Source organism: Mangrovicoccus sp. HB161399, from assembly GCF_013184745.1.
GTDB lineage: Bacteria > Pseudomonadota > Alphaproteobacteria > Rhodobacterales > Rhodobacteraceae > Mangrovicoccus.
Genome location: NZ_JAATVU010000001.1, coordinates 111,903 through 166,890, shown reverse-complemented (window position 1 = coordinate 166,890; position 54,988 = coordinate 111,903). Strand labels below are relative to the sequence as shown.

58 protein-coding genes and 1 other RNA gene (2 of these 59 only partly in view) are annotated in these 54,988 nt (G+C 68.8%); 37 read left to right on the top strand and 22 right to left on the bottom strand.

Translation table 11 applies throughout. The features are described from left to right. From HCC78_RS00800 to HCC78_RS00775, 6 genes are all read right to left on the bottom strand, one after another. Positions 1–70 carry the 5' portion of an ABC transporter permease gene (locus HCC78_RS00800; RefSeq protein ID WP_172326826.1) on the bottom strand. It extends 812 nt beyond the left edge of the window, so 70 of the gene's 882 nt are visible here — the first part of the coding sequence; it begins with the start codon at positions 68–70; its stop codon lies beyond the left edge, outside the window. Positions 71–110: 40 nt separating this feature from the next. Further along, a complete protein-coding gene (locus tag HCC78_RS00795; protein WP_172326825.1) occupies positions 111–830 on the bottom strand; it encodes a transporter substrate-binding domain-containing protein in 720 nt (239 codons plus the stop codon). Between the two features lie 30 nt (positions 831–860). Beyond that, a complete protein-coding gene (locus tag HCC78_RS00790) occupies positions 861–1,658 on the bottom strand; it encodes an ABC transporter ATP-binding protein (RefSeq protein ID WP_172326824.1) in 798 nt (265 codons plus the stop codon). A 191-nt stretch (positions 1,659–1,849) separates the two neighbouring features. Beyond that, entirely contained in the window at positions 1,850–2,218 is a 369-nt protein-coding gene (locus HCC78_RS00785) for a hypothetical protein (protein ID WP_172326823.1), read from the bottom strand. Between the two features lie 234 nt (positions 2,219–2,452). After that, positions 2,453–2,893 carry a TerB family tellurite resistance protein gene (locus tag HCC78_RS00780; protein ID WP_172326822.1) on the bottom strand — a complete coding sequence of 147 codons (441 nt, stop codon included), beginning with the start codon at positions 2,891–2,893 and terminating at the stop codon, positions 2,453–2,455. Between the two features lie 60 nt (positions 2,894–2,953). After that, positions 2,954–3,685: a DsbA family protein gene (locus tag HCC78_RS00775; protein WP_172326821.1), complete on the bottom strand. Its 732-nt coding sequence runs from the start codon at positions 3,683–3,685 to the stop codon at positions 2,954–2,956. Positions 3,686–3,805: 120 nt separating this feature from the next. Between HCC78_RS00775 and HCC78_RS00770 the strand changes: the two genes are divergently transcribed. After that, entirely contained in the window at positions 3,806–5,545 is a 1,740-nt protein-coding gene (locus tag HCC78_RS00770; RefSeq protein ID WP_172326820.1) for a hypothetical protein, read from the top strand. A gap of 9 nt (positions 5,546–5,554) precedes the next feature. On the opposite strand, the gene HCC78_RS00765 is transcribed toward HCC78_RS00770, so the two are convergent. Both HCC78_RS00765 and secG read right to left on the bottom strand, forming a co-directional pair. Continuing rightward, positions 5,555–7,198 (bottom strand): CTP synthase, encoded by a 1,644-nt coding sequence (locus tag HCC78_RS00765; RefSeq protein ID WP_172326819.1) that lies wholly within the window; start codon positions 7,196–7,198, stop codon positions 5,555–5,557. A gap of 145 nt (positions 7,199–7,343) precedes the next feature. Continuing rightward, positions 7,344–7,715, bottom strand: coding sequence for a preprotein translocase subunit SecG (gene secG / locus HCC78_RS00760; RefSeq protein ID WP_172326818.1), 372 nt, complete (start codon positions 7,713–7,715; stop codon positions 7,344–7,346). Positions 7,716–7,902: 187 nt separating this feature from the next. On the opposite strand from secG, the gene HCC78_RS00755 reads away from it, so the two are divergent. Further along, positions 7,903–9,567: a hypothetical protein gene (locus HCC78_RS00755; protein ID WP_172326817.1), complete on the top strand. Its 1,665-nt coding sequence runs from the start codon at positions 7,903–7,905 to the stop codon at positions 9,565–9,567. A 15-nt stretch (positions 9,568–9,582) separates the two neighbouring features. Here the strand turns inward: HCC78_RS00755 and HCC78_RS00750 are convergent, their stop codons facing one another. Continuing rightward, a complete protein-coding gene (locus HCC78_RS00750) occupies positions 9,583–9,984 on the bottom strand; it encodes a DUF6524 family protein (RefSeq protein WP_172326816.1) in 402 nt (133 codons plus the stop codon). Between the two features lie 86 nt (positions 9,985–10,070). Then, positions 10,071–10,493: a hypothetical protein gene (locus HCC78_RS00745; RefSeq protein ID WP_172326815.1), complete on the bottom strand. Its 423-nt coding sequence runs from the start codon at positions 10,491–10,493 to the stop codon at positions 10,071–10,073. A 209-nt stretch (positions 10,494–10,702) separates the two neighbouring features. Between HCC78_RS00745 and HCC78_RS00740 the strand changes: the two genes are divergently transcribed. From HCC78_RS00740 to HCC78_RS00705, 8 genes are all read left to right on the top strand, one after another. Beyond that, entirely contained in the window at positions 10,703–11,998 is a 1,296-nt protein-coding gene (locus tag HCC78_RS00740) for an adenylosuccinate synthase (RefSeq protein ID WP_172326814.1), read from the top strand. Between the two features lie 73 nt (positions 11,999–12,071). Beyond that, positions 12,072–12,290, top strand: a complete 219-nt coding sequence (locus HCC78_RS00735) for a DUF2842 domain-containing protein (protein WP_172326813.1) — start codon at positions 12,072–12,074, stop codon at positions 12,288–12,290. Beyond that, positions 12,287–12,955 (top strand): thiamine diphosphokinase, encoded by a 669-nt coding sequence (locus HCC78_RS00730; RefSeq protein WP_172326812.1) that lies wholly within the window; start codon positions 12,287–12,289, stop codon positions 12,953–12,955. The genes HCC78_RS00735 and HCC78_RS00730 overlap by 4 nt, the downstream gene beginning before the upstream one ends. Before the next feature lie 68 nt (positions 12,956–13,023). Further along, positions 13,024–13,800: a ribose-5-phosphate isomerase RpiA gene (gene rpiA / locus HCC78_RS00725; protein ID WP_172326811.1), complete on the top strand. Its 777-nt coding sequence runs from the start codon at positions 13,024–13,026 to the stop codon at positions 13,798–13,800. A gap of 17 nt (positions 13,801–13,817) precedes the next feature. Then, complete coding sequence (gor, locus tag HCC78_RS00720) at positions 13,818–15,176, top strand: glutathione-disulfide reductase (protein ID WP_172326810.1); 1,359 nt, start codon at positions 13,818–13,820, stop codon at positions 15,174–15,176. A gap of 61 nt (positions 15,177–15,237) precedes the next feature. Next, a complete protein-coding gene (hflK, locus tag HCC78_RS00715; RefSeq protein WP_172326809.1) occupies positions 15,238–16,392 on the top strand; it encodes an FtsH protease activity modulator HflK in 1,155 nt (384 codons plus the stop codon). A gap of 14 nt (positions 16,393–16,406) precedes the next feature. Next, positions 16,407–17,282: a protease modulator HflC gene (hflC, locus tag HCC78_RS00710; protein WP_172326808.1), complete on the top strand. Its 876-nt coding sequence runs from the start codon at positions 16,407–16,409 to the stop codon at positions 17,280–17,282. Next, positions 17,282–17,473, top strand: a complete 192-nt coding sequence (locus HCC78_RS00705; protein WP_172326807.1) for a DUF2065 domain-containing protein — start codon at positions 17,282–17,284, stop codon at positions 17,471–17,473. Before hflC ends, HCC78_RS00705 begins: the two co-directional genes overlap by 1 nt. Before the next feature lie 849 nt (positions 17,474–18,322). Here HCC78_RS00705 and HCC78_RS00700 read toward each other — a convergent pair. After that, entirely contained in the window at positions 18,323–18,670 is a 348-nt protein-coding gene (locus HCC78_RS00700; RefSeq protein WP_172326806.1) for a YbaB/EbfC family nucleoid-associated protein, read from the bottom strand. A 78-nt stretch (positions 18,671–18,748) separates the two neighbouring features. Beyond that, entirely contained in the window at positions 18,749–20,497 is a 1,749-nt protein-coding gene (locus HCC78_RS00695; RefSeq protein ID WP_172326805.1) for a DNA polymerase III subunit gamma/tau, read from the bottom strand. Positions 20,498–20,683: 186 nt separating this feature from the next. Here HCC78_RS00695 and HCC78_RS00690 point away from each other — a divergent pair, with 186 nt between their 5' ends. Next, entirely contained in the window at positions 20,684–21,076 is a 393-nt protein-coding gene (locus HCC78_RS00690; RefSeq protein WP_172326804.1) for a hypothetical protein, read from the top strand. Positions 21,077–21,087: 11 nt separating this feature from the next. Here the strand turns inward: HCC78_RS00690 and ffs are convergent. Beyond that, positions 21,088–21,184: signal recognition particle sRNA small type (gene ffs / locus HCC78_RS00685), an RNA gene on the bottom strand. Between the two features lie 383 nt (positions 21,185–21,567). On the opposite strand from ffs, the gene HCC78_RS00680 reads away from it, so the two are divergent. The 4 genes from HCC78_RS00680 to HCC78_RS00665 all read left to right on the top strand — a co-directional run bounded on the left by HCC78_RS00680 (position 21,568) and on the right by HCC78_RS00665 (position 28,278). Continuing rightward, a complete protein-coding gene (locus tag HCC78_RS00680) occupies positions 21,568–22,965 on the top strand; it encodes a DUF1800 family protein (RefSeq protein ID WP_371743750.1) in 1,398 nt (465 codons plus the stop codon). Positions 22,966–22,981: 16 nt separating this feature from the next. Beyond that, positions 22,982–24,163: a DUF1501 domain-containing protein gene (locus HCC78_RS00675; protein ID WP_172326803.1), complete on the top strand. Its 1,182-nt coding sequence runs from the start codon at positions 22,982–22,984 to the stop codon at positions 24,161–24,163. A gap of 874 nt (positions 24,164–25,037) precedes the next feature. Continuing rightward, entirely contained in the window at positions 25,038–27,212 is a 2,175-nt protein-coding gene (locus tag HCC78_RS00670) for an esterase-like activity of phytase family protein (protein ID WP_172326802.1), read from the top strand. 154 nt (positions 27,213–27,366) lie between these two features. Beyond that, positions 27,367–28,278, top strand: coding sequence for a LysR family transcriptional regulator (locus tag HCC78_RS00665; RefSeq protein WP_172326801.1), 912 nt, complete (start codon positions 27,367–27,369; stop codon positions 28,276–28,278). Positions 28,279–28,281: 3 nt separating this feature from the next. On the opposite strand, the gene HCC78_RS00660 is transcribed toward HCC78_RS00665, so the two are convergent. Next, the gene (locus tag HCC78_RS00660) at positions 28,282–29,280 is read right to left on the bottom strand and encodes a P1 family peptidase (RefSeq protein ID WP_172326935.1); all 999 of its coding nucleotides are present in this window, start codon (positions 29,278–29,280) and stop codon (positions 28,282–28,284) included. Between the two features lie 268 nt (positions 29,281–29,548). Between HCC78_RS00660 and HCC78_RS00655 the strand changes: the two genes are divergently transcribed. The 20 genes from HCC78_RS00655 to cysE all read left to right on the top strand — a co-directional run bounded on the left by HCC78_RS00655 (position 29,549) and on the right by cysE (position 46,643). Then, complete coding sequence (locus HCC78_RS00655) at positions 29,549–30,181, top strand: DUF1523 family protein (protein WP_172326800.1); 633 nt, start codon at positions 29,549–29,551, stop codon at positions 30,179–30,181. 896 nt (positions 30,182–31,077) lie between these two features. Beyond that, the gene (locus tag HCC78_RS00650) at positions 31,078–31,407 is read left to right on the top strand and encodes a permease (RefSeq protein WP_172326799.1); all 330 of its coding nucleotides are present in this window, start codon (positions 31,078–31,080) and stop codon (positions 31,405–31,407) included. Next, a complete protein-coding gene (locus tag HCC78_RS00645; RefSeq protein WP_172326934.1) occupies positions 31,343–32,698 on the top strand; it encodes a DNA-packaging protein in 1,356 nt (451 codons plus the stop codon). Before HCC78_RS00650 ends, HCC78_RS00645 begins: the two co-directional genes overlap by 65 nt. A gap of 114 nt (positions 32,699–32,812) precedes the next feature. Beyond that, positions 32,813–34,000 carry a phage portal protein gene (locus HCC78_RS00640; RefSeq protein ID WP_172326798.1) on the top strand — a complete coding sequence of 396 codons (1,188 nt, stop codon included), beginning with the start codon at positions 32,813–32,815 and terminating at the stop codon, positions 33,998–34,000. After that, a complete protein-coding gene (locus tag HCC78_RS00635) occupies positions 33,993–34,253 on the top strand; it encodes a hypothetical protein (RefSeq protein WP_371743749.1) in 261 nt (86 codons plus the stop codon). The genes HCC78_RS00640 and HCC78_RS00635 overlap by 8 nt, the downstream gene beginning before the upstream one ends. Position 34,254: 1 nt before the next feature. Then, a complete protein-coding gene (locus tag HCC78_RS00630) occupies positions 34,255–34,827 on the top strand; it encodes an HK97 family phage prohead protease (RefSeq protein WP_172326797.1) in 573 nt (190 codons plus the stop codon). 30 nt (positions 34,828–34,857) lie between these two features. Next, entirely contained in the window at positions 34,858–36,063 is a 1,206-nt protein-coding gene (locus HCC78_RS00625) for a phage major capsid protein (protein ID WP_172326796.1), read from the top strand. Between the two features lie 144 nt (positions 36,064–36,207). Then, positions 36,208–36,807, top strand: a complete 600-nt coding sequence (locus tag HCC78_RS00620; RefSeq protein WP_172326795.1) for a hypothetical protein — start codon at positions 36,208–36,210, stop codon at positions 36,805–36,807. Further along, complete coding sequence (locus HCC78_RS00615) at positions 36,804–37,142, top strand: head-tail adaptor protein (protein ID WP_172326794.1); 339 nt, start codon at positions 36,804–36,806, stop codon at positions 37,140–37,142. The genes HCC78_RS00620 and HCC78_RS00615 overlap by 4 nt, the downstream gene beginning before the upstream one ends. Beyond that, on the top strand, positions 37,139–37,549 hold the full coding sequence (locus HCC78_RS00610; RefSeq protein ID WP_172326793.1) for a DUF3168 domain-containing protein: 411 nt from the start codon (positions 37,139–37,141) through the stop codon (positions 37,547–37,549). Before HCC78_RS00615 ends, HCC78_RS00610 begins: the two co-directional genes overlap by 4 nt. Positions 37,550–37,565: 16 nt before the next feature. After that, positions 37,566–37,979 (top strand): phage major tail protein, TP901-1 family, encoded by a 414-nt coding sequence (locus HCC78_RS00605; protein WP_172326792.1) that lies wholly within the window; start codon positions 37,566–37,568, stop codon positions 37,977–37,979. After that, entirely contained in the window at positions 37,979–38,305 is a 327-nt protein-coding gene (locus HCC78_RS00600; protein ID WP_172326791.1) for a gene transfer agent family protein, read from the top strand. Before HCC78_RS00605 ends, HCC78_RS00600 begins: the two co-directional genes overlap by 1 nt. Beyond that, positions 38,302–38,505, top strand: coding sequence for a rcc01693 family protein (locus HCC78_RS00595; RefSeq protein WP_172326790.1), 204 nt, complete (start codon positions 38,302–38,304; stop codon positions 38,503–38,505). Before HCC78_RS00600 ends, HCC78_RS00595 begins: the two co-directional genes overlap by 4 nt. Next, entirely contained in the window at positions 38,498–39,157 is a 660-nt protein-coding gene (locus tag HCC78_RS00590) for a phage tail tape measure protein (protein WP_172326789.1), read from the top strand. Before HCC78_RS00595 ends, HCC78_RS00590 begins: the two co-directional genes overlap by 8 nt. A 17-nt stretch (positions 39,158–39,174) precedes the next feature. Further along, positions 39,175–39,807: a DUF2460 domain-containing protein gene (locus HCC78_RS00585; protein WP_172326788.1), complete on the top strand. Its 633-nt coding sequence runs from the start codon at positions 39,175–39,177 to the stop codon at positions 39,805–39,807. After that, on the top strand, positions 39,807–40,691 hold the full coding sequence (locus HCC78_RS00580) for a DUF2163 domain-containing protein (RefSeq protein ID WP_172326787.1): 885 nt from the start codon (positions 39,807–39,809) through the stop codon (positions 40,689–40,691). The genes HCC78_RS00585 and HCC78_RS00580 overlap by 1 nt, the downstream gene beginning before the upstream one ends. Beyond that, complete coding sequence (locus HCC78_RS00575) at positions 40,688–41,134, top strand: NlpC/P60 family protein (RefSeq protein ID WP_172326786.1); 447 nt, start codon at positions 40,688–40,690, stop codon at positions 41,132–41,134. The genes HCC78_RS00580 and HCC78_RS00575 overlap by 4 nt, the downstream gene beginning before the upstream one ends. After that, positions 41,134–45,054 (top strand): glycoside hydrolase/phage tail family protein, encoded by a 3,921-nt coding sequence (locus HCC78_RS00570; RefSeq protein WP_172326785.1) that lies wholly within the window; start codon positions 41,134–41,136, stop codon positions 45,052–45,054. Before HCC78_RS00575 ends, HCC78_RS00570 begins: the two co-directional genes overlap by 1 nt. Beyond that, positions 45,044–45,760, top strand: a complete 717-nt coding sequence (locus HCC78_RS00565) for a DUF2793 domain-containing protein (protein ID WP_172326784.1) — start codon at positions 45,044–45,046, stop codon at positions 45,758–45,760. The genes HCC78_RS00570 and HCC78_RS00565 overlap by 11 nt, the downstream gene beginning before the upstream one ends. A gap of 82 nt (positions 45,761–45,842) precedes the next feature. Further along, positions 45,843–46,643 (top strand): serine O-acetyltransferase, encoded by an 801-nt coding sequence (cysE, locus tag HCC78_RS00560; RefSeq protein ID WP_172326783.1) that lies wholly within the window; start codon positions 45,843–45,845, stop codon positions 46,641–46,643. Here cysE and HCC78_RS00555 read toward each other — a convergent pair. The 3 genes from HCC78_RS00555 to pgk form a co-directional block, all read right to left on the bottom strand. Continuing rightward, positions 46,633–46,950, bottom strand: a complete 318-nt coding sequence (locus tag HCC78_RS00555; RefSeq protein ID WP_172326782.1) for a septum formation initiator family protein — start codon at positions 46,948–46,950, stop codon at positions 46,633–46,635. The genes cysE and HCC78_RS00555 overlap by 11 nt on opposite strands. A gap of 106 nt (positions 46,951–47,056) precedes the next feature. Continuing rightward, entirely contained in the window at positions 47,057–47,986 is a 930-nt protein-coding gene (locus HCC78_RS00550) for a class I fructose-bisphosphate aldolase (RefSeq protein WP_172326781.1), read from the bottom strand. A gap of 173 nt (positions 47,987–48,159) precedes the next feature. Next, the gene (gene pgk / locus HCC78_RS00545) at positions 48,160–49,347 is read right to left on the bottom strand and encodes a phosphoglycerate kinase (RefSeq protein WP_172326780.1); all 1,188 of its coding nucleotides are present in this window, start codon (positions 49,345–49,347) and stop codon (positions 48,160–48,162) included. Positions 49,348–49,575: 228 nt separating this feature from the next. On the opposite strand from pgk, the gene HCC78_RS00540 reads away from it, so the two are divergent. Both HCC78_RS00540 and HCC78_RS00535 read left to right on the top strand, forming a co-directional pair. Continuing rightward, positions 49,576–50,082, top strand: a complete 507-nt coding sequence (locus tag HCC78_RS00540; RefSeq protein WP_172326779.1) for a peptidylprolyl isomerase — start codon at positions 49,576–49,578, stop codon at positions 50,080–50,082. Further along, complete coding sequence (locus tag HCC78_RS00535; protein ID WP_172326778.1) at positions 50,075–50,632, top strand: peptidylprolyl isomerase; 558 nt, start codon at positions 50,075–50,077, stop codon at positions 50,630–50,632. Before HCC78_RS00540 ends, HCC78_RS00535 begins: the two co-directional genes overlap by 8 nt. Before the next feature lie 59 nt (positions 50,633–50,691). Here the strand turns inward: HCC78_RS00535 and HCC78_RS00530 are convergent, their stop codons facing one another. The 5 genes in view from HCC78_RS00530 to HCC78_RS00510 are tightly spaced (at most 2 nt apart) and all read right to left on the bottom strand, a layout consistent with a single transcriptional unit that may run on beyond the window. Beyond that, positions 50,692–51,519: an inositol monophosphatase gene (locus tag HCC78_RS00530; RefSeq protein ID WP_216670978.1), complete on the bottom strand. Its 828-nt coding sequence runs from the start codon at positions 51,517–51,519 to the stop codon at positions 50,692–50,694. Beyond that, the gene (locus HCC78_RS00525; protein ID WP_172326777.1) at positions 51,516–52,244 is read right to left on the bottom strand and encodes a DUF1868 domain-containing protein; all 729 of its coding nucleotides are present in this window, start codon (positions 52,242–52,244) and stop codon (positions 51,516–51,518) included. Before HCC78_RS00525 ends, HCC78_RS00530 begins: the two co-directional genes overlap by 4 nt. Next, complete coding sequence (locus HCC78_RS00520; protein WP_172326776.1) at positions 52,225–53,337, bottom strand: ABC transporter ATP-binding protein; 1,113 nt, start codon at positions 53,335–53,337, stop codon at positions 52,225–52,227. Before HCC78_RS00520 ends, HCC78_RS00525 begins: the two co-directional genes overlap by 20 nt. Positions 53,338–53,339: 2 nt before the next feature. After that, positions 53,340–54,245 (bottom strand): carbohydrate ABC transporter permease, encoded by a 906-nt coding sequence (locus HCC78_RS00515; RefSeq protein ID WP_172326775.1) that lies wholly within the window; start codon positions 54,243–54,245, stop codon positions 53,340–53,342. Further along, positions 54,242–54,988, bottom strand: the 3' portion of a protein-coding gene (locus HCC78_RS00510; RefSeq protein WP_172326774.1) for a carbohydrate ABC transporter permease. Its footprint extends 138 nt past the window's final position; 747 of the gene's 885 nt are visible here — the last part of the coding sequence; its start codon lies beyond the right edge, outside the window — the gene reads right to left on this strand; it ends in the stop codon at positions 54,242–54,244. Before HCC78_RS00510 ends, HCC78_RS00515 begins: the two co-directional genes overlap by 4 nt.

Sequence of the window (54,988 nt, the reverse complement as noted above, 5' to 3'; positions counted from 1 at the left end):
CCGTGGTCAGGTAGCAGGCCATCCATTTCAGGTCGCCGAGGGCGGAGGGGTCTGAGCAGAACTCGAACATGCGCTTGGGGCGCCCGGGTCAGGCCCGGGCGCCGCGTGCTTCAGAAATTCGGATCGACGTCCGGGAACCATTTTGCCATCAGTTCGGCGAGCTTGCCGTCCTCCTTCATCGAGGTCAGCGCGGCGTCCATCTTCTCCTTCAGCTCGGTGTCGCTCTCGCGCAGGCCGATGCCGATGCCCTTGCCGAGGATCACGTCCTCGCCGATGAATTCCAGGTCGGGATCCTCGCTCACGATCGGCGCGAGGAAGCCCTTGTCGGCCAGCACCGCGTCGACCTCGCCGTTGCGGACCGCGGCGACGGTCTCGTCGGGGGTGGCGAATTCGACCAGCGTCGCGCCGGTCTCCGCGACATGGGCGGCCTGGATCGTGCCGGTCTGCGCGGCGATCACCGCCGATCCGACATCGACATCGCCCATTCCGGCATAGGCGGAGGGATCCGGCGGGAAATAGGCCTGGGTGAAATCGATCACCTCGTCGCGCTGGTCGGTGATCGACATGCCTGCGAGGATCGCGTCGTAGTTGCCGGAGACGAGGTTCGGGATGATGCTGTCCCAGTCGTTGGTGACCCAGGTGCAGTCCAGTTCGGCGCGGGCGCAGATCTCGTTGCCGACATCGATGTCGAGCCCGTCCACCTCGTTGGCATCGTTGATGAAGTTGTAGGGAGGATAGGCGCCCTCCGTGGCCATGCGCACGGTGTCCTGTGCCAGTGCGGCGCATGTGCTCGCGGCCAGCATGGCGGTGCCCAGAAGCAGGTTTCTCATGGAAGTGTCCCTCGTTCGTTCTTGTCGGTGTCAGGCGGCCGTCGCTGCAAGGAATTGCTGCAGCCGCTCGGATTTCGGGGCGGAGAAGAGCTCGGACGGCGGGCCCTCCTCCTCGATGAGGCCCTGGTGCAGGAACACGACATGGTCGGAGATGTCGCGCGCCATGCGCATGTCATGGGTCACCAGCATCATGGTGCGGCCCTCTTCGGCGAGGCTGCGGATCACCTTGACCACCTCCTGCTCCAGTTCGGGATCGAGCGCCGAGGTCGGTTCGTCGAACAGCAGCGCCTTGGGCTGCATGGCAAGCGCGCGGGCGATCGCGGCGCGCTGCTGCTGGCCGCCGGACATCTGCGCCGGGTAGACGTCGCACTTGTCGCCGATGCCGACCCGGTCCAGAAGCTGGCGGGCGCGGGCCTCCACTTCGGCGCGGTCCTCGCCCAGCACGGTCAGCGGGCACTCCATCACGTTCTGCAGGACGGTCATGTGCGCCCAGAGATTGAACTGCTGGAACACCATCGACAGGCTGGTGCGGACGCGGCGGACCTGTTTCGGATCGCCGGGGCGGCGGTCGGGGCCGCGGCCCTTCCAGGAAATCGGTTCGCCGTCGAAGAGGATCTCGCCCTGCTGGCTGTCCTCCAGAAGGTTGCAGCAGCGCAGGAGCGTCGACTTGCCCGAGCCGGACGAGCCGATCAGCGACACGACATGGCCGCGCTCGGCCTTGATCGACACGCCCTTCAGAACTTCCAGCGGCCCGTAGGCCTTGTGCAGATCCCTGATCTCGATGACGGGCGTTTGTCCCACGCTCTGTCCCCCATGACGTCGGACCATTTACGTCAGCCTTGCGCGCAGAGCGCAAGGGCTTGCGTCGCGGGAGGGGCGGAAAATGCGGGCATGTGCCCGCCGCTTGGGCAGCCGCGGCACGCGGCCTCCGGAGCGGGGCAGGCCGGGCACGGCCGCGGGCCCTTCGAGCGCGCAGGATCCCGGGCATGGCCAGGCCGCCCGCCGCCAGCGGCAGGGCTTCATCGACGCTGCAGCAGGTGTGCCGTTCCGCACCCGCGGTCGATTGCCGGCTGGGCCGGAGGCATGGCCGATGCGCCGCAGCTTCGGGAGAAATTCCGATTGGCCGCCACGGTCAGGCAGAGCGCGCCGGTCATCTCCGCCGCGAAAGCATCACCGGGACCCTCGAGGGCGGTTAGGCGCCTGCTTGGCAAGGCAGGGGATGTCCACAGCGGAGGCGACGGTCCGGGCGGCAGGATTGTCTTTCGGCCCGGCTGGGCTGCCGACTTGCAGTGCCATGCAGCCGTCGCGGAACTGGGATCCATGTTCGGGCCGACGCTTGCGATGGCCAGGTCCGGCCCGCCGGTGAACATGCCGAACATGCCGAGCATGACGCCATCCCGGCTGTCGCCGCCGGCGTGGCCGGTCGACGGCGATGCGGGCGGCAGCTCCCGCGGAAGCAGATCACGGGCCCGGGGAACCGAGGAAAGCCGTTCCGTCGGCGCAGCAGCTTCCAAGCCGGAAAATCACGCCGCAAGGCCGAGCTGCGCAAGCTCCCGCAATCGACAGCTCGGGCTCGGGATGCAACGTCCTGCGGCGCGAAGCCCGTGCGGAGGTCTCCGGCGTCAGAGGCGGCGTTCGACCCGCTGGCGGGCGAGCGCGCTGTCGCGGTCGTTCACGCCGAGGAAATTGGCGACCATGCGCAGGAGAGAATCCTCTTCGTCGTCGCGGTCGCCATCAGCCAGCACGACTTCCCAGAGCGCCTCGATCACCGTCTCGCGCTCCTCGTAGGGGACGCTGTCCTTGATCGCGCGGGTGAAACGCACCGTGTCCGGGGCCTGCCGTTCCAGCTCTTCGGCCTCGCGGCGCAGCTTGGCGGCCTCGAAGGGCGAGAGCCCGTGCTTGCGCGACAGGACCTTGTCGATCCGCGCAATCTCGACATCGGCATAGTCGCCGTCGGAACGGGCGACGCGCACCAGCAGCGCCGCGAGCGCCAGGCGGGCATCCGGTTCCGGCAGCCGTGCGGGGCCGGGCTCTAGCAGGGTTCTGAGAAGGTCACCGAACATGGCATGGACTTAGGCTGCCCGGCGCGCTCCGCCAAGACACAAATCGGCGAACGGGCCCGTTCATGCGGTCGCAGCGCGGGAAAGCAGCCGGTTCATCTGCGCATCGCCGAGCGCGCCGATTGCCAGCGTGCGGCCGATGGCCAGCGCGGGCGTGCCGGGAATGGCGAAGACATGGGCGAGCGCCCGGGCATGGCGCAGCGCGGCCTCCACCTCCGGTCCCTGCATGTCGGCCGCCATCCGGTCCGCATCTAGCCCGGCAGCTTGGGCAAGGTCGCGCAGATAGGCGGGCGAGGGCCGGAACCGGCTCTGCATCAGCCGCGCATGGACCGGCAGGTAGCCGCCCTGCAGCCCGGCGGCCAGCGCGGCGCGCGCCGCGCTTTCGCTGGTGGGCCCGAGCAGCGGCAGCTCGTGCCAGGCCATCGATGCCCGGTCCTGCCGGTTTTCGGCCCAGTCGAGCAGCAGAGGCTCGATCTGGCGGCAATTGGGGCAGTTCACGTCGGTGAAGACGGCGACCGGCACGGTGCCGGGCCGCGGAGCCCCGAAGAGCGCGGCAGCGGGATCGCGCCGCACCGCGGCGATCTCGGCGCCGATCCCGGCGGAGGTGCTGCCCTCCATCCCGGCCAGCGCGGGCGGCAGGGTGATCCCGCCGCTTTCGATACGGCGGAAGCCGGGCAGGCCGGGGATGGGCTCCGCCGGGGGAAGCGGCGCGAAGTGCCTCAGCGCGCGCGGCACGCCGAGCACGGCGGCAGCGGCACCGGCGGCGAGGAGGAGGGAGCGTCGGGACAGGGCCATGCCGCCTGACTGGCACGGATGGGTCGGGAACGCCATGCTTGCCAGGCGTGCCGACGATGGGGTATTACCCTAGGTAAACTATTTTTTAACGTCGATTTCCGGTCATTCGGGAGGAATGGCATGCAGGTTTTGGAAGGAGCGATGGCCTTTGCCGTCGCGATGATCATCTTCTCCACAATGGCCACCGGGATCGTCGAGATCCTGCTGCGGACCCTCAACACGCGTCCGGCGCTGCTCAGGAAGGCAGTGATGCAGATGCTCGACCGCATGGTTGACCAGCGGATGCCGCATCTGAAGGATCCGGAGAACGTGCTGTGCTCGGACCTGCTGTCCGACGCCCAGGCCACGGATATCGCCAAGGCGCTGGGGGAGGCCGCTGCCGCGGCGGGAAAGGCCGTCGAGGATCTCGACCCCAAGGAACGTCTCGCCGTCGCGAAGCACCTGACCGAGAAATGGTCCCTCGACTGGGAGAAGCGGCGCATGCGGCTGGCCGACGAGATGACCTGCAGTCCGGTCCATTTCAAGGTCGATGCGCATCTGGACGGGGACGGTACGCAGGGCGAATCCATCTTTTCCAAGCTGAAGCGGGGCGTGCAGGTCGTTCTTCCGGACCGGATGGGCCGCAAAATCGGAACCGGGCATGGCTACCAGTTCCTCCAGCGCCGCCTGCTGGTCCAGTCGCTCAGCACCTATGCCTTCCTCCAGCGGCTGGCCGGCAGCGAGCTGGGTTCCGAGATCGTCGAGCACGGAATGCGGATCGCGAAGGAGTCGCCGCTGCTGGGGAAGCGCGAGGCGGTCCGGCAGCAATGGCAGGACTGGCAGCGCATGTACGAACGCTACCGCGCCACGGTCAGCGAGCAGTTCCGCCGCAAGGCGCAGCTGTGGACCGTGCTCATTTCCGTTCTGCTGGCCCCGATTTTCAACATCCACGCCGTGCGCCTGGTGAACGCCGTGATGAACGACGATGCGCTGCGCCAGAGCCTGATCGCCATGGGCGAGGAGGTCGGCAAGCAGTATTCGGAGCAGCTGGCCCAGCTGAACGCGACCCTCGACGATCTGGAGGCGCATGCCGGCGAAGCGGGGGTGGTGGATTTCGCCGCGGAAATCGACACGCTGAAGACCACGCTGGCCGGATTCCTTGAGACGCTGCAGCCTCTGCTGGAACAGGATTCGCCTGAGGACCTTGGCAATGTGCGCGACGCGCTGGCGGCGCTGTCGGACCAGGACGTGGCCAAGATTGCCGGGCAGCTGAGGGCGCTGACCGACGCGATGGCGCCGATCCTGGCTCCGTTGGATGCGGAGGCCGCGGGCGGCGCGGATGCGGCGCGGCTCGAGGCCCTGACCGGCATCCGGGATGCGCTCGACGCCTTTGCCAAGGCGCTCGGCCGCGAAGATTTCGAACAGCAGCTGAAGGATCTGCGCGCCGCGCTTGCTCCCGTCCTGGACCAGCCGGTCCTGCCCGTCGGCCTGCATTACTGGCCGCATTGCATGGAGATGGACGGCGTCGACCTTGACCCGCTCTGCACCGAGCGCGCCAACTGGACGGGGCAGGAAAGGACCTGGGCCTGGATATCCTGGACGTTCAACGCGCTGCTGGCGGGGATCCTGATCGGGCTCGGCGGGCCGTTCTGGTACAAGGTGTTCAGCAGCCTGTCGCAGCTGACCAACGCCTTGCGGGCCTTTGGCGGGGGCACAAGGAATCCCGAGAATATCGAGGCGCCCTCGGCCGCGGACGAAGGCACGTCCACGGCGGAGAAGAAGCGGGCGGAAGAGGATGAAATGGACGTCCTCACCCGCAACGCGGAAGAGGCCAGGCAAGGCAGGCGCCTGCGCCGGGAGCGCAGGGCCAGGTCTGCCTGACCGGCGGGATCAGACCAGCCGCGACAGGTCCTTCGCGGCGCGCACGAAGTCGCGGAACAGCGGATGCGGCGCGAAGGGCTTCGATTTCAGTTCCGGATGGAACTGGACGCCGATGAACCACGGATGGTCCTTGACCTCGACGATCTCCGGCAGGCGGCCGTCCGGCGACACGCCCGAGAAGATCAGGCCGCGCTCCTCCAGCTGCTTGCGGTAGGTCATGTCGACCTCGTAGCGGTGGCGGTGGCGCTCCTCGATGACGGTGCCGCCATAGACCTCGGCCACGCGGCTGCCTTCGGCGAGGTAGGCGGTGTAGGCGCCCAAGCGCATCGTGCCGCCCTTGGCGTCGGATTTCTTGCGCTCGACCTTGTGGTTGCCCTGCACCCATTCCTTGAGATGGTAGACGACCGGGGTGAAGCGCTTCTTGCCCTTCTCGTCGTCGAACTCCTCGGAGCCGGCATTCTCCATGTCGGCGAGGTGGCGCGCCGCCTCGATCACCGCCATCTGCATGCCGAGGCAGATGCCCAGATAGGGGATGTTCTTGGTGCGGGCGAATTCCGCCGCCTTGATCTTGCCCTCGGTGCCGCGCTCGCCGAAGCCGCCGGGCACCAGGATGCCGTGGAACCCTTCCAGGCGCGCGGCGGCATCGTCCTTCTCGAAGATCTCGGCGTCGAGCCATTCGGTGCGCACCTTCACCCGGTTGGCCATGCCGCCATGGGTCAGCGCCTCGGAGACGGATTTGTAGGCGTCTTCCAGCTGGGTGTACTTGCCGACGATGGCGATGCGGACCTCGCCGTCGGTGTTGTGCACGCGGTCGGACACGTCCTGCCACTTGGTCAGCACCGGGCGCGGCGCGGGCGAGATCTGGAAGGCGTCCAGGACCGCCTGGTCCAGTCCTTCGGCATGGTAGGCCAGCGGCGCGTCATAGATGGATTTCAGGTCCTGCGCCGCGATCACCGCTTCGGGGCGCACGTTGCAGAACAGCGCGAGCTTCTCGCGCTCCTTCTGCGGGATCGGGCCCTCGGAGCGGCAGACCAGCACGTCCGGCGCGATGCCGATGGAGCGCAGCTCCTTCACCGAGTGCTGGGTCGGCTTGGTCTTCAGCTCGCCGGAGGCCGCGATGTAGGGCAGCAGCGTCAGGTGGACGAAGATGCACTGGCCGCGCGGCCGGTCCTGGCCGAACTGGCGGATCGCCTCGAAGAAGGGCAGGCCCTCGATGTCGCCGACAGTGCCGCCGATCTCGCAGAGCATGAAATCGACCTCGCCCTCGCCGATCGACAGGAAATCCTTGATCTCGTTGGTGACGTGCGGGATCACCTGGATCGTCTTGCCGAGATAGTCGCCGCGGCGCTCCTTCTCCAGCACGTTGGAGTAGATGCGGCCCGAGGAGACGGAATCGGTCTTGCGCGCGGCGACGCCGGTGAAGCGCTCGTAATGGCCGAGATCGAGGTCGGTCTCGGCGCCGTCATCGGTGACGAAGACCTCGCCATGCTCGAAGGGGGACATCGTGCCCGGGTCGACATTGAGGTAGGGGTCGAGCTTGCGCAGGCGGACCGTGAAGCCGCGCGCCTGCAGGAGGGCGCCGAGCGCCGCCGAAGCCAGACCCTTGCCAAGCGAGGACACCACACCGCCGGTGATGAAGATATAGCGCGTCATGTCGGTCGGAACCCCCGTGATATCGGCCGAAAATAGGTTGGCTGCGAAACCTGACCACGGGATTAAACCCATATAGGATTCGCAGTGATCCCGCAACATGCTGTTGCGGGATATGGAGATTTTACAAGGTGTTGTGTTTGCCGGGTTATTCGGCGCGCGGCGGTGCCACGGGCTCGGATCCGGCGGAGGGCGGCAGCAGGTCGCCGCCGGGCAGGGCGGGTGCCGTGGTGTCCGTTGCGGGCGCGGAAACCGGTGCATCCTGGATGCGGTCCAGCACCGAGCTGCCCGAGGAGCTTTGCGCCGCGATGATCGTCAGCGCGATCGACGTGGCGATGAAGGCTGCCGCGAAACCCCAGGTGAGCTTGGCCAGCGCGGTTGCCGCGCCCCGGCTCGACATCACGCCGCCGCCGCCGCCGCTGCCCATCCCGAGGCCGCCGCCCTCGGATCGTTGCAGCAGCACGACCCCGATGAGGCAGAGGGCGAGGATCAGGTGGATGATGAGAAGGACGTTTTGCATGCGTGGGACCTGGTGTTCGGATCGGGGCCTACCTAGTGCCCGCGGCCCGCGGACGCAACCCCGTAGCGAAAGCGGGCTGCCTGCCGTGCCTTCCTTCCCTAGCGGCAGCCTGCGTGATATGGTTGCGGACATTGCAGGCGGCCGATTTTCACAGACCCCTTTTGCCGCGATCCGGAGGAGACCCGACATGTCCGGCGATTCCGATCCCGCCCCGCCGGGTGCCGCCACCCCGCCAGTCCTGCCGGTATCGGCCTCGCGATGGCAGAAGATCGTCGGCGCCTGTTTTGCCGCAGGGCTGTTCCTCTTCCTCGTCGGCATGGCGGTCTTCACCCAGACCAGCGGCATGACGATGAACTGCGCCGCCTTCACATTCACCGGGCTGGCCTTCGCGGTCGGCGCGGCCATGGCCGGGGCCTTTCTCGGCGGCGGCGCCGCGGTCGAGGGCGATTTCGGGACCAGCGCCATGGGCGCGCCGGGCAAGTTCTATCTCGGCGGCGGCGTCGCGCTGGTCGCCGTCTACCTCGCCGCCTTCTGGATGCTGTATCCGGAAGGCTGCCGCGGCACCGACATGGGCGAGATTTCCTTCGAGCGGATTGGCCGGGACATCGTCGTCGACGTGCACGAAGACCTCTGGTACCGCGAGAAGACCTCGGGACGGGCCCAGAAGACCCTGCAGATCCTCGCCCATGCCAGCCCCGGCATCTACGGCCTCACGCTGTCCGATCCGGCCGGCGGCTCGGTCTGCGAGATGAACCTGCAATTCGTGTCGGCGCCGCCGCAGGGCGAAGTCCTGCTTTCCTACCCGTTCGACGGGGCGTTCGGGGTCCGCTTCAAGCGCGGCCGCGCAGGACAGCCCTCGGTCGACGACTGTTTCGAATATCCCTATCAAAGCCAGCGGCTGAAAGGATTCCTCTGGGTCGATCTCAGCAATTCGCAGGTCTATTTCCGCAAGCTGGTCGTGCCCTCGGCACCCGATGCGGGGGAATTCACCGATTTCGGCGCGCTTGCCGTGCCGGAGGCCGGGCCGGGCCTGCGCGAATTCGCGGGACGGCTCGCCACTTTCGGGGCGGTCTCGGCGCAGGAGCCGGGTCTGTTGTATGCCGAATTGCGGCCCCGGCTCGGCGATCCCGACAGCGCCGTCCGGCTCAGGGCGCGCCGTTTCCTGGGCGAGAATTTCGGCGACTATGCCGGCGCGGCTCTAGCGGATCTCTTCGGGACCGCGCCGGCGGAGAATCCCGATCTGGCGGTCAGCCTGCTGCACGGCCTGATCGAAGGCGGCCGATACGCGCATCCGGAGCTCAAGCCTGCCGCGGGGCGCAGCCTCGATTTCACCGTCCCCTTCCTGGGCGAGGAGGACTATCCGCAGATCGTCGCGCTGCTCGCGGACCCGGATGCGGGCATCCGGCAGCAGGCGCGGCGGCTGATCCAGACCTTCCCGGTGGACGGGCTGGCGCCGTATGTCGATGCGGCCTGGCACGGTGGCGCGGAGCCGGAGCCCTGCGCTGATCCGGGCACCGGATGGCAGGCCTATGCCGCAGTCTTCTACTACTACAACCGCCTGATCCAGATGAGCCTGAATGCCGGTCTTGCCGGCAGTGCCCGGGCGGAATGGGATGCGCGCGCAGCGGGGCTGAAGGCGGCGGTTCGCAGCTGTCTCGACGATCCGGCGGCGGTGGATGCCGCGCTGATCGACTACGGGCGGGCGCTGGCCTATTCCTGGTCGTCCGGGATCGGCAGCGATGCGGCGGAAGCTGCGGCGCAGGATTTCCTCGACTACCTGGGCGAGGATGCGGGCAGCTACTACATGCAGTCCCATGTCGAGAAGATGCGCAACCTCGCGCTGTCGAACTAGCCCGGGCGCCGGTTCTCAGTCTTCCTCGACATCGTCGACATCCGCCTGGCCGGACATCCGGCGGCGGACATGGCTCCAGCCGAGTCCGGTGCCGAGCACCAGCGACAGGCCGAGAATGGCCAGCCATCCCGTCACCGCGTCATTGTCGAGCGCCAGAACGCCCATGTCGTGAAGCACCCAGACCGCGGCAGCGAAGATCGCCGCGACGAGCCCCATGCCGAAGGGACCGATCGACCGCAGCGTGGCACGCAGGAAGATCACCCAGACCGCGAACAGCAGCAGGCCGAGCAGCACCGCGACCGAGAGCGTCTCCCAGCCGTGATGCAGCGCCCAGCCGACATAGCTGTAGGGGGTCGGATTGAAGGTGGCGGCGACCAGCGCGAATGCGATCGCCCAGCGGGGCAGGATTTCGGACATGTCAGGCTCGCGGATTGCGGAACTCGGGTCGGATCTTGCGCGCGGATGCGGCGCCGGGCAAGGCCGGTGCCGCCCCGCCGGCCGGATCAGGCGCCGATCTGGCGGGCATAGGCCGGGTAGCGGTCGCGGCAGCCGTCGCGGTTGGCGCTGACATAGGCGTAGAAGCGGCTGTCATCGGCGGTGCTGACGGCTTCGGCGGTCTCGTTTGCCTTCGCCGGGTCAGGGGCCTGGGACATCATCCCGACCGCCGCCGCCTGCATCTCCTCGCGGCGCGCGTTGAAGCTGTCCGGGTCGTCGAGCGCGCGTCCGGTCAGCAGCACCACCGCGCAGGCGCCGTAGTCGCGCGAGCTCAGGGCCGGATAGGCGGAAAGCGGGTCCGAAGGGTCGACCGGTGCGGGCAGCGGCTGCGGCGCAGCCGTGACCGGCGTCTTCAGGTGCTCCGGCGTGCCGCAGGCGGCGAGGAGGGCAAGAAGGGCGAGGCAGGGCAGGCGCGAGGGCGCAGTGGTCATGGCGATTCCCGGGATGTCTGTCGTTCCGGCTCTCGCATGCCGTCCGTGCCGCGGCAAGACGGCATCGGCACGCCTGCCGGACCGGCGGCGCGCCGCCTGCCGCCTCCGGCGGACCTGCAGGGCGTGCCAAGCGTCGGATCTGCCCGATTTTGCGGTTTCGTCCCGCGTTGCGTTTGGATATGCACGCCGCGGACTGAATGGAGAGAACCATGGCCAATGTCGTCGTCGTCGGCGCCCAGTGGGGCGATGAGGGTAAGGGGAAGATCGTTGACTGGCTGTCCGAGCGTGCGGATGTCATCGCGCGCTTCCAGGGCGGCCACAACGCGGGCCATACCCTGGTCATCGGCGGCCAGGTCTACAAGCTGAACGCGCTGCCCTCGGGCGTGGTGCGCGGCGGCAAGCTGTCGGTCATCGGCAACGGCGTGGTTCTCGATCCCTGGCACCTGGTCGGCGAGATCGCCAAGATCCGCGAGCAGGGCGTCGACATCTCGCCCGAGACGCTGATGATCGCCGAGAACACCCCGCTGATCCTGCCGTTCCACGGCGAGCTGGACCGCGCGCGCGAGGAAGCGGCGTCGAAGGGCACCAAGATCGGCACCACCGGCCGTGGCATCGGCCCGGCCTACGAGGACAAGGTCGGCCGCCGCTGCGTCCGGGTCGCGGATCTGGCGGACGAGGCGACGCTGGTCGCCCGCGTCGACCGCGCGCTGCAGCACCACGACCCGCTGCGCAAGGGACTGGGCATCGAGCCGATCGACCGCGCCGCGCTGATCGAGAAGCTGAAGGAGATCGCGCCGCAGATCCTGCCCTATGCCGCGCCGGTCTGGAAGGTGCTGACCGAGAAGCGGAAAGCGGGCAAGCGCATCCTGTTCGAAGGCGCGCAGGGCGCGCTGCTGGACATCGACTTCGGCACCTATCCCTTCGTGACCTCGTCCAACGTCATCGCGGGCCAGGCGGCGACCGGCGTGGGCCTCGGCCCGGGCGCGATCGACTACGTGCTGGGCATCGTGAAGGCCTATACCACCCGCGTCGGCGAGGGCCCGTTCCCGACCGAGCTGGACGACGAGACGGGCAACCGCCTGGGCACGCGCGGCCATGAATTCGGCACGGTCACGGGGCGCAAGCGCCGCTGCGGCTGGTTCGACGCAGCGCTGGTGCGCCAGACCTGCGCCACTTCGGGCGTGACCGGCATCGCGCTGACCAAGCTCGACGTGCTCGACGGCTTCGAGACGCTGAAGATCTGCGTCGGCTACGAGCTCGACGGCGAAGTGCTGGACTACCTGCCGACCGCGGCCGAGGCGCAGGCGCGCTGCACGCCGGTCTACGAGGAACTGGAAGGCTGGAACGAAAGCACCGAGGGCGCGCGCAGCTGGGCCGACCTGCCGGGCGCGGCGATCAAGTATGTCCGCCGCATCGAGGAGTTGATCGACTGTCCGGTGGCGCTGCTGTCGACCTCGCCCGAGCGCGACGACACGATCCTGGTCACCGACCCCTTCGCCGACTGATCGGCACTGGACTCCGCCGCCCTCTGGGATAGCCTCGGGCGGCGGAACATGGGCGGACAAGGGAGGACCCCCGATGGCGCTTTCCTACAAGGCTCGGCGGCGCTGGTCGCTCGTCATACTGCTGGTCGGGCTGCCGCTCTACGTCGTGGCGGCGGTGACCATCGTCGCGCAGTTCGACCGTCCCTCGATCTGGCTGGAGCTCGGCGTCTATGTCGGGCTGGGCCTGGTCTGGGCGCTGCCCTTCCGCGCGGTGTTCCGCGGCGTCGGCCAGGCCGACCGGGACGGCGAGTGAGCGCGCTGATCCGCACGCAGAGCGCCGTCACCCTGGTCGGCGGCGGCCCGGTCGCCCCGGAAGAGATCGCGGCGGCGCTGTCCCATGCGCCCGTGCTGGTCGCCGCCGATGGCGGCGCGGGGGCGGCGCTGGAGGCCGGGCACATGCCGCTCGCCGTGATCGGCGATTTCGATTCGCTCGATGCCGGGGTGCATGCGGCGATCCCCGCCGACCGGCTGCACCATGTCGCCGAGCAGGACAGCACCGATTTCCACAAGTGCCTGGCGCGGATCGAGGCGCCGCTGGTCCTGGCCGTCGGCTTCGCGGCCGGGCGGATGGACCACCTGCTTGCGGTGTTCAACGTCATGGCGCGGCTGCCGAAGCGGCGCGCGCTGGTGATCGGTCCCGAGGATGTCTGCCTGCTGGCGCCGCCGCGGCTGGCGCTCGATCTCGACCCAGGAACGCCGGTCAGCCTGTTCCCGATGGGGCGCGTCACCGCCGAAAGCCGCGGGCTGCACTGGCCGCTCGACGGGCTGGCCTTCGCCCCTGACGGGCAGAGCGCCACCTCGAACCGCGCGCTTGGCCATGTCATGATCGCACCGCATGCGCCGAAGCTCCTCCTGATGCTGCCGCTGACGGCGCTGCCGCCGCTCCTCGACGCGCTCGAGGACGCACCCGGCTGGTAACTGGCCGATTGGGGGTCGCGGCAGGGCGCGGCATTCCCTATATCTCCTGTCAGGAAAGAGGATCGACGATGTCTGACACGCTGTCTCCGGCAGAGGCCGGGAAATTCGCGGCCGCCATGGCCTCCGTTGCCGAGATCGAGGACGGGATGACCGTCGGGCTCGGGACCGGCTCCACCGCCGCCTGGATGGTCCGTGCGCTGGCGAAGCGGGCGAAGGACGAGGGGATGACCCTCACCTGCGTGCCGACCTCCGAGCGGACCGCCGGACTGGCCCGCGCGCTGGGGCTGACCGTGGTGGGCCTCGACGATGTCGACCGGATTGACGTCACCATCGACGGCGCGGACGAATTTGACGGCCACATGCGGCTGATCAAGGGCGGCGGCGCGGCTCACTTGCGCGAAAAGCTGGTCGCCGCGGCCTCGGACCGGATGATCGTCATCACCGATCCCTCCAAGGACGTCGAGACGCTGGGCGCCTTCCCGCTGCCGATCGAGGTGATCCCCTTCGGCTGGAAGGGCACCGAGAAGCGGATCCGCGAGGTGCTGGCCGCCTCCGAAGTCGACGGGCGCGAAACGGTCCTGCGGATGAAGGACGGCGCGCCGGTGCTGACCGACCAGGGCAACTACGTCATCGACGCGCATCTGAAACGCATTGCCGATCCGGAATCGCTGTCCATGGCGCTGGCGGACATTCCCGGCGTGGTCGAGCACGGGCTGTTCATCGGGCTCTGCGACACGGTGATCATCGGCCATCCCGACGGCAAGCATGAAACCCGCATGCATGACCAGACGCCCGCCTGGGGCGATGTCATCATGGAACTGGCGGCGCTCCTCCCGACCGCCTGAGAAGTGAAGGATTACCGATGAGTTTCGATTACGATCTGTTCGTCATTGGCGGCGGCTCCGGCGGCGTGCGCGCGGCGCGCGTCGCGGCGGCCGAAGGCGCGAAGGTGGGCCTCGCAGAGGAAAGCCGCATGGGCGGCACCTGCGTGATCCGCGGCTGCGTGCCGAAGAAGCTGATGGTCTTCGCCTCCTCCTATCCGGGCCACATGGCCGATGCCGCGGCCTATGGCTGGGACGTCACCGCGGGCGGCTTCGACTGGAGCAAGTTCAAGGGCCAGCTGGAAACCGAGCTCGACCGGCTCGAAGGCGTATACGAGCGGCTGCTGAACAATTCCGGCGTGGACTGGGTGAAGCACCGCGCGGTCGTCACCGGCCCGCACGAGGTGATGCTCGACAGCGGCGAGTCGAAGACCGCCAAGACCATCCTGATCGCGACCGGCGGCTGGCCCTTCGTGCCGGAATTCCCCGGCCACGAGCTGGCGGTGACCTCGAACGAGATGTTCCATCTCGAGGAGCTGCCCAAGCGCCTGCTGATCGTCGGGGGCGGCTACATCGCCTGCGAATTCGCGGGCATCATGAACGGCCTGGGCGTGGAAGTGACCCAGTTCTTCCGGGGCGAGCAGATCCTGCGCGGCTTCGACCGCGAGACCGTCGACCTGGTGGCGGACCAGATGGGCAAGGCCGGGATCGAGCTCTGCGCACACACCAACACCGTGTCGATGGAAAAGACCGGGGACGGCATCCTGGTCCACGGCACCGACGGCTCGCAGCGGACCTTCGACCTGGTGATGTTCGCCACGGGCCGCAAGCCCAACACCGACAGCCTCGGCCTGTTCGAGCTGGGCATCGAGATGGACGCCAACGGCGCGGTCAAGGTCGACCAGTTCAGCCAGACCAAGGTGCCCTCGATCTACGCGATCGGCGACGCGACCGACCGGGTGAACCTGACGCCGGTGGCGATCCGCGAGGCGATGGCCTTCGTCGAGACCGTGTTCAAGGGCAACCCGACCGCGGTCGACCACGACCTGATCCCGTCCGCGATCTTCACCCAGCCCGAAATCGGCACCACCGGCATCTCGGAAGAGGACGCCAAGGCGCAGGGCATTGCCGCCGACATCTACACGACCTCCTTCAAGGCGATGCAGTCGGGCTTCGCCGGCCGCGAGGAGCGGGTCTTCATGAAGCTGATCGTCCGCAAGGAGGACGACGTGGTGATCGGCTGCCATATCGTCGCGCCCTCGGCCGGCGAGATGATCCAGCTCGCGGGCATCGCGGTCAAGATGGGCGCGACGAAAGCCGATTTCGACCGGACCTGCGCGGTGCATCCCACCATGGCCGAAGAACTGGTAACGATGCGGAACCCGACCCGCAGCGCTTGAATCCGCGGGTGATGATCCGCATCTTCTCAGAAACGTGATACCACACGGGGAAATAACGCATATGGCAAATTCCGGAGGACCCTGGGGCGGCGGCGGCAACCGCGGCTCGGGCGGGGGGAACGACAACCGCGGCGGAGGCGGCAGGAAGCCGGGCGGCGAGGGGTCCCAGATCCCGGAGATCGACGAGATCATGAAGAAGGGCCAGGAGCAGCTGCGCGTCATTCTCGGCGGCCGCGGCGGCAAGGGCAACGGCGGCAACGGCGGCGGCTTCGGCGGCGGCGGGTTCAAGATGAACCGCGGCACCTGGGGCCTGATCGGCGTCGCGGTGGTGGGCTTCTGGCTCTACAATTCGCTCTATACCGTGCGTCCGGAAGAGAACTCGGTGGAGCTCTTCCTCGGCAAGTACAGCCAGACCGGCACCGAGGGCCTGAACTTCGCGCCCTGGCCCTTCGTCACGCATGAGGTCATCCCGGTTTCCGTCGAACGCGTCGAGGAACTCGGCGTCGGCCGCAGCCGCGCCAACGGCGCCGAGGATGCCGGGCTGATGCTGACCACCGACGAGGCGGTCGTGGACATCGACTACCAGGTGGTCTGGAACGTCACCGATGCGGCGGCCTTCCTGTTCAACCTGCGCGACCCGCAGATGACCGTGCGCGCCGTGTCGGAATCGGCGATGCGCGAGATCATCGCCCAGTCCGAGCTGGCGCCGATCCTGAACCGCGACCGCGGGCTGATCCAGGACCAGGCGCACGAGCTGATCCAGGCGACGCTCGACAGCTACGGCGCGGGCATCAACATCGTCCGGGTCAACCTCGACAAGGCCGACCCGCCGCAGGAGGTGATCGACAGCTTCCGCGAGGTCCAGGCGGCCGAGCAGGAGCGCGACCGGCTGCAGCGCCAGGCCGATGCCTATTCCAACCGCGTCCTCGCGGGCGCGCGCGGCGAGGCCGCCCAGGCGCTGGAAGAGGCCGAGGGCTACCGGGCCCGCGTGGTCAACGAGGCCGAGGGCGAGGCCAGCCGCTTCACAGCGGTCCTGGGCGAGTACCGCCAGGCGCCCGAAGTGACGCGCAAGCGCCTCTATCTCGAGACGATGGAGAAGGTGCTGGGCGACGTCGACAAGGTGATCCTCGATCCCTCCGTGGCCGGCGAGGGCGGCAGCGGCGTCGTGCCCTACCTGCCGCTGAACGAGCTGCGCCGCACGGCGCCGGCCGAGTGAGGAAGACGCAAGCCATGACCAAGATCCACTACATCATCATCGGCGCCGTCATTGCCGTCGTCCTGCTGTCTTCCTCGATCTTCATCGTCGACGAAAGGCAGAAGGTGCTGGTCCTGCGCTTCGGCCAGATCCAGTCGGTCAAGGAAGAGCCGGGCCTGGCCTTCAAATGGCCCTTCATCAACGATCTCGTGCGCTATGACGACCGCATCCTGTCGCTCGACACCGCCACGATCGAGGTGACCCCCTCGGATGACCGCCGCCTGGTGGTCGACGCCTTCGCGCGCTACCGGATCTCCGATCCGCGCCAGTTCCGCGAAGCGATCGGCACCGGCAGCCTGGCCACCGCCGAGAGCCGCCTCGAAGGCATCATCAACCCGCAGATCCGCGCCGTCCTCGGCCAGGACGGGGTGACCTCGAACACCATCCTCTCCGAGGACCGGGCGGGGCTGATGCAGCAGATCACCGACGCCTCGCGCACCCGCGCGCAGTCGCTCGGGCTCGAGGTGCTGGACGTGCGGCTGAAGCAGACCAACCTGCCCGAGCAGAACCTCGAGGCGACGTTCGCGCGGATGCGCGCCGAGCGCGAACGCGAGGCGGCCGACGAGATCGCCCGCGGCGAGGAAGCCGCCCAGCGGGTCCGCGCGCAGGCCGACCGCACGGTGGTGGAGATCACCTCCGAGGCGCAGCGCGAGGCGGAGATCACCCGAGGCGAGGCCGATGCCGAGCGCAACAAGATCTTCGCCGAAGCCTATGGCCAGGACGAGGGCTTCTTCGAATTCTACCGCTCGCTGACCGCCTATGAGCGGGCGCTGAAATCGGGCAACTCCTCGATGGTGATCACGCCGGACAGCGAGTTCTTCAACTATCTCGGCAGCCCGCAGGGCCGCTGATGTCTGTGGTCCTGACCGCGATCGGCTTCGTGCTGGTCTTCGAGGGGCTGGTCTTCGCGCTCCTGCCGTCGCGGCTGGAGGATCTGATCGAGGCGCTGTCGCGCTTCTCGATGGATGCGCGGCGCGGGATCGGGCTCGGCGCGGTGGCGCTCGGCGTGCTGCTGCTGTGGCTCGCGCGCGGCGGGTCCTGACCGCCGCGGCGGCCGGACCGGACGGAACATTTGCGGGCGCTCCGGAAGGGGCGCCCGCTTTCCGTTCCTGGCCGCTCCCTCTCCCCCTCGGGGAGAGGGCCGGGGTGAGGGGGAGCCGCGGGCGCCCCTCCGTCAGGGCTTCGCGGCCGGCGGGCATGAACTCCTGGACATTGCGGTGCACGATGCAGGCATGGCGCATCTGGGCCCGGCACGGAGCCGTCAATGCTGGCCATCCGGAGGACAGTGTCGAAGGCATCCAGACGAAGCCGGAGGCGGCACCGCCCCGGAATGGTTCCAGTCCTTGATGCTCCGGGCCCTTTGATCGGGAGTTGAGCAGCGGGCCGTGGCTGGCCCGGTTGGCCCCGCCTGAATGGCGGCGCAGGCAGGCCCTCTCGAAGAACTCGGGCCGACAACAATCTTGACCAGCCCGAACGGCTCCGCCGCTGTGGCGGCGGCGATGGCGGGGAAGAGAAGGGCTGTGGAGCTTGGCCCGTCCGCTCGTCTCCAGATGGGGCCATCTTGCGCGGAGCGCGCCGCGCGGCCCTGGGTCAAGTCAGGCCGGGCGCGCGGCCCACTGACCTCGGCTGCAAACTGCGACCTTCGCCGGAGGCGGCACGCGGCCGCAGGGCCGGACCCGGCTGCCGCCGCGCCCGGAGGCCCGGCCGGTCAAGGTCCGGCCAGAGCCCCGGCAGGGGCGGTTTCGAGGGGCAGGGGATATTCAGGGATTCCGACCCGGCGGACAGAACAGGGCACCGACCGCGTGGTACGAGTGCCGGACCCGGCTGCCGCTGTACCTGGCGGCCGCCCGTTCCGCGGTCCGGCCGGCGCGCCGCGGAACGGGCGGCAGGCTCACATGCCCGGCAGCTTCATGTCGGCCGGCAGACCCATGCTCTCGGCCAGCTTGCCCATTTCCGTCTGGGCGCGCTTCGAGGCGCGGGCCTGGGTGTCCTTGATCGCGGCCAGGATCAGATCCTCGGCCATTTCCTTGTCCTCGGGGGAGAAGACCTTGGGATCGATCTCGAGGCTCTTCAGCTCGCCCTTGGCCGTGGCGGTGGCGCGCACCAGCCCGGCGCCGGATTCGCCCTCGACGATGATCGTGTCCAGCTCGTCCTGCAGCGCAGCCATCTTGGACTGCATCTCCTGCGCGGCCTTCATCATCTTGCCCATGTCGCCCAGGGCGCCCAGACCTTTCAGCATCGCGGTTCTCCCGTGTGGTTCGCGTGTTCCCGGCGGATCTAGGGACTCACGGGTCCGTGCACAAGCCGCAGGCGCGGCTCATTCCGACTCGAAGGGATCCCAGTCCTCGTCGATTTCCTCGATTTCCGGCAGGGCCTCGGCCGCAGCCTCCTCCTCGGGCGCGGGCACCGGGCGCACCTCGACCAGCCGCGCCTGCGGCAGCACCGCCAGGACGGCGGCGATGCCGGGATGGCTGCGCGCCCGGTCGAGCGCTTCGGACTTCTCGGCATCGCGGGTCTCGGCCACGGTCGGCTGCCCGCCGGCATTCGACACGGTTACCGCCCAGCGGGCGCCGGTCCATTGCTGCAGCCGGGTGCCGAGCTTGGCCGCCAGGTCGCGCGCCGCGCCCGGCGCCGGGGTGAACTCGATCCGGCCCGGGCTGTAGGAGACCAGGCGGATGCCGGTTTCGGCCTCGACCAGCAGATGCATGTCGCGCCTGTCGCGGATCAGCTCCAGCACCGCCTCGAAGCTGGGGAAGGCCGAGAGCGCGGGGGCGGCCTGCGCCACCGGCTGCGCGGCGGTGCCGCCTGCCATCCGCACCGGCGCCGCGGCGCGGGCGACGGGGGCGGAGGCCTGGCCGCCGCCATGGCCCGCGCCGTTCGGGGCCGGGCCCGCGGGGGCGGGCGTCGACTGCAGCTTGCGGATCAGCTCGTCGGGCGGCGGCAGGTCGGCGACATGGGTCAGCCGGATCACCGCCATCTCGGCGGCCATCATCGCGTTCGGCGCTGCGCCGACTTCCTCGAGCGCCTTGAGCAGCATCTGCCACATCCGGGTCAGCGCCCGCATCGGCAGCCGCCCGGCCATCTCGGCGCCGCGGCTGCGCTCGTCCGGCGGCAGCGTGGGGTCATCGGCCGCCTCGGGGGTGATCTTGACCACCGACAGCCAGTGGGTGATCTCGGCGAGGTCGCGCATCACCGCCATCGGGTCGGCGCCCTCGGCATATTGCTGCGCCAGTTCGGCCAGCGCCTCGGCCGCGCGCCCGCCCATGATCATGTCGAAGAGGTCCATCACCCGCCCGCGGTCGGCGAGGCCCAGCATCGCCCGGACCTGCTCGGCGGTGGTCTCGCCAGCGCCGTGGCTGATCGCCTGGTCGAGCAGCGAGGTCGCGTCGCGCGCCGAGCCTTCGGCGGCCCGCGTGATCAGCGCCAGCGCATCTCCGCCGATTTCCGCGCCTTCCGAGGCGGCGATCTTCGAGAGCATCGCCATCATCACCTCGGGCTCGATCCGGCGCAGGTCGAAACGCTGGCAGCGGCTGAGCACGGTCACCGGGACCTTGTTGATCTCGGTGGTGGCGAAGATGAACTTCACGTGGCGCGGCGGTTCCTCCAGCGTCTTCAGCAGCGCGTTGAACGCGCTCTTCGACAGCATGTGGACCTCGTCGATGATGAAGATCTTGTAGCGCGCCTGGCTCGGCGCATAGGCAACGGTGTCGAGCACCATCGAGCGGATGTCGTCGACGCCGGTATTGGAGGCGGCGTCCATCTCCAGCACGTCGACATGGCGGCCTTCCGAAATCGCGCGGCAATGCTCGCACTGGCCGCAGGGCTTCGTCGTGGGGCCGCCCTGGCCGTCGGGGCCGATGCAGTTCATGCCCTTGGCGATGATCCGCGCGGTGGTGGTCTTTCCGGTGCCGCGGATGCCGGTCATGATGAAGGCCTGCGCGATCCGGCCTGCCTCGAAGGCGTTCTTCAGCGTCCGGACCATGGCCTCCTGGCCCATCAGGTCGTCGAAGGTTTCGGGGCGGTACTTGCGCGCCAGCACGCGGTAGCCCTGATCGGTGTCGCTCATGCCCTGTCCTGTCCTTGCCGTCGCCGCACCCTATGCGCTGTGCTGGACCGGGTCCAGAGCGGGCTATGTGCGAGGTGGCTGCGCCGCATGGGGGTGACATTCCCGCGCCGATGCCCTAGCGTCAGGGCGCGCTTCTTTTCATGCGCGAACCATTGAAAACTGCATTTTGACAGATGGAATTTTGACATGTCCGAAAAACAGACATTTCTCAGCGACTCCCAGCAGAAGAAACTTGCGGAAGCCCTCGACCGGAAGTTCGACCTGCCGCTCGTCAGGGGCAAGAGCGAACGCAAGGCCTGGGTCAAATTCGTGATCGCCATCGACATCATCATCACCTCGAAGGTTCAGAACGAGTATCTCGACGCGCTGAACGATCCCGCCTTCCAGCTCGAGGACATGGCGGCGGACATCCTGAAGGAAAACCTCGCCCCTATCCTGGCGGACTTGCTGAGCGTTCCGATCCTGCCGTATTCGCTCAAGCTCAAGATGATCGGCCTCGTTCTCGAATTGCTCATCAAGGCAATGGCCGGGACAACCACGATCGACGAGGTCGCCGAGGAGTTCCTCAAGTCGGCATGACGGGGGAGTGGAGTGAGAGGCTGGACAACGACCCAAGCGGGGCTCGTTACGGCTGCTTCCTTCCGGACCTGACCGGGTTGGCGAGGTGCCTGCCCGCGCCAACCTCTCGACGGCTCATCTACGTGCTGCGGGCCGGGGGTTCAACCCCTCCCGGCCCGTTTGTCCGGCCGGATTTTCCGGAGATGCCGGGTTGATGTGATCTATGACGCACAGAATGAATAATTTCACGAATTTTGGTGCGCAAATGCGCATTCGGCGGGGCGCCGTGCAATCGGCCGACTCGCACATGCCGGGTGCCGCGGAACCGGGCAGGCCGCAGGCCATCGGGGGCGGCCGGCCTGCAATCCCGGGGCGAGTGCGCGGCCCGCGCTTCCTGCGGTAGGGACGGGGCAGGCGGCAACCCGCCGGGTTCACCGCGAAGTCATGACGGCCGGCGCGGTTTTCGTGTAATCTGCCGGAAATGCCCGGGTATCCAGGTCCAGCAGAGGGACGTGTCCTTGTTCCAGCCCCATCTCGCCGCCATCCGCTTCGGCACCGGGCGCAGTCCGGTCCATCCCGATCCCGCCTCGGCACAAGCCATGCTGGACGCGCTGTCAGGCCCCGACAGCGGCGCCGCGGCCTTCCCGGTCTCGCCGATGGACGACGTGCTGCCCTGGGTCGAACCCTATCGCGCGCTGGTCAAGGCCAGGAACCAGGGTGACGCCGATCCGCAGGAGGTCCTCGACATGCTCAAGGAAATCCGCAAGTCGGAGCGCCGCCACTGGCTGGAGGGGCTGGCATCGACCGTGTCGCGCGGGGTCGCCGCGGATGACGGGTTCCGCGACCGGCTGACCCTGTTCTGGGCGGACCATTTCACGGCCGCGGGGCGGGGGGCCTTCCTGCGGAACCGGGTGGACACCTATGTCGACGCCGCGATCCGGCCGAACGTGGCGGGCAAGTTCGCCGACATGCTGAAGGCGGCCGAACTGCATCCGGTCATGCTGCAGTATCTCAACCAGAACACCTCGGTCGGACCCGGCTCGAAGCTGGCGGAAAACCGGCCGAACCGGCGGCTGGGTCTGAACGAGAATCTCGGCCGGGAGCTGCTGGAGCTGCATACCGTCGGGGTCGATGCGGGCTACGGCCAGGAGGATGTCCGCCAGATGGCCGAGCTGCTGGCGGGGCTCAACGTGACGAACGAGATGGAAATGGTTTTCCAGCCGGGCCGCGCCGAGCCCGGGGCCGAACATGTGCTGGGATTCTCCTCCAGCCCGCGGCGCGACCAGCTGCAGGACATCCTGAACGCGCTCGACTACCTGGCGGTGCATCCCGACACGGCTGCGCATCTCAGCCGCAAGCTGGCGGTGCATTTCGTTTCCGACACGCCGGACGAGGACCTGGTGGCCTCGATGGCCGCGCGCTACCGCGAGAGCGGGGGCGACCTGATGCAGGTCTATGACGCGATGCTGTCGCATCCCGCCGCCTGGGCGCCCGAGCTGCAGAAGATCAAGCGGCCGGTGGATTACGTCACCAGCGCGCTGCGCGGCCTGGGCGCCGATCCGCATGCCCTCGTCGCCACCGCGCGGGAGACGCCGCGCCAGACCTACCGGGATCTGGTCAATCCGCTGATTTTCATGGGACAGCGCTGGGGCGAGCCCGACGGGCCGAACGGCTGGCCCGAGGAAGGGGCGGCCTGGATCACCGCCAATGCGCTGGCGCAGCGGCTGAAATGGGCGATGCGGGCCTCCTCCATGCCGGGCGTGCCCGCGATGGCGGAGCCGCTGCAGCTGGCCGAGGCGGCACTGGGGCCGCTGGCGGGGGAGCGGCTGCGCTTTGCCGCCGGGGCTGCCGAGACGCGCGGCGAGGGGATCGGCCTGGTGCTGATCTCGCCGGAATTCCAGAGACGCTAGGACAGGAGTCGCGACGATGCAGGACTTTTCCCGATCCGCCCGGCTGACGCGCCGCACGCTGCTCCGCGGCTTCACCGGCTGCTGCCTGGCGGCCAGCCCGCTGGTGACGCCGGTCACCCTGGCCTCCGCCCCCTCCGACCACCGGCTGGTGGTGATCGTCCTCAGGGGCGCGATGGACGGGCTCGACGTGCTGCGCCCGGTGGGCGATCCGGACTATGCGGCGCTGCGGCCGGGGCTGGCCGCGGGGCCGGAGGCGCTGCCGCTCGACGGCTTCTTCGCGCTCCATCCGGAACTGGCCGAGCTGATGCCGCTCTGGCAGGCCGGGCAGCTGGGCTTCGCCCATGCGGTGTCGACGCCCTACCGCGACAAGCGCAGCCATTTCGAGGGGCAGGACATCCTCGAGGCCGGGCTGCCGGCGATGGAGGGCGCGCATAGCCGCGACTCGGGCTGGCTGAACCGGCTGGCGGGCCTGATCCCCGGCGCGACGGCGCGCACGGCCTTTGCCGTGGGGCGCGAGTCGGACCTGATCCTGCGCGGCCCGGCCCCGGCCAGCAACTGGTACCCCCAGCGGGCGGACACGCTCAGCCCGCAGGGCAAGCGGCTGGCGGAGCTGGTCTTCCATGACGATCCGCTGTTCCGCGACCAGGCGGCGCGGATGTTCGAGCTGGCCGCGGAGGATGCCGAAAGCGCCGACCGCTCGCAGCCGCAGCATGTCCAGGTGGCGGAATACCTGTCGCAGCAGCTTCTGGGCGAGACCCGGCTGGCGGCCTTTTCGATCACCGGCTGGGACACCCATGGCGGGCAGGAGGCGGCGCTGAAGCGGCCGCTGAAGCAGCTGCGCGAGACGATCCTGCACCTCCAGGCGGGCCTTGGCCCGGTCTGGGACCGCACGGCGATCGTGGCCATGACCGAGTTCGGCCGCACTGCGCGGGAGAACGGCACCAAGGGAACCGATCACGGCACCGGCGGCGCGATGCTGATGGCCGGGGGGGCGGTGCGCGGCGGCAAGGTCTTCGGCGGCTGGCCGGGTCTCGACGAGGCCTCGCTCTACGACCGCCGCGACCTGATGCCGACCGGCGACGTCCGGGCGCTGGCGGCCGGGGCGATCCGCACGCTTTACGGCACCGGCGCGGGCGATCTGGAAAGGACGGTCTTCCCGGGGCTCGACATGGGCGGCGCGCCGCAGATCGTCCTCTGACAGGCGGCCGCGGGCGGCATCCTGGTCCCGCGCAGCGCGCTGCTGGCGGCCTTCCAGACGCTCGCAGGTCCGTCCGGGAAGCTGTCCGGGTCGGCCCGGGCGCTCGACGGGCCATGATCCGGAGCGGTGCGGGCGCTTTTCGGCGCCAGGCTGGGGCAGGTCGGGCGAACCGTTCGGCCGGTTCCGGCAAGGTCGGGATGCGCCGCTGACCTTCTGCATCGGCGCTGCGGGCCCCGCGGCCGCCCCGGGGCGGATTCCGGCCGGAAGAACTGTCCGCTGCCGGCGTTGCCCGGGTTCGGCCGGCAAGCGCTCGCCCCGCTTCGGGCAAGGCGGCGAGCCCGCTCGCCGAAGCCCGCTGGCATGCTGCAATGGCGCCGACGTGTCGAAGCGCCGGAACAGCGGCACGTCGCGCCTGACGGCCGGACAACCTCCTGTCCGTGACACCCGCACTTTTCCCGGCAAGGCGATTCCGCTCTGGAGCGGCCATCCAATGGGCGCCATCGGCGCGCCGATGTGGCTCCGCCGGGGCTTTCCCGCCGGTGTGCTGGGCGGGGCCAGCTTGGGCGCCGGGCAGCATGCCTGGACAGGGGCGCCCGCGGGATCCGCTTGGCAGGGCTGCGGCGGGCCGCACGAGCTGCGGGACCGGCGATTGGCCTGCGGCGGCCGGCCGGCATCTGCCGAAATGGGGGTCCGGCGCAAGCTCCGGCCGGAGGCACCGCCGCCATCGCGCTGCGCCCGCAACCAGTGCGGCAGCCCGTGCAGGATCCGTGCCGCGCGCCCGCGAGGTTTCACGAAACTGACACGGAACCGTCATGCGCGCGTTGCGGTGCGCAGGGACCTGTGGCGCGATTTGCACCGGAACCAGGGGATTCCCATGACCGCACGCCTTATGTGCCTGACCTCCGTGCTCGCGCTGGCCGCCGGGTCGGCGATGGCCGAGATGAATTTCAACCGCATCGCCAGTTTCGCCACCTGGCACAACATGGCCGAGGGCGAGGACACCGCCCGCGAGACCTCGCCGGAAATCATGGTCGCTACGCCCGACGGCATGACGCTGGTCTATTCCGACAGCCCGCTGGGCGTGATCGGCCTGATCGACATCACCGATCCGGCCGCGCCGAAGCCGCTGGGCAATGTCGACATGCAGGGCGAACCGACCTCGGTCGCCGTGATCGGCACCCGCGCCTATGCCGCCGTCAACACCTCCGGGTCCTATGCCGATCCGTCGGGCAAGCTGGTCACCATCGACCTCGCCTCGAAGGCCGTGACGGCCGAATGCGACCTGGGCGGCCAGCCCGACAGCATCGCCGCGGCGAAGGACGGCAGCTTCATCGCCATCGCCATCGAGAACGAGCGCGACGAAGACCTGGGCGACGGCCGCGTCGGCCAGATGCCCGCGGGCTGGCTGTCGATGCTGGACGTCACCGATGCGGGCGCCGACTGCGCCAGCCTGAAGACCGTGGACGTCACCGGCCTGGCCGAGGTCGCGCCGGAAGACCCCGAGCCGGAATATGTCGACATCAACGGCCTCGGAGAGACCGTGATGACGATGCAGGAGAACAACCATATCGTCGTCGTCTCGAAGGAGGGCGAGGTGATCGCCAGCTTCTCCGCCGGGGCCGTCGACCTGGCCGAGGTGGATCTGGACGACGACCGCGCCTCGATCCTGCCGGTCAGCGAGCAGCCGGGCCGCCTGCGCGAGCCCGACACCGTGAAATGGCTTGATGACGACCATTTCGCCACGGCAAACGAAGGCGACATGGATGGCGGCAGCCGCGGCTGGACCATCTGGAACAAGGACGGCTCCGTCGTCTACGAGTCGAATTCCTCCTTCGAGCATGCGCTGGTCTCCATCGGCCACTATCCGGACAAGCGGTCGGACGCGAAGGGCGTGGAGCCGGAATCCCTGGCGCATGGCACTTTCGGCGGCGTGCCGATGGCCTTCGTCGGTTCCGAGCGCGGCGGCGCCTTCGGCGTCTATGACGTCACCGACCCGGCCAACCCGGTGCTGAAGCAGCTGCTGCCCTCGGGCATCGGCCCGGAGAGCTTCGCCGTGATCGAGAGCCGCGGGCTGATCGCCTCGGCCAACGAGACCGACCTGATCGAGGATGGCGGCGTGCGCGCCCATGCGATGATCTACCAGTACCAGGAGGCGCCGGCCGCCTATCCGATGCTGACCGCGGACGGGCTGCGCGACGGGAACGGCGTGCTGGTCGGCTGGGGCGCGATCTCGGGACAGGTGGCGGCAGAGGACGGCACGCTCTACGCGGTGACCGACAGCTTCTACGGCAAGCAGCCGACGATCTTCCAGATCGACGTCTCCTCGAGCCCGGCGAAGATCGTCAAGGCGATCCGCGTCACCCGAGACGGCGCCCCGGCCGCGCACATGGACATGGAGGGCATCACGCTCGACGGCGATGCGTTCTGGGTGGCCAACGAGGGCAATGCCGACAAGGGCATCCCGCATGCGATCTACAAGGTCGGCATGGACGGCGCAATCATCGAGGAGGTGCTGATCCCAGAGGCGCTGGCGGCGAACCAGACCCGCTTCGGCTTCGAGGGCATCGCCAAGATCGGCGGCACGCTGTGGATGGCCACGCAGCGCGAGTGGAAGGACGATCCGGAGAACACCGTGAAGCTCGTCGCCTACACCCCCGCGACCGGCGAATGGGGCGCGGTGCGCTACGGCAAGGCGCAGCCGGAGACCGGCTGGGTCGGGCTGAGCGAGATCACCCTGCATGGCGATTACGTCTATGTCGTCGAGCGCGACAACCAGATCGGCGAGAACGCGGTGACCAAGAAGATCTACCGCATCCCGGCCTCGGCCATGGTGCCCGCCTCTCTGACCGGGGGCGACATGCCGATCGTGCCGAAGGAAGAGGTCCGCGACCTCATCCCCGACCTGACGGCCACGGGGGGCTTCGTGCTCGACAAGGTCGAGGGCCTGGCCATCGCCGCGGACGGCACGGCCTGGGTCTCCACCGACAATGACGGCGTCGACGACCATTCCGGAGAGACGATGTTCTTCTCCGTGGGCAAGCTCGACTGAGCGCCCGTCCGTCCGAAGATCTGGACAGCAGCCTGCTCCGCGGGCTGCTTTTCCTCATTTTTGCCGCACTTCCCGCAGCGTCTGTCTGTGTAAGGCGTTCAATACTTGCCTTCGAAGCAAGTTGGCTATCATGTGCGGCGAAAAAGGTTTTGCCGTGTCACAGCTGCCGGTCCATTCCATAGACGGACGTCTCCTGCGCCTCTTTCTGGAGGTCTACGAAAGCAATTCTGTCAGCCGGGCGGCCGAGCGGCTGGGCCTCACGCAGTCGACGGTCAGCCACGGGCTGGAACGGCTGCGGCGCGGCCTGGACGATCCGCTCTTCGTCAAGGACGGGCGCAACATAGTGCCGACCGCCCAGGCGGACTATCTGGCGCCGCGGATCCGCCAGGCGCTGTCGGCGCTGGAGGCGCTCAGCGAGCCGCAGGATTTCATGCCCTCGCGCGAGACCCGCGCCGTTACCATCGCCTGCAACGCGCACGAACTGCATGTCGAGGCCGCCGCCATTCTCGGCGCGCTGCGCCGCGAGGCGCCGGACCTGCCGGTGCGCTTCCTGCCGCTGGGCCGCGCGGGCATCGCCCGGTCGCTGCTCGACGATCCTTCGGTCGATCTGGCGATCGGCGTGCGGATGGGGCCCTATGCCCAGGAATTCGAGAGCGTGCCCCTGCTGTGCGACCAGCTGGCGGTGTTCCACGATCCGCAGCAGCGCGGGCCGGTCGCCAGCCTCGAAGACTTCGCCATGGCACAGCACGCGGTGCTGAATTTCGGCGGCGGGCGGCCCTCGCTGGTCGACCGGCGCCTGGCCGAAATGGGGCTGAAGCGGCAGATCCACCTGGAAGTGGCAGAGATCGGCCTGCTGGGGGCCCTGGTGCGCGGCACCTCGATGATCACCACGATGCAGGCGCGCTTCGGTGCGACCGCCCTTTCCGGGCTGGCGCATTGCCCGCCGCCGATGGAACTGCCGCGGGTGCAGTACGACATGGTCTGGCACAGCCGCCAGAGCCAGTCCCGGCGCCACCTGTGGTTGCGCGAGACGGTGATCCGCGCGGCGGGCCAGTCGCCGGTCTGAGCCTCAGCCCTCCGCCGCGAAGCGCGCCTTCCAGGTCGGCACCACGTCGCCGGGCGCTTCGCTGGCCTCGTAGACGCCGCGGGCGATGGCGCGGGCGAGGCAGGTCGCGGCGGCATGGCCGAGCTGCATTTCCTGCGCCAGCGGCTCGGTCAGCGGCTGCGTGCCGGTCGCGGCGGCGAAGACGAGGTCGCCGTCCAGCGGGGTATGCGAGGGCAGGATGGCCCGGGCCATGCCGTCATGGGCTGCCACTGCCATGCGATGGGCCTGGGCCTTGGTCAGCTGGGCATTGGTGGCGACGATGGCGATGGTGGTGGATTCGCCGAGCGCGCGCGGCAGCTGCGCCTCCAACAGCGGCGGCGCGGCCTGCGCCATGCCGCGCCCGCCGAATTCCGCCCCGGCCTCCCAGGGCGCGGCCCAGAATTCCGGCCCGTCTCCGACCGTCACCGCGCCGAGCGCGTTGACCGCCACAAGCGCGCCGACGGTCAGTCCGCAGGGCAGGCGCAGCGAGGCGGAGCCGAGCCCTCCCTTGAGCGGCCCTGCCGAGGCGCCGGTGCCGGCCCCGGCCGAGCCGAGATCGAAGACCGGCCCGGCGGTCATCAGCGCGCGGTGGCCGAGCGCGGGATAGGGGCTGTCGGCCCAGCCCTTGTCGCCGCCGTTGAGCAGGTCGAAGAGGATCGCGGCCGGCACGATCGGCACCCTCTGGCTGCCGACCTGGTAGCCGCGCCCCATGGCGCGCAGCCCCTGCATCACGCCGGAGGCGGCGTCGAGCCCGAAGGCCGAGCCGCCGGAGAGCACCAGCGCGTCGACCCCCTGCACCAGCTTGTCCGCCGCCAGCGCGTCAGTTTCGCGCGTGCCGGGCGCGCCGCCCATCACGTGGACCGCGGCGGTGAAGGGGCGGTCGGCGGTCAGCACGGTCACGCCGGTCTTCGCCGCCGCATCCGCGGCATTGCCCACGCGCAGCCCGCCGACATCGGTGATCAGGTTGCGCTCCCCCGGAGTCATCATGGTCTTCGCCCTTTCAGCTGCCCGGCGCTTTCCCTATATAAGACCCAGGACGCCCTCTGCCGAAAGGCCTTTGACATGCCGGACCCCGCCCCGCGCAAGACGCCGGACGGTCCCGAAGGGCCGGTGCCCGGCGGGAACCCCGGCCGTGGCAGGCGCGTTCGCCCCCGGACACTGAAGACATGCCCGCCCGGACCGCTCCGCCCGGTCCGGCCGGGAAACCGGGACATCCGGCCCGGCAGCGCGGCGGAGACGGAGAACTTTATCGATGATGCGTAAACTGAGCCTGATCCTGTTCGCAGCGGTCGTCGTGATCGTGGCAGGCTTCCTCAGCTACACGCTGCCCCGGCAATATGTCGTGCGGGTGGTCAATACCGAGACCCAGCGGATGGATACCTCGGGCAGCTGGTTCTTCGCCAATTCCGAAAAGCAGGGGTCCGACGGGACGCGGGACATCTACATCATCCAGACGATCCGCGAGGGCGGCAAGCCGAAGGTGTTCCGCAACGAGGATACCGGCTGGGGCTGGCCGCCCTATTTCAAGTTCGACAGCGCCAACGTCCAGGCCGAGGCCTCGGACCTGATCTCCTCGGCGGACAACCCGAACTGGGCGGTGGTCAAGAGCTATGGCTGGCGCAGCGAGATGTTCTCGATCTATCCCAACGCGCTGAAGGTCTATTCCATCGACGGCCCCGACGCGAAGCCCTGGCCGGTCTTCAACATCATCGTCATCCTGGCGCTGATCGTGGCCTGCGCGCTGGCCTACCGGGCGATCCACCGCTTCTGGGACAAGCGCGTCGACCCGATGATCGACCGGGTGGCGGATGTCTTCGACGGCGACGAGGACGAGAAGGCCGCCGAGCGGGCGCCGGTCAAAAACAAGGGCTGGTTCCGCCGCTGAGGCGGATCGCGGCATAGGACGGGAAGGGGGCCGCGGCCCCCTTTTTCGTGCCTGCAGCCGGCGCTGGGCGGGTCAAGCGCTGCCTGTCCTCCGGCGCCCGGCGGCGGCCGCGATGCCGCCGCACAGGACGATGGCGGCATGGGCAGGGCCGATGTCGCCGCGAGGCGCAGCCAGCCCGTCCAGCCGAAGTCGCCAAGGGCGGCTTTCCGGGGTTCGGCTGCTGCGACGGGCGCCAGCCAGGTGCCGGGGCCGTTTCCCGGCAGCCTTCCGGATGGTGTTGCAGATCCGGCTTGCAACAGGCGGCGATCCTTCCAGCCAGGCCTTCGGTGGTCGGCCAGCCGCCCGGCGTCAGCGGCTGGGTGTGAGACTTTCATGGGTGCGGAAGGCCGGATCGGACTGGTTGACGGGGCGGCTTGCGGGCCTGCCCCGGCATTCTCTCCCGGCTCGGGCGCGGACAGGCGGCCCGGGCAACCGGCGAGGGGCCCTTTGCAGCGGTTTTCCGGCAAGGTTCCGTTAACCAGGTGCGAGTCGCCCGGCCGGATGGCACCGATTGGACGGACGGCTGCGGCAGGAGAGGGCCGGGAATTCCGCACCTGCGGTCCGCGGCCCGCGCGGAGGCGCCGGTGAGGGCGGTTAAGGTCTCGCAGCTGCGGCAAGCCGCGGAAAGCGTTGCGGAAGCCCGTCCGCGTTAACGGTTGGTTCACAAATTTCCTAATGATCAGAACGGGTTGTGCTTCGTCTGGCGGCTCGCCGCGCTTGACAGGCCGCCCGTTCCGGAGTATCACTTCAGGCAAGCTAGAAGAGATGGGCAAGGCACCCCGGGGCGACCTGGACGGTGCCTTTTTTCGTCTCTGCTCGTGCGGTGTTCCACGCATGAGAGAGTAGGTTGGTACCCAATGACGTTGATCTGTGCTGAGCAGGAAAACGGCGGCGCCGCGGCGATCGTCGCGGATGCCTTTGACAAGTTCGAGCGCGCTTCGCGGGCTCTGAACGAGATGATCCGGAAACTCGAGGACGGGGATTGCAGCGATGCCGCGGAGGCGAAGAAAATCGTCGCCGCGCTCGATGCCGCCTCGGACACGGCCCTGAAAGCGAGGATGAAGCTCGATGAACGAAATAAGCAACGTGCCGGGATCGCGCATGACTTCGCCATCGACTTCGATGCCGCCCGATCTGAGATCGGGCGCCGCCTGGCTTGCCTGCGCAGAGCAGACGGTCAGGGATGAGTTCCTGAACGGATTGTCGGAGGGAGCGCTTCTTGCGCTCCCTTTCTGTTTCGAGTTCTGGGCGCTGCCGCACCAGCTGCCGCCGCAGGGCGACTGGAAGACCTGGGTGATCATGGGCGGGCGCGGCGCAGGAAAGACGCGCGCTGGGTCGGAATGGGTGCGCTCCGAGGTGGAGGGCTCGTTGCCCTTGGATGCCGGGCGCTCGCGGCGCGTGGCGCTGGTCGGCGAGACCTTCGACCAGGTGCGCGCGGTGATGATCGAGGGCGACAGCGGCATCCTGGCCTGTTCGCCGCCGGACCGGCGGCCGCAATGGGTGGCGTCCAAGAAGCGGCTGGAATGGCCGAACGGCGCGATCGCCGAGGCGTTCTCCGCCCATGAGCCGGAGGCGCTGCGCGGGCCTCAGTTCGATGCCGCCTGGGTGGACGAGCTGGCGAAGTGGAAGCGGGCGGAGGACGCCTGGGACATGCTGCAGTTCTCGCTCAGGCTGGGCCAGACGCCGCGGCAGGTGGTGACGACGACGCCGCGGAACGTGGGCGTGCTGAAGCGCATCCTCGACACGCCGAGCACGGTGGTGACCCATGCGCCGACGGAGGCGAACAAGGCCTATCTGGCGGCGAGTTTCCTCGAGGAGGTGCGGGCGCGCTACGACGGCTCGCGCCTGGGACGGCAGGAGCTGGACGGCATCCTGCTGGAGGATGCCGAAGGCGCGATGTGGACCATGGGCATGCTGGAGGCGCTGGGCCTCGACCGGCCGCCGCAGATGGACCGGGTGGTCGTGGCGGTCGATCCGCCGGTGACGGGCCATGACGGGTCGGACGAATGCGGCATCGTCGTGGTCGGCGCTCGGACGCAGGGACAGCCGCAGGACTGGCAGGCCTGCGTGCTGGAGGATGCCTCCGTCAGGGGGGCGAGTCCGCAGGTCTGGGCGCAGGCGGCCCTGGAGGCGATGGCGCGGCACGGCGCCGACCGGATGGTGGCGGAGGTCAACCAGGGCGGCGACCTCGTGGAAAGCGTGATCCGGCAGATCGATCCTCTGGTGGCGTTCCGTGCGGTGCGGGCGACCAAGGGCAAGGTGGCGCGGGCGGAGCCTGTCGCGGCGCTCTACGAGCAGGGGCGGGTGCGCCATGTGCGCGGGCTGGCGAGCCTCGAGGACCAGATGTGCCAGATGACGGCGCAGGGCTACCAGGGCAAGGGCAGCCCCGACCGCGTCGATGCGCTGGTCTGGGCGATGACCGACCTGATGATCGAGCCGGCGCAGCGCTGGACCCGTCCGCGTCTCCGCGGGCTTTAACGGTCCGGTAACCCCCTCCGCGCGGTGGATGGCGCGGATTTTAACTGAATTCGAACATTCTCCCCCATGTCGGCGGAGAGCTGCTGGCGAAGCGGAACGAAGGAGTTGTGGCCGATGATATTCGATTTCCTGAGGCGCGAGGGCGCGGCGGCCCCGGAGCAGAAGGCATCGGCCACCGGGCCGCTGATCGCCTGGTCCGGGGCCGGCAGGGTCGCCTGGTCTCCGCGCGATGTCGGTTCGCTGACCCGCAACGGCTTCACCGGCAACCCGGTCGGCTTCCGTTCGGTGAAGCTGATCGCCGAGGCGGCGGCCGCCCTGCCGCTGGTGGTGCAGGACAGCTGCCAGCGCTACGACATCCACCCTGTCGGCGGGCTGATCGGCCGCCCGAATGCCGGGCAGGGCCGGGCGGAGTTCCTGGAAGCGCTCTACGGCCAGCTGCTGCTCTCCGGCAATGGCTATGTCGAGGCGGTGGGCGGCGAGGACGGGCTGCCGGTCGAGCTGCATGTGCTGCGTTCGGACCGGATGTCGGTGATCCCCGGTGCCGATGGCTGGCCGGTCGCCTACCAGTACGACGTCAACGGCCGCAAGCTGCGTTTCGACATGACGGGTGGCGCGCAGCCGGTCTGCCATATCCGCAGCTTCCACCCGCAGGACGACCATTACGGCCTGGCGCCGATGCAGGCGGCCGCAGTGGCGATCGACGTCCACAACGCGGCCTCGAAATGGTCGAAATCGCTGCTCGACAACGCGGCGCGGCCTTCGGGTGCGCTGGTCTACCAGTCCTCGGACGGCATGGGGAGCATGTCGGACGACCAGTACCAGCGGCTGGTCGACGAGATGGAGGCGAATTACCAGGGCGCGCGCAATGCCGGGCGGCCGATGCTGCTGGAAGGCGGCCTGGACTGGAAGCCGATGGGGTTCTCGCCCTCGGACATGGAGTTCCAGAAGACCAAGGAGGCTGCGGCGCGCGAGATCGCGCTGGCCTTCGGGGTGCCGCCGATGCTGCTGGGCATTCCGGGCGACGCGACCTACGCGAACTACCAGGAGGCCAACCGCGCCTTCTACCGCCTGACCGTGCTGCCGCTGGCGAGCCGGGTGGTGGCGAGCCTGAGCCACTGGCTGACCGGCTTCACCGGCCATTCCGTCGAGATCAGGCCCGACCTGGACCAGGTTCCGGCGCTGGCCGCCGAGCGCGAGGCGCAGTGGCGCCGGATCGCCGGGGCGGATTTCCTGAGCGCGGCGGAGAAGCGCCAGATGCTGGGCCTGCCGCCGCTCGCTGCGGAGGAGGCGCCAGGTGACTGAACTGAAACGGGTTCCCACGGGGTCCCGGTTTCTGTTCGAACCGTTCCAGTACGGCCCCAAGGAGTTCCAGGAGGCCCATGACAAGATCCTCGACATGAAATTCGCGGCGGTCGACGTGCGGCTGGAACGGATCGAGGCGCTGATGGAGCGGATGGAGCGGCGGCTGTGGCTGACGGTCTATGGCGTGGTGGCCGTGATCCTCGCCCAGGCGGTGAAGACTTTGCTGATGATGACCCCGACAGGAGGGCCCTAGGATGTATCTGACAGGCAACGGACTCGAGCAGAAGTTCTGCCGCTTCGACGAAGGGGTCGTGGTGACCGACGGCCACGAGATCGAGGGCTATGCCAGCCTCTTCGGCGCCACAGACCAGGGCGGCGACGTGGTGGCGAAAGGTGCCTACGAGGCAAGCCTGAAGCGGCTGGCGGAGACCGGCCGGCGGGTGAAGCTGCTGTGGCAGCACGACCCGGCCCAGCCGATCGGCATCTGGACCGAGGTGCGCGAGGACGCCAAGGGGCTCCACGTCAAGGGGCGGCTGCTGACCGAGGTCGAGAAGGGCCGCGAGGCGGCGCGGCTGATCGAGGCGGGCGCGATCGACGGCCTGTCGATCGGCTACCGCACGATCCGCGCCTCGAAGGATGCCGAAGGGCGCCGGGTGCTCAACGAGGTCGAGCTTTGGGAAGTGTCTCTGGTGACCTTCCCGATGCTGCCCGACGCGCGGCTGTCGCAGCCCATGGCCGCGAAATCCGGGGATTCCGCAGAAGAGACGCTGCGGGAACTGGCGGGAGTGTTCCGGCACGCCCGCGAGGTGCTGGCCGGGCAAGGCTGAGCCAGCGTTTTCACCATCAGAGGAACGACGATGACCAATCCCGAGACGAAGGCTCGGGCCGGGGCAGACATGCCCGGGGCCCAGGCCGCACCCCTGTCTGCGGCTGCCGAGGTGAAGACCGCGCTGGCCGGACTGATGCAGGACCTGACGGTGTTTCAGGCCGAAATGAAACAGCAACTTCAAGCAACTGACGAGAGAGTGACCATGCTGGACCGCAAGACCGCCTTTGCCCGCCGCCCCGCCCTGAGCGCAGCCGTCGAGGCCGAGGCGCCCCATCAGAAGGCATTCGATGCCTATGTGCGCTCCGGCGACGAGTCCGCGCTGCGCGGCCTCGAGATGGAGTCGAAGTCGCTGGCGGTGAATTCCGACGGCGGCTACCTGGTCGATCCGAAGACCTCGGACATGATCCGGTCCACCATGGCCTCCGCCGCCTCGATCCGGGCGATCGCCACTGTCGTGAATGTCGAGGCGAGCTCCTATGACGTCCTGATCGACCAGAACAACGCCGATTATTCCTGGACGACCGAGGCAGCCAGCCTGACGGAGACCTCGGCGCCGCAGATCGAGCGCATCTCGATCCCGCTGCACGAGCTTTCCGCCCTGCCGAAGGCGTCGCAGCGCCTTCTCGACGACAGTGCCTTCGACATCGAGGCCTGGCTGGCCGGGCGCATCGCCGACCGTTTCGCCCGTGCCGAGGCGGCGGCCTTCATCTCGGGCGACGGCGTCGACAAGCCCAAGGGCATTCTGGCGCAGGCCAAGGCCGTCGAAAGCAACTGGAGCTGGGGCCGCCTGGGTCTGGTGGTTACCGGCGTGGACGGCGACTTCGACAGCGCTTCCCCGGCGGATGCGATCATCGAGCTGGTCTACAGCCTGGGCGCCGAATACCGTGCCAACGCGACCTTCGTGATGAATTCCAAGACCGCCGGTGCCGTGCGCAAGATGAAGGATGCTGATGGCCGCTTCCTGTGGTCCGACGGTCTCGCAGCAGGCGAGCCTGCGCGGCTGATGGGATATCCGGTGCTGATTGCCGAGGACATGCCGGACATCGCAAACAATGCCGATGCCATCGCCTTCGGCGACTTCGCGGCCGGCTACACCATTGCCGAGCGTCCCGACCTGCGGATCCTGCGCGATCCCTTCTCCGCCAAGCCGCATGTCCTGTTCTACGCGACCAAGCGTGTCGGCGGCGACGTGTCGGACTTTGCCGCGATCAAGCTCCTGCGCTTCAGCGCCTGATCCTGACGGAACGGGTCCGGCCTGGCAGGGCCGGGCCCCAGGAGCGCCCCGGCGGGCTTCCCTGTCCTCTAGCCATTCCAACCGCGCGGGCGGGGGGAAGCGCGGGACGCTCCGCAACCTGCATGTCGCCACTGGAGATCGAGCATGAGACTGAAAGAGCAATCCGGACTGTCTGCCGCGGAGCTGCCCCTCGCGGGCCTGAAGGAGCACCTGCGGATGGGCACCGGCTTCGGCGAGGAATCGCTGCAGGACGCGGTCCTCGAAGCCGCGCTGCGGGCTGCCATCGCCTCGATCGAGTCCCGGACCGGCAAGGTGCTGATCGAGAGGACCTTCATCTGGCAGGCCGATGCCTGGCGCCAGCCCGAGGCCCAGGCCTTCCCGGTGGCGCCGGTCGGCGCGATTTCCTGGATGAAGCTGGTGACGCGGACCGGCGACGCAGTCGATGTCGATCTGGAGACGGTGGTGCTGGAGCCTTCGACGCAGCGGCCGGTGCTGCGTTCGGTCTATGGCCGTCTGCCCTCGATCCCGACCTACGGCTTTGCCGAGATCGGCTTCACCGCGGGCTATGCGGCCGACTGGGCGTCGATGCCCGGCGATCTGGCGCAGGCGGTGATGATCCTGGCCGCGCATTACTACGAGATGCGCCATGGCGGCGACATGAAGGACGGCGCCTTTCCCGCCGGTGTGACCCAGCTGATCGAGCGCTACCGCACGGTGCGCATCCTCGGAGGGAGCGCGGCATGACCCCCTCGGACCTCACCCGCCACCTCGTCCTGGAGGCGCCGGAGCGCGTGCCCGACGGGCTGGGCGGGCATGGCCGGGCCTGGGCGGTCCTCGGATCGCACTGGGCCAGCATCCGCCCGTCCCGCGGCCGCCACCAGAGCCGCGGCGATGTCGCGGTGAGCGGCGTTCCGGCCGAGATCATCGTCCGCGGCGCCCCGGTCGGGGCGGTTTCGCGCCCGGAGCCCGGCCAGCGCTTCCGCGAAGGACCCCGCATCTGGCGCGTCGTGGCAGTCACCGAGGCCGATGCCGCGGGACGCTACCTGCGCTGCGACGCGGTCGAGGAGACGGCAGCATGAGCTACGGCGTTTCGAAGGCCCTCCAGGGGGCGGTCTATGAGGCGCTGAGCGGCGACGAGACGCTGGCCGGGCTGGTGGGGGCGCATGTTTTCGACGCGCCGCCCGAGGGCACCGTGCCGGATCTCTACGTGTCGCTCGGGGCGGAAGATGCCGCGGCGCGTACGGACAGCTCCGGCAGCGTGACCACCCACCGGCTGGCGGTCAGCGTGATCGGCACGGTCGCAGGATTCGGCCAGCTCAAGGCAGCGGCGGGCGCGGTGTCGGACCGGCTTGACGGCGCTGGCCTGGTGCTGGAGCGGGGGCGCCTCCTGGCGCTGGATTTCCGAAGGGCCCGGGCGCGGCGCATCGACGGCAACCGGGGACGGCGGATCGACATGTGGTTCCGCGCAATCGTCGAAGACAGCTAACAGATGGAGAGAAGCCATGGCGGCTCAGACTGGAAAAGACCTGCTGATCAAGGTGGACATGGACGGGGCGGGCAGCTTCGCGACCATGGCCGGGCTGCGCGCGACGCGGATCAGCTTCAATGCCGAGCAGGTCGACGTGACCTCGCTGGAAAGCGCGGGCGGCTGGCGCGAACTGCTGGCGGGGGCGGGCATGAAGTCGGCGAGCATCTCCGGTTCCGGCGTGTTCAAGGACCAGAGCACCGACGAGCGGGCGCGCGCGATCTTCTTCTCCGGGCTGATCCCGGCCTTCCAGGTGATCATCCCGGATTTCGGCACGGTCGAGGGACCGTTCCAGATCAGTTCGATCGAGTATGCCGGAACGCATGACGGCGAGGCGACCTACGAGCTGTCCATGGCCTCGGCCGGCGCGCTGGTCTTCACGGCGCTCTGATGGCCAACCCCTATGCCGGAGAGGTGCGGCTGGTGCTCGACGGCAGCCCGCATGTGCTGAAGCTGACGCTGGGCGCACTGGCGGAACTGGAGAGCTCGCTGGGCTCGGACAGCCTGGTGGGCATGGTCGAGCGGTTCGAGCGTTCCGCCTATTCCAGCCGCGACGTGCTGGCGCTCATCGTGGCGGGGCTGCGCGGCGGCGGCTGGCGCGGCGAGGCGGAGGATCTGCTGAGCGTCGAAATCGAGGGCGGACCGGTGGAGGCGGCCCGGGCGGCGGCCCTGCTGCTGGCGCGGGCCTTTGCCGTGCCGGGCGGCGCCGCGGCGTGAGCGGGCTGGACTGGCCGGGGCTGATGCGCGCGGGGCTGCACGAGCTGCGGCTGACGCCCCGCGAATTCTGGGCCCTGACGCCCGCGGAACTGGTGATCATGCTCGGCCGCGACGCGCGGGCGGGCCCCCTGGGCCGGGCCGGGCTGGAAGAGCTGGCCAGGCGCTTTCCCGATGTGACGGAGGATGGACGCGATGAGTGACGTGACGGGGCTCGACGATTTCGCCGACCAGGTGGATGCGCTGGAGGAGAGCCTGGCCGGAACGCAGGTGGTGGCCTCTGCCTTCGCAGGCGAGCTGGAGCAGATGCGCGCCACCATCCTGGACACCTCGAAGCAGGTCTCGACCCTGTCCTCGGGGATCAGCCGGGGCCTGCGTTCGGCCTTCGACGGCGTGATCTTCGACGGCATGCGGCTGCAGGATGCGTTTTCCAAGATCGGCGAGTCGATGGTCAATGCCGCCTATGCCTCGGCGGTGAACCCGGTGATGAAGCATGTCGGCGGCCTGCTGGGCAGCGGCGTCTCGGCGGCGATGTCGGGGATCATGCCCTTCGAGAAGGGCGGCAGCTTTGCCCAGGGGCGGGTGATGCCCTTCGCCAAGGGCGGCGTCGTCTCCAGCCCGACCGCCTTCCCGATGCGCGGGGCGACCGGGCTGATGGGCGAGGCAGGGCCGGAGGCGATCATGCCGCTCAGCCGCGGTCCCGACGGCTCGCTCGGCGTGCGCGCCCAGGGAGGGTCCGGGGTCAGCGTGGTGATGAACATCAGCACGCCCGATGCCGACAGCTTCCGCCGCAGCCAGGGCCAGATCGCCGCGCAGATGGGCCGGGCCCTGTCGCGCGGGCAGCGCAACCGCTGAACTGAAAGGACAGTCCGATGGCATTTCATGAGGTCAGGTTTCCCGCCTCGCTGAGCTTCGGCTCCATGGGCGGCCCGGAGCGGCGGACCGCGATCGTCACGCTGGCGAACGGCTACGAGGAGCGCAACACTCCCTGGTCGCATTCGCGCCGCCGCTATGACGCGGGAATGGGGATGCGCTCGCTTGACGACATCGAGACGCTGATCGCCTTCTTCGAGGCGCGGCAGGGGCAGCTTTATGGCTTCCGCTGGAAGGACTGGGCGGATTACCGCAGCGGCCTGCCGTCGGCGGAAGTGTCGGCCATGGACCAGGCGATCGGCACCGGGGACGGGACAGCGCGGGTCTTCCAGCTGAGCAAGACCTATGCTTCGGGCGCGCAGACCTATGATCGCCCGATCAGGAAGCCGGTGGAGGGCACGGTGAAGGTCGCCGTTGACGGTGCGGAGGCGGGGGAGGGACCGGATTTCGTTGTGGACCCGGCTTCCGGACAGGTCGTGTTCAACGTGGCGCCGGCGGACGGGACGGTCGTGACGGCCGGGTTCGAGTTCGACGTGCCGGTGCGTTTCGACACCGACCGGATCGTGACCTCTGTCGCCAGCTTCCAGGCAGGCGACGTTCCCAATGTGCCGATCGTGGAGCTGAGGGTCTGATGCCTGTCACCGGAGATTTCCTGGATCACCTCTCGGGTGGCCATACTACCGTCTGCCATTGCTGGCGGGTCGCGCGGAAGGATGGCGCCGTGTTCGGTTTCACCGATCACGACCGCGACCTGTCCTTCGGGGGCGTGACCTTCAAGGCGGGGACGGGGCTGACGGCCAATGCCCTGTCGCAGACCACCGGCCTGTCGGTTGACAACAGCGAGGCTTCGGGCGTCCTCAGCGACAGCTCGGTCTCGGAGGCGGAGCTGAAGGCCGGACTGTTCGACGGGGCCGAGGTGGCGAGCTGGATCGTGAACTGGACCGATGCCGAGCAGCGGGCGCTGCAGTTCCGCGGGGCGCTGGGCGAGGTGAAGATGGAAGCGGGGGAGTTCCGCGCGGAGCTGCGCGGGCTGTCCGAGGGGCTGAACCAGACGCAGGGGCGGGTATTCCAGCGGGGCTGTTCAGCGCAGCTGGGCGACGCGCGCTGCGGGCTGGACCTGTCGGGGCCTGACTACACGGTGGAGACCGTGGTGGCCTCGATGGTCGGGCGCAGCCGGTTCGTCCTGCCTTCGCTCGGGCAATATGCCGACCGCTGGTTCGAGCAGGGACGGTTCGAGGTGCTGGATGGCGCGGCGGCAGGCCTGGCGGGCCATGTGAAGTCCGACCGGGGCGGGCTGTCCCGGACCGTGGAGCTCTGGGAGGAGATCCGCGGCGGGATCGTGCCGGGGGATGCCGTGCGTCTGGTGGCCGGTTGCGACAAGCGGGCGGAGACCTGCAAGGTGAAATACGGCAATTTCCTGAACTTCCGCGGATGCCCGCACATTCCGGGAGAGGACTGGCTGATGAGCTATCCCAGCCGCAGCGGCGGCAATGACGGCGGGAGCAGGTACAGATGAGCGGCAAGACATGCGATGTCGTGGCCCTTGCCCGTGGCTGGATCGGCACGCCCTACCGGCATCAGTGCTCCACCAGGCAGGCAGGGACCGACTGTCTCGGGCTGATCCGCGGCCTGTGGCGGGAGCTGCACGGGCAGGAGCCCGCCGCGGTGCCCGGCTATTCTGCCGATTGGGGGGAGCCGCAGCGCGAGGAACTGCTGTGGCGCGCGGCCGAGAGCTATCTGCATCCGGCGCCGGACGGCGAACGGCAACCGGGCGACGTGCTGCTGTTCCGGATGCGGGACGGGGCGGTCGCCAAGCATCTGGGGATCGCCGCCGAGCTGCGCGGCATGCAGACGGTGATCCACGCCTATTCCGGGCATGGGGTGATCGAGACCCCGCTGACCCAACCCTGGGCCCGCCGCATCGTGGCGCGGTTCCGATTTCCTGACGAGGTGAAGTGATGGCGACAATCGTCCTGGGCGCAGTCGGCGCATCGGTAGGCGCCTCGATCGACGGATCCGTCCTCGGCTTGTCCGCGGCCGCGATCGGCCGGGCGGCCGGGGCGGTTGCCGGGCGCCTGATCGACCAGCGGCTGCTGGGCAGCGGTTCGCAGGCGGTGGAGACCGGCCGGGTCGACCGCCTGCGCGTGACGTCGGCCTCGGAGGGGGCCGCGATCCAGCAGGTCTACGGCCGCATGCGCGTGCCGGGCCAGGTGATCTGGTCGACCCGCTTCAAGGAGAGGAAGCGCAAGAAGAAGTCGGGCGGCGGCGGCAAGGGCAGCGCGCCGTCGACCACGGTCACCAGCTACAGCTACTCGATCAGCCTGGCCATCGCGCTGTGCGAAGGAGAGATCTCGGATATCGGGCGGATCTGGGCGGACGGGAAGGTCATCGGGCGCAACAAGCTGGACATTTCTGTCTACTGCGGCACCGAGGACCAGGAACCCGATCCGAAGATCGCCGCCACCGAGGGCCTGGAGAATGCTCCGTCCTATCGCGGGCTGGCCTATGTCGTGATCTCCGGCCTGGATCTCGAGCGCTTCGGGAACCGCGTGCCGCAATTCAGCTTCGAGGTGCTGCGCCCGGCCCAGGCGGAGAGCGAAGGCGACGTGCCGTCGATGACGCGCGCGATCAAGGCGGTGGCGCTGATGCCCGGAAGCGGGGAGTACACGCTGGCGACATCGGTGGTGCACTATGACAAGGGGATCGGGCGCTCGGTTCCGGGCAACCGCAACTCGCCTTCGGGCAAGTCGGATTTCCTGACCTCCATGGACCAGCTCGACTCCGAACTGCCGAATTGCGGGTCTGCGCTGCTGGTCGTGTCCTGGTTCGGCGACGACCTGCGCTGCAACCGCTGCACGCTGAGGCCGAAGGTGGAACAGCAGCTGGTCGGATCGGACAGGATGCCTTGGAAGGTGTCTGGGCTGGACCGGCTGGAGGCCGAGGTCGTGCCGCCGGTGGATGGCCGTCCGCTCTATGGAGGCACGCCTGCAGATGCCGCGGTGGTCGAAGCCATCAGGGAGCTGAACCGGCGCGGCAAGGACGTGGTGCTCTATCCGTTCATCCTGATGGAGCAGCTCGAGGGCAATGGGCTGGTCAATCCCTGGTGGGGCGGGCCGGAGCAGCCGCCGCTGCCGTGGCGCGGGCGGATCACCGGATCGCTGGCCCCAGGCGTCGAGGGTAGCCCGGACGGAACGGCAGCAGCCAGGGACGAGGTGGCCGCGTTCTTCGGGACGGCCGAAGTTTCGGATTTCTCGGTGGACGGCAGCACGGTGTCCTATTCTGGACCCGCCGAGTGGAGCTACCGCCGGTTCATCCTGCACTATGCGCATCTGTGCAAGGCGGCGGGGGGGATCGACGCCTTCGTCATCGGCTCCGAGATGCGCAGCCTGACGCAGCTGCGCGCCGAGAACCACAGCTTTCCGGCGGTGGAGGCGTTCTGCCGCCTGGCGGAGGACGTGCGCCAGGTGCTGGGGGCGGGAACGAAGCTGGGCTATGCGGCGGACTGGTCGGAGTATTTCGGCTATTCCTCGCAGGATGGCAGCCGCTATTTCCATCTCGACCCGCTCTGGGCACATGGGGATATCGATTTTGTCGGCATCGACAACTACATGCCGCTGTCGGATTGGCGGGATGACGCGGACCATGCCGACAGCCATTGGCGCAGCATCCACAACATCGACTACCTGAAGGCCAATATCGAGGGCGGCGAAGGCTATGACTGGTATTACGCCGGCGAGGCAGGGCGCGATGCACAGGAGCGGCTGCCGATTTCCGACGGCGCGCATAACGAGCCCTGGATCTGGCGCTACAAGGACATCCGGTCCTGGTGGTCGCTGCCGCATCACGAACGCATCGGCGGCGTCCGGCAGGCGGAGCCGACGCAATGGGTGCCGCAGTCGAAGCCGGTCTGGTTCACCGAGTTCGGCTGCGCGGCGATCGACAAGGGCACGAACCAGCCCAACAAGTTCCTCGACCCGAAATCCTCGGAATCGGACATTCCGCATTATTCGACCGGGGCGCGCGACGACCTGATCCAGATGCAGTATGTCCGCGCCGTGCAGGACTATTGGGAACGGGCGGAGAACAATCCGGTCTCGGCGGTCTATGGCGGCCCGATGATCGACATGTCGAAGGCGCATGTCTGGGCCTGGGACGCGCGGCCCTATCCGTATTTCCCGGCGCTGGGCAATGTCTGGGGCGACGGCGAGAACTACATCCGCGGGCATTGGGTCAACGGCCGGACTTCAGGGCGGGACCTTGCCGAGGTGGTGCGCGAGATCTGCCTGCGCTCGGGCGTGGCCGGTATAGATACCGCAGATCTCTGGGGCTACGTGCGCGGCTATGCCGTGACCTCCATGGACGATGCGCGTGCAGCTCTGCAGCCGCTGATGCTTGCGCACGGCTTCGATGCGGTGGAGCGGGACGGCGTGCTGGCCTTCCGCAGCCGCACGGGGCGGGCCGACATCCAGCTGGCGCTGGAGGACCTGGCGGAGCACCCCGAGCAGGACGGCGACCTGCTGCAGGTGCGCCAGCCCGAAGCGGAGATCGCCGGGACCGTGCAGATCGCGCATGTCGCGGCGGACGGGGCCTACGAGGCGCGCAGTTCCAGCGCCGCCTACCCCTCGGACGACCCGCAATCGGTGACCGCGTCCGATCTGAACATGTCACTGACCTTCGGCGAGGGGCAGCGCATGGCAGAGCGCTGGCTGAGCGAGGCGCGGGTCAGCCGGGACACGGTGAGCTTCGCGCTGCCGCCGTCGTATATCAACGTGACTGCGGGCGACATCGTGGAGATCCAGGAGGATGCCGGACCCGCTCTTTACCGGATCGACCGGATAGAGGATTTCGGCATCCGTCTCGTGGAGGCGGTGCGGGTGGAGCCGGGCGTCTACATCCCGGGGGGCGGCTACGAGGAAGGCGATCCGCTGGCGGTGCCGCCGCCTTCGGCACTGCCTTTCCCGATCTTCCTCGACCTGCCGCTGCTTCTCGGCACCGAGGACCCGTACGCGCCGCATCTGGCGGTGGCGGCCGAGCCCTGGCCGGGAGACGTGGCGGTCCATTCGTCTTCCACGGACGCCAATTACGGGCTGAACACGCTGGTGGAGGAAAGTGCCACGCTCGGCCTGACCGTCAGCCCGCTGAAGCGGGCGGAGCCGGGGCTGATCGACCGCGGCGATCCGCTCTACATCGACCTGGCCTCGGGGGAACTGAGCGGGACCGACTGGGACTCGCTGCTGAACGGGGCCAATGCGCTGGCGATCGGCGACGGACAGGGCGGGCCCTGGGAGATCTTCCAGTTCCTCGAGCACAGCCTCGACGGGAACGGCAATGCGGTGGTCAGCCTCCGCCTGCGCGGCCAGCAGGGGACGGACAGCTTCATTCCGGACGAATGGCCGGCAGGCAGCCTCGTGGTGCTGCTCGACGAGGCGGTGCCGCAGGTGACCGTGCCCGCCATCCGCAACCTGAACCGGCACTACCGGATCGGCGCGGCGGACCAGCCGCTGGACAGCACCGACTACCTGCATGTCGAGCACGCATCGGACGCGACCGGGCTGCGCCCCTATGCGCCGGTCTGGTTGGAGGCCGAAGTGCTGTCCAGCGGCACGCACCGCTTCACCTGGGTGCGCCGCACCCGGCTGGGCGATGACTGGTCGCTGGCGGAGGTGCCGCTGGGCGAGGCTCGGGAGCTTTACCGCGTTACCGTCCGGCAGGGCGGCTCGGATATCCGCGTCCGGGACGTGACCGTGCCGCAATTCGACTACACCGAGGCCCAGCGGACGGCTGACGGCCTGAGCGGCGCCTATGCCGTGGAAATTGCCCAAGTCTCGGACCTCTACGGTCCGGGCCCTGCAAGAAGGATAGAGCTCTATGTCGTCTAGCACCGCCAATCTCGCGCTGCCGCTGCTGCAGCAGTCCCAGGCGCAGAAGCACATCGTGGTCAACGAGGCGCTGGCCATTCTCGACGCGGCGACCCAACTGACGCTGGAGTCGCTGACCGTCTCCTCTCCGCCGGCCGATCCGGTCGACGGCCAGGCCTGGGGCCTGCCGACCGGGCTTGGCGGGGCCTGGTCCTTCCAGAAGAACCGCATCGCCGTCTTCGTCAACGGCGGCTGGATCTTCGTCGATCCGAAGGCGGGATGGCATGCCTATGTGAAGGACGAGGGGCGCCGCTACCTGCATGACGGAACGGCCTGGCAGAGCGATGCCGTTGCAACCTCGTCGAATGGCGCGGCGATCGGGTTCGAGGTGGCCGAGTTCGAGCAGGCGATCACGACCGGGACCTCGGTGACGACGTCCTGGAAGATCCCCGCCTACACGACGGTGATGGGCGTGACCGCGCGGGTGGTGAACAAGCTCAATGACGGGACGCTGGCTCTCTGGCGTCTGGGGGTGCCGGGCAGCAAGTCGCGCTACGGCTACAACCTGCGCCTGCTGGCAGACAACTGGACCTTCGGGCTGACCGGCGCGCCGATCACCTATTACGAGGACACGCCGCTGGTCATCACCGCGCAGAACGGCGCCTTCAACGGCGGCCGGATCCGGATCTCGGTGCATCTGCGCCACCTGTCCGTGCCGCGCTTGTGACCGGCTGAAACAACCGATACGAAATTCCGGTTTGTCCTGCTCCTCCAATGCTCCTATCTTGCTGCGCATTGGAGGGAAGCCCATGCCCGAAGCGAAGATCTCTGTTGCCGCCTTCGACCCGGTCTGGTCGAACATCGTCGAGGAAGCCGAAACCGCGCTTCGCGACGAGCCGAGCCTGGGCGGCTTCTTCCACACCAGCGTGCTGCATCACCGCACGCTGGAATCGGCACTGGCGGCCCGGATCGCGACCAAGATGGCCTCGGCGGACCTGTCCGAACCGATCCTGCGCGACCTGGCCGAGCGGGCCTATGACTGCGAACCGGCGCTGGGCCGGGCGGCGCGGGCCGACCTAATGGCGGTCTACGAGCGCGATCCGGCCTGCCACCGGCTGCTGCAGGCGTTCCTGTATTTCAAGGGATTCCAGATCCTGCAGGCCTACCGCGTGGCGAACTGGCTGTGGACCCATGACCGCCAGGATCTGGCCTATTACATCCAGATGCGCATGTCCGAGCTCTACAGCGCCGACATCCATCCGGCGGCGCGGATCGGGCAGGGGATCATGATCGACCATGCCCATTCCATCGTGATCGGCGAAACGGCGGTCGTGGGCGACAACGTCTCCATGCTGCACGGCGTCACGCTGGGCGGCACCGGCAAGGAAGATGGCGACCGCCATCCGAAGATCGGCGACGGCGTGCTGATCGGCGCGGGGGCCAAGGTGCTGGGCAACATCCATGTCGGCTGCTGCTCGCGCATCGCCGCCGGATCGGTCGTGCTTCAGGACGTGCCGCGCGGAAAGACCGTGGCCGGCGTCCCGGCGAAGATCGTCGGCGAGGCGGGCTGCGACCAGCCTTCGGTCAAGATGGACCAGTTCATCGGCTGACGGAGTTCTCGTCGATGACCAGTTCGTCGGCGCGCATCATTCCCAGGACAGAGCGGGCCTGCTCGTCGAGCAGGTCCAGATCCAGGTAGTCGTCCGACATGCGCCGCGTCTTGTTCGACAGCTGCGCGATCTGCGCCTCCAGCCCGGCCTTCTCCGTTTCCAGATCCTTCAGCTGCGCGCTGATGACCAGCCGCTCGATCACGCCCAGGTCGCCGCGCACGGCGGCATAAGCAAAATAGGCGGACAGCAGGGTCGCCAGGCAGAGATAGAGCAGGAAGGTCGCGGAAGGTCTGGAACTGCGCTGCATCGGGGCCTCTTGTTTTCCGGCACTATGGCACAGCCGGAGGCGTTCGGGAATCCTCAGAATGCCTTTGCGGAAGCGCGGCCCGCCAGGGCCGCGCCTTTTTTCCGTTTCAGGCCTTGCCCTTGTAGATGTCCACGAGCTTGCCCAGCATGTCGAGCGCGTCCTCGCGCGAGCGCTGGAAGCTGTTGCGCCCGATGATCGAGCCGTTGCCGCCGCCGTCGCGGATCGCGCGGGCATCGTCATAGACGGCATCCGCGCCCTTGGACGCGCCGCCCGAGAAGACGATCAGCCGCCGCCCGTTGAAGGAGGCGTCGACGCAGTGCTTCACCCGCGCGGCCATGGTGGAGATGTCGATCTTCTTCTCCTCGTAGACCTTCTTCGCCTCCGCCTGCATCAGGTGGTCGGTGGAGAGCTTGATCTTGATGACATGCGCGCCGAGGAGCGCCGCCATGTGTGCGGCATAGGCGGCGACGTCGATGGCGGTCTCGCCGTCCTTGGTGATGCCCTCGCCGCGCGGGTAGGACCAGATCACCGTCGCCACGCCCTTGGCGGCGGCCTCCTTCCGCATCGCGACGATCTCCTCCATCATGTCGACCGCCATGTCCGAGCCGGGATAGATTGTGAAGCCGATCGCCGCGCAGCCGAGGCGCAGCGCATCGTCGACCGACGCCGTGACCGCCTGGTTCTTGCCCGCGGTGGAGGACATCAGCGAATTCGCGGAATTCACCTTCAGGATCGTCGGAATCTGCCCGGCGAAGGTGTCGGCCCCGGCCTCGAGCGGCCCCAGCGGCGCGGCATAGGCCGACAGTCCGGCGTCGATGGCCAGCTGGTAGTGGTAATGGGGATCATAGCCCGCCGGGTTCGGCGCGAAGCTGCGCGCGGGGCCGTGCTCGAAGCCCTGGTCGACGGGCAGGATGATCATCTTGCCGGTGCCGCCGAGCTTGCCGTGCATCAGCATCTGGCAGAGCTTGCCCTTCACGCCGGGGGTCTCGCCCTCGTAGTTCTTCAGGATGGTCTGGACGGTTCGGGTTGCTTTCATTGGGTCGGTCCTTGTCGCAAGCCGTCTTGGGTCCCCATAGGGCTAGCGCAGCCGCGGCAACGATCAAGCATGGGGGCGCTAACAGCGCAGAATTGGCGCGCTTTGCCCGGTTTGAACGGAAAGAGCCGGGCGCCATCGGCGGCCCGGCTCTTCCTGCACCGCCGGAATGCGGATCAGCCGAGCGCCGCGACGCCTGGCAGGACCTTGCCCTCCATCCATTCAAGGAAAGCGCCGCCGGCGGTGGAGATGTAGGTGAATTTCTCCGCCGCGCCGGACTTGTTCAGCGCCGCCACCGTGTCGCCGCCGCCCGCGACCGAGGTCAGCTTGCCTTCGGCGGACAGCGCCGCCGCGTAGTCCGCGGTGGCATTGGTGGCGGTGTCGAAGGGCTCGATCTCGAAGGCGCCGAGCGGGCCGTTCCAGATCAGCGTCTTCGCGCCGTCGAGCGCTTCCTTGATCGCCTCGACCGCCTGCGGACCGGCATCGAGGATCATCGCATCGGCCGGGCACCCGTTGGCCGGAACCGTTTCGTTCGCTGCGCCCGCCTTGAATTCCCGGGCGACAACGACATCGGCGGGCAGCAGGATCTTGCACCCTGCCGCCGCCGCCTTGTCCATGATCTCGCGGGCGGTCGCGGCCATGTCGGCCTCTGCCAGCGACTTGCCGATCTCGATGCCCTGGGCGACGAGGAAGGTGTTGGCCATGCCGCCGCCGATCACCAGGTAGTCGACCTTGGCCACCAGATTGCCCAGCAGGTCAAGCTTGGTGGAAACCTTCGCGCCGCCGACCACGGCGACCACCGGGCGGACCGGCGTGCCGAGCGCGCCTTCCAGCGCCTCCAGTTCGGCCTGCATGCAGCGGCCGGCGCAGGAGGGCAGGAGCTTCGCCAGCCCTTCGGTCGAGGCATGCGCCCGGTGCGCCGCCGAGAAGGCATCGTTGCAGTAGACCTCGCCGAGCGCGGCCAGCGCGGCGGAGAAGGCCGGGTCGTTCTTCTCTTCGCCGGCATGGAAGCGGGTGTTCTCCAGCAGCAGCACCTCGCCCGCGCCGAGCGCGGCAACGGCTTCCTTGGCCGGGCCGCCGATGCAGTCGGAGGCGAATTTCACCGGCACCCCGAAGACTTCCGCAAGGGCGGGGACCAGGACTTCCAGCGACATCTCGGGCACGACCTGGCCCTTGGGACGGCCGAAATGGGCCATCAGAACCGGCTTGCCGCCCTTGGCGAGGATGTCGGCCACGGTGGGGGCGATGCGCTCGATCCGGGTGGCGTCGGTCACCTTGCCGTCGGCGACGGGGACGTTGATGTCGACACGGGTCAGGACCGTCTTGCCCGAGAGGTCCATGTCGTCGAGGGATTTCCAGGCCACGTGCATACTCCTGAATCTGGAACGTTGGGCGCAGTGGTGACCGCTCGGGCCCGACGCGTCAACCGCGCCTTCTGACGCCCTGTCCGGAACGCCTGGCCGCCGTTCGGAGCGCGCCCGCGGCCTGCGGCGCCGCGGGCGCCGCAAGCGCGCGGATCCCTGCCGGGCGGGGTTTGCATTCCCCCGCGGCTCCGCCTAGTGTCCGCGCGACCCGTTACGAGAGGACCTGTCATGGCCGAGATCAAGGATCCGGAAAACACCATCATCATCGAGCTGAAGGACGGCCCGGTTGTCATCGAGCTGCTGCCGGACGTGGCGCCGAAGCATTCCGAGCGGATGAAGGAACTGGCGCGCGCCGGCAAGTACGACAATGTCTGCTTCCACCGCGTGATCGACGGCTTCATGGCGCAGACCGGCGATGTCGAGCACGGCAACATGGAAGAGGGCTTCAACATCCGCCGCGCCGGCACCGGCGGCTCGGATCTGGACGACCTGCCGGCCGAATTCTCCAAGCTGCCGCATGACCGCGGCACGCTGGGCGCGGCGCGCTCGATGAACCCGAACTCCGCCAACTCGCAGTTCTTCATCAACTTCGCCGACAACCACTTCCTCAACGGCCAATACACCGTCTACGGGCGCGTGCTGTCGGGCATGGAGCATGTCGACAAGATCGTGCGCGGCGAGCCGCCGGCAAGCCCCGACCGCATGATCGCGGTGAAGGTCGCTGCCGATGCGTAACCTGGTTGCGGCCCTGGCGATCCTGGCGGCCGGTCCGGCGCTGGCCACCGGGCTCGACATCCAGATCGCGGGCGAGGCGTCGGGCACGGTCCATGTCGAGCTGTTCGACGATGTTGCGCCGCTGCATGTCAAGCAGCTGACCACCCTGGCCAAGGAGGGCGCCTATGACGGCGTCGTCTTCCACCGGGTGATCGACGGCTTCATGGCGCAGACCGGCGATGTCCAGTTCGGCGATTCCACCGACGAGCATTTCGACATGCGCCGGGCGGGTACCGGCGGCTCCGAGCTGCCGGATCTGAAGGCCGAGTTCTCGGACAAGCCCTTCGACCGCGGCACCGTCGGCATGGCGCGCGCCTCCGATCCGGACAGCGCCAACAGCCAGTTCTTCATCATGTTCGCCCCGGCAGGCCATCTGAACGGCCAGTACACCGTGGTCGGCGAGGTGACGAAGGGCATGGACGTGATCGACGCGATCAAGCGCGGCACCGGCCGCAATGGCGCGGTGGTCGGCGAGCCCGACCGCATGGTCAAGGTCACCGTGACCGAGTGATCTCCGGAAGGCCGGTCCCGTGGGGCCGGCCTTCCCCTTTCCGGCGCGGGGCCGGGCCGCTACCACTCCAGCGCGGCAATCTCCTCCGCCAGCCCGCGGTTCGCGGCGGCGATGACCCGCCCGCCCCGGAGCGCAGGGGCATAGCGGCCGCCATCGGCCAGGACGCAGCCCCCGGCCTCTTCCAGCGCCAGCACCCCGGCGGCATGGTCCCAGGCGTTCATCGAGCTGTTCACCGAGAAATCGGCCTGTCCCGATGCCAGCATCCGGTATTCGTGGCAGGAGCAGCGCAGCGCGCGGGCGCTGCGCACCGGCTCGAAGGCGCGCATCAGCCGGGTGCGTCCCGGTCCGTCGGCCAGATCGAGCGGCAGGCTGCCCTCGGCCGTCGCCAGGGTCGCTCCGCCGCGCGCGCAGAGCCGCCGCCGCGCCCCGGAGGCGGTCACGTGATGCGCCCCGCCGCCGCGATGCGCCAGCACCCAGTCATCCATCGCCGGGTCGTAGAGCAGGCCGAACACCGTCTCTCCGCCCCGCGCGACTGCAAGGATCACGCCGAACATCGCCAGGCCGCGGGCGAAGTTGAAGGTGCCGTCGACTGGGTCGATGATCACGCAGGTCTCCGCCCCTGCGATGGCGCCGAGCAGGGCGGGGTTTTCGGAGACCGCCTCCTCGCCCACGACCTCGCAGCCCGGCAGGATCGCGCGGGCACCGGCGGCCAGCGCGGCCTCCGCCTCGCGGTCGGCGATGGTCACCAGGTCGGTCGGATCGGCCTTCGACGCGATCTCCGCGGCGGCGAGATTGCGGAAGCGGGGCAGGATGACCTCCCGGCCCACCTGCCGGACAAGGGCGGTCAGCGCCGCGGCCTCTGCCTCCGCCAGCAGCGCCGCGCTCACAGCCGAACCAAGGGTTCGAAATGGTGCATGTGCTCGAAATTGCACAGCTCGACCTGTCCCAGCCGGATGTCCTGCAGCCGCGCGCCGTGCCGCGCGAAGAGGTCCCGCGACAGCGCCGCGACCTCGTGCGCCTCTTCCTCGGATAGCCAGCGCAGCAGGTAGGCCAGGGTGATGTGGAACGTGTAGGTCGCGTAGCCTTCCGGGTCGATGCCGGTCGCCTCGCGCAGCCGCGCGCGGGTGTCGCGCAGCCCGGCCTCGTCCGGGCCGATGCCGTCCACCGTCATCGAATGGCCGGCGAAGACCTCCAGCGCGCGGATGCGGCGGCTGGCGGGCAGCCCGATCCCCTTGAGCCGCTGCTTCAGCACCGCGGTCACCTGGTTGCGGGTCGCGGTCCGGTCCACGCCACCGGGCCAGTCGAAGCGGTTGGCAAAGGGGCCGGAGATGCCCTGGAACACGGTCATGTGCAGCGACTCGCCCGGCAGGAAGGTGAAACAGCCGGCATGCGGCCCGGCCTTCAGCCCCGCCTGGATGTCCGCCAGCGCGGCATGCGCGTCGCTCCCGGGGTCGACATGGCAGATCATCGTGTTGCCGGGCCAGATCAGCAGCTGGCCTTCGGGGGTGAACTTGCCGCCCCCGCCGGGCTGAGAAATGCCCGGAGGCACGGACAGCTCCGGGCGGGTGCGGCCGGTCAGGTACTCGATCGGGTCAGGACGGAAGGTGGTCATGCTCTGCTTTCATGGTCGCGGGGGCGGCAGCGGCGGCGAGGGCCCTGCCGGTGGAAATGTCGAAGAGATGCAGCGCCGCGGCGGGCAGGGCGATGCGGAGGGTCGCGGCGGTCCCGGCCGCCTGGCCGGGCCCGGTGGCCAGGCGCAGCGCCGTGCCGTCGCCGAGGCGCAGCGTCAGGACGCAATGCGCGCCGAGATCCTCGCGCCAGGTGACGGCGGCGGGGATGCCGCCCGGCGCGGCCTGCACCTGCTCGGGCCGGATGCCCAGGATCGCCGGGCCGCGATGCGGATGGCGGGCCAGCGCGGTGCCGTCGGACAGGCGCAGATGGCTGCCGTCGCCGGTCACGTCGATCAGGTTCATCGCCGGGGAGCCGATGAAGCCTGCCACGAAGGCGGAGGCCGGGCGGTGGTAGATCGCTTCGGGCGTGTCGAACTGCTCGATCCGGCCCTTGTTCAGCACCATGATCCGGTCGGCCAGCGTCATCGCTTCGACCTGGTCATGGGTGACGAAGACCGAGGTCGCGCCGATCCGGCGGTGCAGCCCGGCCAGCTCCATCCGCATGTCCTGGCGCAGCTTGGCGTCGAGATTGCTCAGGGGCTCGTCATAGAGAAGCACCTGCGGCTCCCGCACCACGGCGCGGGCGATGGCGACGCGCTGGCGCTGCCCGCCCGAAAGCTGCCCGGGACGGCGGCCGAGATAGTCGCCCAGCTCGACCAGCTTCGCGGCTGCGGCGACGCGGGCCATGCGCTCGGCCTTGGGCACGCGGGCGACCTTCAGCGCATAGCCGATATTTTCCGCAACGGTCATGTGCGGGTAGAGCGCATAGCTCTGGAACACCATGGCGAGACGCCGGTTCTTCGGCTCCTCCTCCTGCACCTCGCGCCCGGCGATGGTGATGCGGCCCGCGGTCAGCCTCTCCAGCCCGGCGATGCAGTTCAGAAGCGTGGATTTCCCGCAGCCCGAGGGGCCGAGGATGACGGTGAATTCGCCGCCCTCCAGCTCGGCATCGAGGCCGGGGATCACCGGGGCGCCGCCATAGGATTTCACCAGCCCGTGCAGGCCGATTCCGGCGTTGGAACGGGTTTCCGGCATGGTCATTTCTCCGAAAGGGTCAGGCCGCGGACGATCCGGCGCTGGAACAGCGCGATCAGGATCAGCGGCGGCAGGGTCACGAGGATCGCGCCGGTCATCTGCAGCGGGAAATCGGGAATGCGCTCGGCATCTTCCTGCAGCCTTGCAAGGCCGACCACGGCCATGGTGCGCGCGGGCGAGGAAGCGGCAACGAGGGGCCACATGTACTGGACCCATGCGCTGATGAACATGTAGATGCCCAGGGCGGTCAGCGGTCCCTTCGACAGCGGCAGCAGGATGTCCCGCAGGAAGCGCAGCGGTCCGGCGCCGTCGATGATCGCGGCGCGCGCCAGCTGCGGCGGGATGGTGCGGAAGAACTGCACCAGGATCAGCGTGCAGGAGCCCTGCGCCATCATCGGGACCGAGATCCCGGCATAGGTGTCGAGCAGGTTCCACTGCAGGTCGAGCGGCGCGCCGAACAGCGCGCCCCACCAGCCGCCCATGTTCGCCACCGCATCGAGCGGAAGCGCGACATTGGCGGTCACCTGGTAGGCGGTGATGATCATCAGCTCCAGCGGCAGCATGATCGAGGCGACGACCGCCGCATAGACCAGTCCGCGGCCGCGCCCGGCGAAGTAGACGACGGCATAGCTGGTCGTCACCGCCAGCGCGATCCGCCCGGCGGCGGTGATCGCGCCCACGATGACCGAGTTCAGCGTCTGCCGCGGCAAGTCGGTGCGGGTCCAGATCTCGCGGAAGTTCCCGGCGAAATGGGTTCCGGGGACCAGCGAGAAGTTCCGGGCCAGGAAATCCTCGTAGCTCTGCGTCGCGGTGATCACCACGACGGCGAGCGGTGCCAGCACGAAGGCGAGCCCGGCAATCAGGATCGCCGTTGCGACGCGGTCGATGGAGCGGGTGTTCTCGATCATCGGTCGTAATTCACTTTCCGCTCGAGGAAGAGGTACTGCACGCCGGTGACGCAGGCGACAAGCGCCATCAGGATCACCGTCTGGGTGGCCGCGCCGGACAGGTCATAGGCTTTGAACCCGTCGGAATAGATCTTGTAGACCAGCAGGTTGGTGGCGCCGCCGGGGCCGCCCTGGGTCATCGTGTCGATCAGCCCGAAGCTGCCCGAAAGGCTGTCGGCGACCTCCAGCACGATCACCACGAAGAGCTGCGGGCCCAGCAGCGGCAGCTGGATGTCCCGGAGGCGGCGCCAGGGCCCCGCGCCGTCCATCGCGCCCGCCCTGTGCAGCTCCTGCGGGATCGCCTGCAGGCCCGCGAGCAGGATGATGAAGCTGAAGGGGATCGCGTTCCAGACATTGGCCGCGAACAGCATGATGTAGGTGTGCAGGACGTTGGTGCGCGGGTTCCAGAAGCCCGGCCAGAGATCGTTCAGCGGCGCGAGGATGCCGAGGAACGGGTTGAGGATGAAGACGAAGATCACCCCGATCGAGGCCGAGGCGACGGCCTTCGGCCAGATGAAGACGTTGCGCGCCAGAGGCGAGACCTTCAGCGCCCGGTCGGCGGCCAGCGCCAGGACCAGCGCGGCGGCGACCGAGGTGCCGGAGGCCAGCACCATGTAGAGCAGCGTCGCGCCCGCAGACGACCAGAATTCGGACGAGCCCAGCACCCGGCGGAAATTGGCAAGCCCGACGAATTGCGAGCCGCC

Excerpts from the sequence above, each read along its gene's own strand:
- HCC78_RS00670 (WP_172326802.1), top strand. The coding sequence starts at position 25,038 with ATGACCGCACGCCTTATGTGCCTGACCTCCGTGCTCGCGCTGGCCGCC.
- HCC78_RS00750 (WP_172326816.1), bottom strand. The coding sequence starts at position 9,984 with ATGTCCGAAATCCTGCCCCGCTGGGCGATCGCATTCGCGCTGGTCGCC.
- HCC78_RS00655 (WP_172326800.1), top strand. The coding sequence starts at position 29,549 with ATGATGCGTAAACTGAGCCTGATCCTGTTCGCAGCGGTCGTCGTGATC.
- HCC78_RS00675 (WP_172326803.1), top strand. The coding sequence starts at position 22,982 with ATGCAGGACTTTTCCCGATCCGCCCGGCTGACGCGCCGCACGCTGCTC.
- HCC78_RS00740 (WP_172326814.1), top strand. The coding sequence starts at position 10,703 with ATGGCCAATGTCGTCGTCGTCGGCGCCCAGTGGGGCGATGAGGGTAAG.
- HCC78_RS00615 (WP_172326794.1), top strand. The coding sequence starts at position 36,804 with ATGACCCCCTCGGACCTCACCCGCCACCTCGTCCTGGAGGCGCCGGAG.
- HCC78_RS00790 (WP_172326824.1), bottom strand. The coding sequence starts at position 1,658 with ATGGTCCGACGTCATGGGGGACAGAGCGTGGGACAAACGCCCGTCATC.
- HCC78_RS00765 (WP_172326819.1), bottom strand. The coding sequence starts at position 7,198 with ATGACGCGCTATATCTTCATCACCGGCGGTGTGGTGTCCTCGCTTGGC.
- HCC78_RS00780 (WP_172326822.1), bottom strand. The coding sequence starts at position 2,893 with ATGTTCGGTGACCTTCTCAGAACCCTGCTAGAGCCCGGCCCCGCACGG.
- HCC78_RS00745 (WP_172326815.1), bottom strand. The coding sequence starts at position 10,493 with ATGACCACTGCGCCCTCGCGCCTGCCCTGCCTCGCCCTTCTTGCCCTC.
- HCC78_RS00755 (WP_172326817.1), top strand. The coding sequence starts at position 7,903 with ATGTCCGGCGATTCCGATCCCGCCCCGCCGGGTGCCGCCACCCCGCCA.
- HCC78_RS00650 (WP_172326799.1), top strand. The coding sequence starts at position 31,078 with ATGACGTTGATCTGTGCTGAGCAGGAAAACGGCGGCGCCGCGGCGATC.
- HCC78_RS00625 (WP_172326796.1), top strand. The coding sequence starts at position 34,858 with ATGACCAATCCCGAGACGAAGGCTCGGGCCGGGGCAGACATGCCCGGG.
- HCC78_RS00525 (WP_172326777.1), bottom strand. The coding sequence starts at position 52,244 with ATGACCACCTTCCGTCCTGACCCGATCGAGTACCTGACCGGCCGCACC.
- HCC78_RS00705 (WP_172326807.1), top strand. The coding sequence starts at position 17,282 with ATGTCTGTGGTCCTGACCGCGATCGGCTTCGTGCTGGTCTTCGAGGGG.
- HCC78_RS00520 (WP_172326776.1), bottom strand. The coding sequence starts at position 53,337 with ATGCCGGAAACCCGTTCCAACGCCGGAATCGGCCTGCACGGGCTGGTG.
- rpiA (WP_172326811.1), top strand. The coding sequence starts at position 13,024 with ATGTCTGACACGCTGTCTCCGGCAGAGGCCGGGAAATTCGCGGCCGCC.
- hflC (WP_172326808.1), top strand. The coding sequence starts at position 16,407 with ATGACCAAGATCCACTACATCATCATCGGCGCCGTCATTGCCGTCGTC.
- HCC78_RS00660 (WP_172326935.1), bottom strand. The coding sequence starts at position 29,280 with ATGACTCCGGGGGAGCGCAACCTGATCACCGATGTCGGCGGGCTGCGC.
- HCC78_RS00585 (WP_172326788.1), top strand. The coding sequence starts at position 39,175 with ATGGCATTTCATGAGGTCAGGTTTCCCGCCTCGCTGAGCTTCGGCTCC.
- HCC78_RS00565 (WP_172326784.1), top strand. The coding sequence starts at position 45,044 with ATGTCGTCTAGCACCGCCAATCTCGCGCTGCCGCTGCTGCAGCAGTCC.
- cysE (WP_172326783.1), top strand. The coding sequence starts at position 45,843 with ATGCCCGAAGCGAAGATCTCTGTTGCCGCCTTCGACCCGGTCTGGTCG.
- HCC78_RS00605 (WP_172326792.1), top strand. The coding sequence starts at position 37,566 with ATGGCGGCTCAGACTGGAAAAGACCTGCTGATCAAGGTGGACATGGAC.
- HCC78_RS00540 (WP_172326779.1), top strand. The coding sequence starts at position 49,576 with ATGGCCGAGATCAAGGATCCGGAAAACACCATCATCATCGAGCTGAAG.
- HCC78_RS00770 (WP_172326820.1), top strand. The coding sequence starts at position 3,806 with ATGCAGGTTTTGGAAGGAGCGATGGCCTTTGCCGTCGCGATGATCATC.
- HCC78_RS00550 (WP_172326781.1), bottom strand. The coding sequence starts at position 47,986 with ATGAAAGCAACCCGAACCGTCCAGACCATCCTGAAGAACTACGAGGGC.
- HCC78_RS00575 (WP_172326786.1), top strand. The coding sequence starts at position 40,688 with ATGAGCGGCAAGACATGCGATGTCGTGGCCCTTGCCCGTGGCTGGATC.
- HCC78_RS00630 (WP_172326797.1), top strand. The coding sequence starts at position 34,255 with ATGTATCTGACAGGCAACGGACTCGAGCAGAAGTTCTGCCGCTTCGAC.
- HCC78_RS00690 (WP_172326804.1), top strand. The coding sequence starts at position 20,684 with ATGTCCGAAAAACAGACATTTCTCAGCGACTCCCAGCAGAAGAAACTT.
- HCC78_RS00795 (WP_172326825.1), bottom strand. The coding sequence starts at position 830 with ATGAGAAACCTGCTTCTGGGCACCGCCATGCTGGCCGCGAGCACATGC.
- HCC78_RS00700 (WP_172326806.1), bottom strand. The coding sequence starts at position 18,670 with ATGCTGAAAGGTCTGGGCGCCCTGGGCGACATGGGCAAGATGATGAAG.
- HCC78_RS00590 (WP_172326789.1), top strand. The coding sequence starts at position 38,498 with ATGAGTGACGTGACGGGGCTCGACGATTTCGCCGACCAGGTGGATGCG.
- HCC78_RS00645 (WP_172326934.1), top strand. The coding sequence starts at position 31,343 with ATGCCGCCCGATCTGAGATCGGGCGCCGCCTGGCTTGCCTGCGCAGAG.
- hflK (WP_172326809.1), top strand. The coding sequence starts at position 15,238 with ATGGCAAATTCCGGAGGACCCTGGGGCGGCGGCGGCAACCGCGGCTCG.
- HCC78_RS00695 (WP_172326805.1), bottom strand. The coding sequence starts at position 20,497 with ATGAGCGACACCGATCAGGGCTACCGCGTGCTGGCGCGCAAGTACCGC.
- HCC78_RS00535 (WP_172326778.1), top strand. The coding sequence starts at position 50,075 with ATGCGTAACCTGGTTGCGGCCCTGGCGATCCTGGCGGCCGGTCCGGCG.
- HCC78_RS00775 (WP_172326821.1), bottom strand. The coding sequence starts at position 3,685 with ATGGCCCTGTCCCGACGCTCCCTCCTCCTCGCCGCCGGTGCCGCTGCC.
- HCC78_RS00620 (WP_172326795.1), top strand. The coding sequence starts at position 36,208 with ATGAGACTGAAAGAGCAATCCGGACTGTCTGCCGCGGAGCTGCCCCTC.
- HCC78_RS00610 (WP_172326793.1), top strand. The coding sequence starts at position 37,139 with ATGAGCTACGGCGTTTCGAAGGCCCTCCAGGGGGCGGTCTATGAGGCG.
- gor (WP_172326810.1), top strand. The coding sequence starts at position 13,818 with ATGAGTTTCGATTACGATCTGTTCGTCATTGGCGGCGGCTCCGGCGGC.
- HCC78_RS00515 (WP_172326775.1), bottom strand. The coding sequence starts at position 54,245 with ATGATCGAGAACACCCGCTCCATCGACCGCGTCGCAACGGCGATCCTG.
- HCC78_RS00570 (WP_172326785.1), top strand. The coding sequence starts at position 41,134 with ATGGCGACAATCGTCCTGGGCGCAGTCGGCGCATCGGTAGGCGCCTCG.
- secG (WP_172326818.1), bottom strand. The coding sequence starts at position 7,715 with ATGCAAAACGTCCTTCTCATCATCCACCTGATCCTCGCCCTCTGCCTC.
- HCC78_RS00640 (WP_172326798.1), top strand. The coding sequence starts at position 32,813 with ATGATATTCGATTTCCTGAGGCGCGAGGGCGCGGCGGCCCCGGAGCAG.
- HCC78_RS00555 (WP_172326782.1), bottom strand. The coding sequence starts at position 46,950 with ATGCAGCGCAGTTCCAGACCTTCCGCGACCTTCCTGCTCTATCTCTGC.
- HCC78_RS00600 (WP_172326791.1), top strand. The coding sequence starts at position 37,979 with ATGGCCAACCCCTATGCCGGAGAGGTGCGGCTGGTGCTCGACGGCAGC.
- HCC78_RS00785 (WP_172326823.1), bottom strand. The coding sequence starts at position 2,218 with ATGCTCGGCATGTTCGGCATGTTCACCGGCGGGCCGGACCTGGCCATC.
- HCC78_RS00580 (WP_172326787.1), top strand. The coding sequence starts at position 39,807 with ATGCCTGTCACCGGAGATTTCCTGGATCACCTCTCGGGTGGCCATACT.
- HCC78_RS00735 (WP_172326813.1), top strand. The coding sequence starts at position 12,072 with ATGGCGCTTTCCTACAAGGCTCGGCGGCGCTGGTCGCTCGTCATACTG.